This window comes from Pseudomonas sp. RIT778, from assembly GCF_019718735.1.
Lineage (GTDB): Bacteria > Pseudomonadota > Gammaproteobacteria > Pseudomonadales > Pseudomonadaceae > Aquipseudomonas > Aquipseudomonas aphyarum.
In genome coordinates, this window is record NZ_JAIHBA010000027.1 from 1 (window position 1) to 57,671 (window position 57,671).

A 57,671-nucleotide genomic window follows, 5' to 3' on the forward strand; every position below is an offset into this window, starting at 1 on the left:
GGTTGGGGGAGGGGGTGGAGATGCCTAGGTTGGTTAGGCCGTGAATGATACGAAATGAAGGCGGTTATGCCCGCTTTCGGACAGTAACAAGCATGGAAAAGAGCCCTGTCATTTGCGAATTCTGGGTGCACCTAAAAAACCGATGGGAGCATAGTGGCCTCATCGATTGATGATCGCCCTCTTGGAATACATAGCCTCGAAGGCGTACACCACCGTTCATCGACTCGTGACACCACCGTAATTGCAATTTACGCTGTATATGCATACAGTAATAAAGTGAACATTGATGACAAAAAATCTCTTGTGGCATATTAATATCATGATGTAGATTCAGGATCTCAAATATAATTTAAACAAGGAAGTATCATGGACGTAAAAGTTAATTTCGCAGTTGTTCATGAGCTAATAAAAGAGCAATTTAAAGATATTCAAGCTTCTGATATCCGAAAGGTTGTACTGAATAAAGACAAGCCAGCCGTTAGCAAGTTAATAGTCGGTGCGACATCAATTTACGGTAAAAAAAATAACGCCACGCACTATGGGATCTTCGCAAAAAAAACTGCGAGCGATTTTCCTATTGACTTTGATGCTTACTCTAAAATTGCCATTTCGGAAAAATCTTTTCTAGAAGTCACTGAGTCCGCTATGGCAGAACTTCATGCCGCAGCGAAAAAGACTACTGTATCTTCTGGGGGGTATATTTTATTCGTAGACTACGAAAACAACCAGGGACGCTTCTTGTTAATTGCAATGCTTAAAAAGCGTGATGGTTTGAGGCTTAATGAAAATCTTGAGCCTGAGGAATTGATTGAACTGGATTTGAGTAGTTTGTACCACGCGGCTCGTATTAATTTTAATAAATATCAAGAGCATGGCTTAGCGGACGCGGAAGCTAAGCAAGAACTCAATTATCTTAGTTTTCTTAGCCAAAGCGCAGGACGGTCTGCTGCAGGGTATTTTGTAACAGCACTGGGCTGTGCAGTAGGAACTGCTTCAGCGGCTGCTACAAAAAATCTTATAATTGAGAGCGTAAAGTTTTTTAGAGAGCGCCCTAATCTACGCGACAAAAGAATTCAGTTTAAAGATGAGATTTTGAGATATCTAGAGCGTCAGCGAGATTCTGGACAATCTGTCAAACTCTCGGAAGTTGAAGCAATTGCTCGCCAGTTTTTTCCGGCAGAACTGGAAGGTCAGGCCGATGAATTGGCCGTTGAGTTTACAGGGCACCTCAATAGTGAAGCCGTTGGAGTACCCGTTGAGTTTCCTATTAGCAAGGTGACACTTGATAAGTACACTCACGTGGTTTACAAGGCAGACAACTGGCAGTTGAAGTTTGATCGAAACTCTTTAGGCGAGGGTGTGGATGCTGAAATCCGTTTTATTGAACAAGATCGAAAACTAATCATCAACAATCTTTCGGAAAGCGCTATTGAAGTCATTCGTCAAGCCATAGCGGATAAACGAGATGCTGCCGAGCCAGAGTAATTGCCATGGTAGATGTAAGTAAATTTGCCGAGGCATATCGACTGCTTGGTCGTCCTGCTCTCGTGAGGGCTAACGCATTTGATTTTAGAACTTCTGTCTTCAATCCAGAAATCAATTCTGCAGCTGAAAAACTAATTACTTCAAATGCTGGCCGATTTGATGAATTTCTTATTGATAGCGTTGATGTAAATCCCTCTGATTTCAATGCTTCTTCTGCGTGGTCAACAATCGAATTCTCCTTCGTACTTGACACATCGGGCACAGTGCCAATTTTTAAAAATTTTGATCAGCTCATGGCTCGATCAAAGAGTTTCGTTCGAACGGAGGTGCCAACAAGCTTTTACATAATAGATGAAAATATTCTGTCTTCTGAAGAGCCTCTCGATCATCGGATAAAGACTCTTCATGCTTTATGTCGCCTAATCGTTTACCTAGCTGACTTGGCACATTTTCACGATGAAAAAGAGTCCAGTGATGAATATAAGCTTGTATTTGTTGCTGAGGACCTAGCAAAAGGAGAGCGCGCAATAACGCTTTATCCATACTTGGATCGCGAGTTGCTAGATTTTGAGATAAGCACAGAGTTGGTCGACAGTCTTCAAATGAGTAATTTAGAAGAAAGCCCCCAGCTTTTCAAAGAGAGATCTATTTTTCGGGCAACTTTAATTGAGTATTTGGCAGGCCAGTTTGGAGGAAAAGAACGTTTCAAGTTCCTCATTTCCACATGGTCACAGTTTCTAATATTGTATGGCAACAACCTATCTACCTATCTTAGCGGATTTTCTTTTCACAAGGCAAAGCAAGAGGTTGCAAATGCTCAGTTAACAGTCGCTGACCAGATGTCGAAGGTTGTAAGTGATATCAGCGGAAAAGTTCTGAGCATACCGATTTCGCTGGCTGTCGTCATTGCAATTTCAAAAGCCGAAAGCGTTTTAGAAAGTTCAATTTTGGTATTGGGTATTTTAATAACCTCTGCTTTGTTAGCCGAAACCTTAGCAGCGCAGAAGTTGCAATATGAGCGCATTAAACATTCTCGAATGATAATGTTTACATCTCATCAGCAAAAAGCGCATCAGTATCCAGAGGACTTAAGGAACTACATAAAAGATTCTATAAGCGCCTTAACAGCGAACGAGAAAAAACTTAGGAGCTCATTACTAGTGCTAAGGATTTTAGCATGGGCTCCTGCAATCGTTGCTGTAACTCTTCATTCATGTATCTTTCAAAAAGATCTGTTAGAAGGATTTGATAAACTTGCGTTTTTTGTGCACGCTATTCTTGCAGTATTTACATGTTGCTAATTAGGAAAGTTAAGATTACGGTCAAAAGGGCTTTCGCTACATTTTGAATTATTGGAGCAAGTCTAGCTTTAGCTGAGGCAAAGGAAATGGCTCTAGTTTTTTTGATGCGCCTAACAGGAGCAATGCGTGACCGATCTTAGTGAAACTATAAGGCTCTTTTCAATGGAAGGGGCAACCCATCTTTACTCGAGCCTTCCATCGATGCTGACGCCTGCAGATCTTTATCATATAAAGGACAATCCAACTCATAAGGCTGCGCTTGCGGGCTCTAACATTTATCTTATCGTCAGTCGTCATCGCATTTACCTAAACCCTGGAAATCTATCTCTTAATGGATCGTTCGTATCGGGTGATTTTTTGGTATTGCGCGAATGCGGGATGACGGTGGTTCCCTTCACTTATGAGATTACTCTTCCAACAGTTGCTGGTGCCGCAGAGATTTTAAGTATCGCCGTTGCGCCGAACGGATCATCGATGGTCGTGATGACTTCTGAAGGGGACCAGATAATTGCCGTGAGCGTGATCGTTGCAGCTGCCGAAAGTGAATTGACGCGTCCCGACACGGATATGGAAGTTCTCTATGTTGGCCAGAGCATCGGACGAACGAATACGTTGACGGCGTTGAATCGCTTGTTATCGCATACCAAGTTTCAGCAGATTCTCGCCGAGAACTCGACACACTCCCCCGAGCGCGAGGTATTACTTTTGCTTTATCGGTTCGAGCACCGGAAGACAATCATCAGCAATGGAGGCGACTTCAATGTGGAAACTCAGGCCACTGATGCTCAAGATTCTGCCCATTTTGATCGTCTTAGGGATGTCCAGTTGAGGCGACATGAGGTGGTATCTCTGGCAGAGGCGGCGTTGATCAATTATTTCAAGCCGCGCTATAACACCCTGCTGAAAAAAACAAATTTCGCTGCAAGTGGAAAGCTTAGAGTGCTTCATCAGCTGATGAAAAAAGGCATTGCCGGATTGGTCGTGGAGCTTTGCTCGGTAAACATACGATCTCGTCTAGGGACGGCTAGTGCGATCCCCATTGAGCTTGTAGATTTGTTCTCAGAAGAGGTCCTTGAAGGGCGAAACATTCAAGAGCCGGAAATCAAGCAGCAGTGGCAACAGGATTTGAACGTGATCGCCCATTCGCATTGGGCCCGATTTGCGTTGACCACTACGCAGGAGCGTAATACGTTCCTGCATGGTTCGAAGTTCATAGGGCAGACTGAGCAACCATGGACTTGGTAATCAAGTGAAGTCGGTAGGAGTCGATGTAAAAGCACTGCAATGGCCCATAATCGATTTCCGACCAACTGTGAGCACTCATGCACTAAATTTTTACCGAAGAAAAAGACTCCACCTATGCTCAGGTGGAGCCTTCGTTACTTCAGATTAACGCTTGCTATCTGGAGTTCTGTGGGTAGGAACCCATGTTGAGTCCGGACGGCTGGTTGGTGGTAAGCGCGTATTGTCAGGAACAGTGGCGTAATTAGGACGCTTACCGCCGCGTGGCCCTTGTTCCTGAAAAATGCCGCCGTTATTACCGGTATTCGAACCGGGTAGAAAAGGGGACTGATTTATTTCCTGTATAATAAATTAGTCCCCTTTAATGCCAACCGTTTTTTTGCGGCATGCTAGTTTCTAAAAAAATGCCAAGCAAACTCATCAAATGTTATGAACTTCACGGAGTAAAGATCTTTTTTTAGGCGTCGATATATTTTGTCATTAGATACAAAAAAATCAATGTCGTCGACATAAGCCAAATGTGCAATGTCAAATCCGTCATTCTTGCCAGATGGGCCACCGCCCTCCATTGCATCAAGCGTGTAGGACGCGAGGCAACGTAAATAGTTTTTTAAGGAGCCAAATTTATTAAAGTGTTCAATAGATTTTGCATACCTATCACTAGATTTTTCCACTCCGTACTTCTGGAGGAACTCGCTCGCGATAAGTTTTGCATAGTCATCGATAATGTGCGCGCAGTAAGGCTGATCTCTAAGAGTTTTGCGATCCTCTTTGGAGATTTTTAATGTTCCACTAAAAGCGTCTAAACTATCATCCACCAGCATGTTGTCGTAATCAATAAATGTGGCGATAGAGTAAGTATTTCCACCATGGTCAATTCCAATTTTTTTTGCTTCTTCGAAAGTTTCTGTCTGTATCAGCGCATCCATGAGCATCTGTGTGGCGGGGACGTCATAGTCAGGAACATCCAAGGCGAATGCTTTTGACTGCAATGTGAGTGTGGACTCCCAGATTATTGAGATGTTGCGAGATTTTATGTTGCCAAGTGCAGATTTGCGTATGAGAAACTCAGTTTCAGATGTCATCCCGGAAATCAGCTCCATGATTCCGAGTTGGGAACATATCAACTCTAACCCCGTTTTTTCTGGAATTTTATTCAGCTGCCTTAGGATGTTGGTATCGAGATATGCTTTCACGAACTAATTCCAAGCGATAAAGGTAATGGATTGTCTGTCTTTAATTCAGAGTAGTTTAGCTTTTTGGAAGCTGCAAATGAGGAAGAATGGGACAGATTTATTTTCCAGAAAATAGATCAATCCCCTATGTCCATCTAAAGGTGCAACATCTGACGAGGCGGCGTATCAAGATCTGCCTAGTCGCCCAAATTAAGGGCATTACCGCTAGCCCGGACATAATAATTATCGAATTCACCGCTTTCGACGAACACGAAACCATGGCGATTGTAAAAACGATTTGAAGCGCTTTCCTTGAGAGCACCGACCTTGATGGGACGCCCGATCTCATCAGCTTCTCTGAAAATCTGAGTAAGAACTTCAGAGCCGATTCCTGCTCCCTGAGCACTGGGTACCACATACAAGTGGTCAAGCAAAAGTTCGTTCTGGTGGTCTTTGATTACGACAAAACCGACCAGATCACCTGATACTTCTATGCGGCGAGTGCTGTTAACGTCGAACCCAGCAACAAATCGTTCGCGCGCACGTTCTGGGTTAAATCGTCCAAGCCGTTCCAGGCTCTCGCGCATGGCCTCAATCCTGATGGCCACCAGATCTTCCAGGTCGTTATTGGACGCTGCGCATAAAACGACAGCGGAGTTTTGATCAGCGGAGGCTGGCATGACAAGCACCCTAAACATGGCCGGTCAGTCATTATGCAGAGAACAGATTCCGCATAACCACTACTGCTTCGGTTCAATGGAGGCGATGGCCCCCTATTAGCTTCAGGGGGATGTGTTCGCCGGACGCTTACGTCTGTTGGGGCAAGCGAAAGGGGACGAATCAATTTTTTTGAAAAATAGATCCGTCCCCTTTCTACTGCTTAGGAATCGACACGGACCTGAAGACTCAGTATGACGTCGAGATGTGCCGCAAAAAATAGAAATGCTCATTTGGCCGAGGTCGTCAGTTACGTCTAACAACCTCGGCCATTTTCTTTCCGGCTGCTGGGCTACGGCGCTCAGCCGATCACGTCTTCACCTCAACATGATCCAACGCCTGATTCACCGCCAACTCACTTAACATCACCAACTGCGCAATCCCGATCGCAGTCTTGCGATGAGCAGGCTCCAGCGTGGCAGCGAAGTTATTGAGCATTTCGCTTGCCGATCCCAGTGATTCGCTGGCATTGGCGAGCAGGGATTCAGTGTTGTAAGCCGGGTTGGCCAGGTACATGGGGTCGTGTTTGTGGTGGCTGCCCATGATGCGTTGTTGCGGGGTAAGGTAGTGGTCGAGGGCGCGTTCGGCGGCTTCGTTGAGGGTTCGGGAGTCGGGGAATTTGTAGGGTGAAACCGGATCGGTTTCGGGGGGATTGGGTGTCGGTTTGAACATAGATGAAACTCCTCATGCTTCAAAAAGGGAGGCCATCCAAATTCGCTACCAAACGAAGGTGGCGGCCATGCTCAGGTTGGTAGACCGGCACATGAGGAACCCGGCGCACCCGAAGGTGCCCTGTGCATGACCACCATAAAGCCGAGACGAAACGACGCCGCGAATGGTGATGCTGTGCAACTCTCATGTGCGGGCTACCAAACCCGATCACTGGTTTTCAGCGACCCGGAAACGATAAGACCCGCGCATTAGACGCACAAGCCGGCGGATTCTGGCGTAGTCGTAGGTAATGACGCAAGGTTGTGTAGCCTTGAGGAAGTAACGGTGGGTGTCTTTTAAACGGGGTTTTTGGGTGCGTTAAACGGATGGGTCAAGAGCGGCCCTCACCCCAGCCCTCTCCCGGAGGGAGAGGGGGCCGACCGAGGTGTCTTGCGCTCTACATCGACCTGAGAAACCGAGTTGATTATGGATTCAACGCGGTATGTGCAAGTTGGTTTAGATTTTTAGACAGGTGTCGGAAATGTCCCACGGCTGATTCATTTTCCATCGATGAGGCCGACCATTTCGGGGGCTAGGGCTAAGGATTTTCCGGGCGGCTGAGCAACGTCTCCAGGCTCGCCAGTGCCGGCGCTTCCTGGCTGCGGTCGAAGACCTGGAGGCCAACCTTGAGCAAGCGGCCGTTTTCCGCTGCGGAGATGATCTGCTCGCAGCGCAGCATCAACCGCCCCTGATCGCAATCCTGCGCTTTCATGCCCATCGGCATCTTGCCTTCCAGCCGCAACTCCGCCATCCGACTCTGCGCCGCAATCATCGCAATCGAACGATCCCGCAAAACCCCGCTGCTCTGCGTCATCAACCCGGCCACGCGCACGGCGGCGGACATGGCCACGGCGATGATCGCGAGGGCCACGAGCACTTCAATCAGGGTGAATCCGGCTTGTGGGGAGGGGGTGCGCATCGGGGGCTCGGGCGGTCGGGCGGCCCTTGACGCTAGCGCCCGTGCTTGACGGCTTGACGACGAAAACACCCGAGGATTTTCAACATCCCTGACATATCTTCTTGCAACACTGCGCGTCGAATCGAATCAAGCCAGGGAATGACGAGATGGATATCGCGCAATTCAAACAGCCCAGTCGACCGAGCCGGATGCCCCGTGGGCAGCAGGGTTTTACGCTGATCGAGATCATGGTGGTCGTGGTGATTCTCGGGATTCTGGCGGCAATGGTGGTGCCCAAAGTGCTCGACCGGCCGGATCAGGCGCGGGCGACGGCGGCGAAGCAGGACATTGGCGGGTTGATGCAGGCGCTGAAGCTGTATCGCCTCGATCACGGCACTTACCCGAGCCAGAGTCAGGGCCTGAAGGTGCTGGTGGAGCGGCCGGCCGATGCGAAGAACACCAACTGGCGCTCGTACCTGGAGCGCCTGCCGAATGACCCGTGGGGTCGTCCTTATCAGTACCTCAATCCCGGTGCCAACGGCGAGATCGACATCTTTTCCCTCGGCGCCGATGGCCAGCCTGACGGCGATGGCGTGAATGCCGACATCGGTTCCTGGCAGTTGTAAGGCCGGTCATGAACAGCCAATCGAACCAGCAGGGGATGGCGATCATCAGTGCGCTGCTGATTGCGGCGGTGGTCGCGGTGATCGCCGCTGGCATGCTGACGCGCCAGAGCGTTTCGACCCGGGCGCTGGAAGCCGAACAATTGCGCGTGCAGGGCCGTTGGGTGTTACACGGCGGGTTGGAGATCAGTCGGCAATTGTTGTGGGATGCGCGGCAGCGCGATCCGCTGACCCGACTCGATCAACCTTGGGCGCAGTTGTTGAACACTCAGGGTTTCGAGGGGCGACTGGAGGACGAGCAGGGCAAGTTCAACCTGCGCAATCTGGTGGCCAACGAGCGGATCGATGACGCGCAGGTGCAGGCGTTCGAGCGTTTGTGCGAGTTGATCGGTGTCAGCAGCGGCTTGAGCCGGCGCATCAGTCAGCGGGTGATCGGCTCTTATCCGCACCTGTTGAATGCCCAAGTGGTGGACAAGCCTGTGGCGAAAAACACGTTCGACAGCGGGCGCGCCACGTCGCCGTCCGCGTCACGCAAGCCGCAACCGCCGACCTTGCCGATGCTGCGCACGCTTGAGGATTTGCGCAGTGTCGACGGGGTCAACGATGCGGTGCTGGCGAAATTGGCGCCGTACCTGACGGTGATTCCGGCGACCACCTGGCTCAACGGCAACACCGCTACGGCGCCGGTGCTGGCGGCTTATGTGCCGGGGTTGTCGCTGGAGCGGGCACAGGCGTTGATCAATGAGCGTGACGCCGGTCGCTGGTTTATCAATCGTGGGGATTTCGTCAATCGTCTGCGCTTGCCGCAACTGGAGATCACCAGCGTGAAGGTCGGCATCACCAGCGACTGGTTTCGGCTGCGCGGGCAGGCGCGGCGCGATCAGCGGCGGGTCAGCCTCGATGCGTTGTTGCATCGCAGTCAGGATCGGTTGCCGCAAGTGATCTGGTCGCGGGTGGGCGTATGAGCCAGTTGCGCGTGAGTTTGCCGCCGCTGGCGGAGCTGAGTCTCGACAGTGAATTGGATTGTGCTTGGCTGGATCGTCAGGGGCAGGTCGTTCGCCAGGAACGCGTGCGGCTCGGCGCGCTGCCGAAGCAACCGCTGGTGTGTTTTCTGCACCCGTCGGACAGCTTGCTGGCGAGCATCGATCTGCCGCCGCTGCCCGCGAACAAAACCGCTGCAGCTGTTCAATGTGCGGCGCAGGCCTTGATGCTCGGTGACAGCGCCGAGATGCACATCGCCCACAGTGCTCGTAATGAAAGCGGCCAAGTGCAGATTGCCTGGGTAGCACGCAAGGATTTGCAGCACCTCGGGCAATTCGGTTTGAACCTCAAAGGCCTGTACCCGGCGGCCTACAGCTTGCCGGTGATGGCCGGCGGTGTCGGCTGTCTGCACGACGATCATCTGTTGCTGCGCCACGGTCCGAATGCGGCGCAGGTGCAGCCGATGATCGATGAAGCCTGGCTGCTGGAAACCGGTCTGCCGGCGCACTGGATCGGTGACGGCGCGCCGGAAGCGGTGCAATCGACATTGGCCGACATACAGCGAAACGCCGGCCCGTTGCCGAACTGGGGCCTGCACGGCGGTCTTCAGCAACCGGGCACCGAACATCGTGGCTGGGGCAGGGCGCTCGGTTGTTGTGCGCTGGCGCTGGCGGTGTGGGTGATCGGTTTGAACCTGTACGCCGCGCGCGAGGCCGGGCAGGGCCAGCAGCTCAAGGCGCAGATGGCGCAGCGGGTGAAGCAGGCGTTTCCCGAGTTGCCGGTGATCCTCAATCCGCTGCAACAGGCCCGTCAGCAAATCGCGGCTCGCCAGCAAGGCGCGGTGGATGCGCCGGGTCAGGATTTCACGCGGCTGGTGTCGCAGGCCGGCAGCGGCATGCCGTCCATGGCGGGCACGGTGCAGCGGCTGGAGTTTGTCGACGGCGCGTTGCAATTGAGTCTGCTGCCCGAGGCCCGGCGTTCGGGCAACGACAAGGATTGGCAAGGCACGCTGGCCCAGGCCGGCATCAGCATCAGCCCGAATGACGACGGCTGGGTCCTGCGCCCGGCCGGCGAGGCGACCGCCGCCACCGACAACGACGACAGCAGCGGAGCCGAAGATGAATAGCCCCTCGCTTGCGAAATACCGCGCCGGTTGGCAGCGCTTCAATGCTCAGTTGCAGGCCCGCTGGCAGCCGTTGACGTTGCGGGAAAAACGCATGGTGGGCGGGATGGCGGCGCTGTTGCTGGGGCTGTTTGTGTGGGTGGCGTTGGTTCAGCCGCCGCTGAAGAAGATCGCCGCCTCGCAAGTCGAAACCCCGAAATTGCGCGCCCAGGCCGAAGCGCTGGAAGTGCTGTTGCGCGATGTCAGCGTGCGCCCGGACGGGCAGAACCTGGAGCAGTCGCTGCAGCAAACCTTGCAGGCCAGCGGACTGGGCGGCCATTACCAATTGGCGGCCGCGTCCGCCGGTTGGCAGTTGACCTTCGACGCGGCACCTGCCGACGCCGTGCTCGACTGGCTGCTGAGCCAACCCCGGAATTTTTCACTGCAAGTGGTCGAGGCCCGTCTGCAACGCGCAGACGACGCCGCGACCGATGACACCGCCGGCACTCTGTCGGGCACCGTACGCATGGATCAGGCGCTGGGCGCTAAGGAAGCTTCATGAAGGGGTCAGGATCCAAACGCATGGCGTTGCCGATGCTATTGATGGCATTGAGCGCGTGCAGCAACACCACGCCACCGAATCAACCGCCGCTGCTGGTGGACAGCGAACTCGGCCGGCCGCTGGCCAACACCCAGCGCAGTGGCGACGCGGTGCTCGACCGCGAGCGTGCGCAGGCTCAGGTAAGACATGCGCCGAAGCAATTGCACAACATCACCGAACGCGCTCGCAGTGGCGGCTCGGCGCGGGGCACGACGTTGCCGGCCAATCCGTTGGGCGATCAACCGGTGACGTTGAATTTTGTCGACGCCGATATTCAAGCGGTGGTGCGGGCGTTGTCGCGCTCGACCGGCCAGCAGTTTCTGGTCGATCCACGGGTCAAGGGCAATCTGACGCTGGTCTCCGAAGGCCAGGTGCCGGCGCATCAGGCCTACGACATGCTGCTGGCGGCGCTGCGCATGCAGGGTTTCAGCGTGGTGGACGTCGGCGGCGTGGCGCAGGTGGTGCCGGAGGCCGACGCCAAGTTGCTCGGCGGGCCGATCTACAGCGCCGACAAACCGGCCGGCAACGGCATGCTCACCCGCACGTTCCGCCTGCAATACGAGAACGCGGTAAACCTGATCCCGGTGCTGCGCCCGATCGTGTCGCCGAACAACCCGATCAACGCCTATCCGGGTAACAACACCATCGTCGTCACCGATTACGCCGAAAACCTGACGCGGGTCGCGCAACTGATTCAAGGCATCGACACCCCGAGCGCCATCGACACCGACGTGGTGCAGATCCAGAACGGCATCGCCGCCGACATCGCGCCGATGGTCGCTGACCTGCTCGACGCACCGGGCAATGACCCGACGCAGAAAATCGCGGTGATCGGCGACCCGCGCTCCAACACCATCATCATCCGCGCCGGCAGCCCCGAGCGCACCGAGCTGGCGCGTAACCTGATCTACAAACTCGACAACGCCCAGAGCAACCCGAGCAATCTGCACGTGGTGTATCTGCGCAACGCCCAGGCCGGCAAACTGGCCCAGGCGCTGCGCGGTTTGTTGACCGGCGAAAGCGACAGCGGCACCAGCGACAATGCGCGCTCGGTGCTCAGCAACATGGGCAGCTCCACCAATTCGGGCGGCGGGCAAAACGGCCAGAGCGGTACGCAAACCAACGGCTCGACTTCGACCACCAACAGCGGCAGCACCAGCGGCAGTTATGCTCAAGGCAGTAGCGGCACCAGCGGTAGCAGCAATGCGCAAAGCAGCGAACAGAACGTCGCGTTCAGCGCTGGCGGCGTGACCATTCAGGCGGATGCGACCACCAACACCTTGCTGATTTCCGCGCCGGAACCGCTGTACCGTAACCTGCGCGAAGTCATCGACCTGCTCGACCAGCGCCGCGCGCAAGTGGTGATCGAAAGCCTGATCGTCGAAGTCGGCGAGGACGATGCCAGCGAATTCGGCGTGCAATGGCAGACCGGCAACCTCGGCGGCAAAGGCGTGATTGGCGGCGCCAACCTCGGTGGTTCGGGGATCAACGTCAACGGCAAGACCAGCCTCGATGTGCTGCCGCAAGGCCTCAACCTCGGCTACGTCAACGGCACCGTCGACATCCCCGGCATCGGCAAGATCCTCGACCTGAAAGTGCTGGCCCGGGCCCTGAAGAGCAAAGGCGGGACCAACGTGCTGTCGACGCCGAACCTGCTGACCCTGGACAACGAAGCGGCGAGCATTTTTGTCGGCCAGACCATCCCGTTTGTCAGCGGCAGCTACGTCACCGGTGGTGGAGGCACCAGCAACAACCCGTTCCAGACCGTGACCCGTGAAGAGGTCGGTTTGAAGCTCAACGTACGGCCGCAGATTTCCGAGGGCGGCACGGTGAAGCTCGACATTTATCAGGAAGTCAGCAGCATCGACGAACGCGCCTCGGCGGCAGCCAATTCGGCGGGGATCGTCACCAGCAAACGCGCGCTCGACACCAGCATCCTGCTCGACGACGGCCAGATCATGGTGCTCGGCGGTCTGCTGCAGGACGGCTACAGCCAGAGCAATGACGCGGTGCCTTGGTTGTCGAGCATTCCGGGGATTGGCGCACTGTTTCGCAACGAACGCCGCTCGATCACCAAGACCAACCTGATGGTGTTCCTGCGCCCGTACATCATCCGCGACAGCGCGGCGGGGCGAAGCATTACGCTGAACCGCTACGACTTTATGCGCCGCGCTCAGGGCGGTCTGCAACCGGAACGCAGCTGGGCGATGCCCGACATGCAGGCGCCGCAATTGCCGGCCACTGCCCAAGGCGTGCCGGCGCCGGTGTCCGGCCCGCGCGCGACGATCAAAGCGGTGCCGCTGCAATGAGCGCATTGCCTTACGCCTGGGCCAAGGCGCAGCGGATTCTGCTGCGCGACGGCGTGCTGACGGTGTGCCCGTCGACGCCGGGCTGGTCGATCAGCGAAGTGCGCCGGCAGTTCGGCGCGGCCAGGCTTGAGCGGGTGCGCGATGACGAACTCGACGGCTTGTTGGCCACTGCCTACGCCGACACCGGCAGTGCGGCAGCGGTGGTCGGTGCGGCGGAAAACGAAGTCGATCTCGACCGCCTGATGCAGGACATGCCGGAAATCACCGACCTGCTCGACACCCAGGACGGCGCGCCGGTGATCCGCATGATCAACGCCTTGCTCACCCAGGCGGCGCGGGACGAGGCCAGTGACATTCACATCGAACCGTTCGAAACCCATTCGGTGGTGCGCTACCGGGTCGACGGCACGTTGCGCGACGTGGTCTCGCCGCGCAAGGCGTTGCACGGTGCGTTAGTGTCGCGGATCAAGATCATGGCGCAGCTCGATATCGCCGAAAAACGCCTGCCGCAGGACGGGCGCATTGCGTTGCGCGTAGCGGGGCGGCCGATCGACATTCGCGTCTCGACCGTGCCCACCGGTCACGGCGAGCGGGTGGTGATGCGTTTGCTCGACAAACAGGCTGGGCGTCTGCATCTGGAAACTCTGGGTATGGACGCGCAGGTGCTGGCCAAACTCGATCACCTGATCCGTCAGCCCCACGGCATCGTGCTGGTCACCGGCCCGACCGGCAGCGGCAAGACAACGAGTTTGTACGCGGCACTGGCGCGGCTGGATGCGAGCACCAGCAACATCCTCACCGTGGAAGACCCGGTGGAATACGACTTGCCGGGCATCAGCCAGATTCAGGTCAACGCCAAGATCGACATGACCTTTGCCCTGGCGTTGCGGGCGATTTTGCGGCAGGACCCGGACATCATCATGATCGGCGAAATCCGCGACCTCGAAACCGCGCAGATCGCGGTGCAGGCTTCGTTGACCGGTCACCTGGTGCTCGCGACGTTGCACACCAACGACGCGGTGTCGGCGGTCAACCGCTTGGTCGACATGGGCGTCGAGCCGTTTCTGTTGGCCTCGTCGATGCTCGGCGTTCTGGCCCAACGCTTGGTGCGGCGCCTGTGCAATCAGTGCAAACAGGAAGACCCGGCCACGCCCGGCACCTGGCGCCCGGTCGGTTGTGCCGCGTGCAATCACACTGGTTACAGCGGCCGGACCGGCATTCACGAGTTGTTCTGCATCGATGACGACATCCGCACCCTGATCCACCAAGGGGCAGGGGAGCAGGCGTTGCGTGCGGCGGCGAGCAAGGCCGGGATGTTCAGCCTGCGTGAGGACGGCGAACGCTGGATTCGCAGCGGTGCCACGGCCCCTGAAGAAATCCTTCGTGTGACACGGGACGCCTGATGAATCGCTATCGTTTTGAAGCCGCCGATGCCAGCGGCAAGATCGAATCCGGGCATCTGGAAGCGGACAGTCAGGGCGCCGCGTTTGGCGTGTTGCGCGGTCGTGGTCTGACGGCGTTGTCGGTGGAGAAGGAAAGCAACGTCTCCCAGCATGGCGGCGGTGGAATGTTCGGCGCCAGGATGTCGGATAACGATCTGGCGTGGGCCACGCGGCAACTGTCGAGCCTGCTCGGTGCCAGTTTGCCGTTGGAGGCCGCGCTAAGCGCCACGGTCGAGCAGGCCGAAAAAAAGCACATCGCCCACACCCTCAGCGCCGTGCGTGCCGACGTGCGCAGCGGCATGCGCCTGGCCGAGGCGCTGGCGGCGCGGCCACGGGATTTTCCGGAGATTTACCGGGCGCTGATTGCAGCAGGTGAGGAGTCCGGCGATCTGGCGCAGGTGATGGAGCGGCTGGCGGATTACATCGAGGAACGCAACAACCTGCGCGGCAAGATTCTCACCGCGTTCATCTATCCCGGCGTGGTGGGGCTGGTGTCGATCGGCATCGTGATTTTTCTGCTGAGTTATGTGGTGCCGCAGGTGGTCAGCGCGTTTTCCCAGGCGCGACAGGATCTGCCGGGGCTGACATTGGCGATGCTCAATGCCAGTGATTTCATCCGGGCCTGGGGCTGGTTGTGCGCGGGCGTCATGGCCGGCGCGTTCTGGAGCTGGCGCCTGTATTTGCGCAATCCGGCGGCGCGCTTGAGCTGGCATCATCGGGTGCTGAAGCTGCCGCTGATCGGGCGGTTTGTGCTGGGGCTGAACACCGCACGGTTCGCCTCGACGCTGGCGATTCTCGGCGGCGCCGGGGTGCCGTTGTTGCGGGCCTTGGAGGCGGCGCGGCAGACCTTGTCGAATGATCGCTTGAGCCTGAGCGTCAATGAGGCCACCGCCAAAGTGCGCGAGGGCGTCAACCTGGCGGCAGCGCTGAAAGTGGAGAACGTGTTCCCGCCGGTGCTGATTCACCTGATCGCCAGCGGCGAGAAAACCGGTGCGCTGCCGCCGATGCTCGAACGCGCTGCGCAAACCCTGTCCCGCGATATCGAGCGCCGGGCGATGGGCATGACCGCGTTGCTGGAGCCGCTGATGATTGTGGTGATGGGCGGGGTGGTGCTGGTGATCGTGATGGCGGTGTTGTTGCCGATCATCGAGATCAATCAGCTGGTGCAGTAGTTTTCTCAACTTTTTTACCGGCGTCTGATCTCACCCGAGCGCCAAAAACAGCATCCTCGGGTTCTCCTTTCTGTCATCTGCAACGGCCCTTCAAGGGCTGTGGCCGATTCCCTCGAAAAGCCCGCCGCAGACACTCCGCACAACCGCGAAAACACCCGAGAAAATCCCTCGAAAAACAGCCTGCACCTCCCGAGGTTTTTTCCTTTATCTGTCACCGGAAACTGCGAATTTCTCAGTGCGACTTAACCACGGACCCCGCTTGCGAAGGTCGGCGGTGAGTCTTCCCAGTGTCATGCAAGTCCCCTGAAAACCTGTGTTCACAACCAACGTTGAAAAGGAGATTCTTCATGTTCAAGCGCACTCTGATCGCAGCTTCCCTGACCGTTGCCGCTCTGGCTTCCGCTCAAGCCATGGCCGTTACCGGTGGTGGTGCAACCCTGCCAGCCGCTCTGTACAAAGGTTCGTCCGACAGCATCCTGCCAGCCAACTTCAGCTACGCAGCCATCGGCAGCGGCGGTGGCAAGACCGCTTTCCTGACCAACAACCCGGCTGGCTTCAGCACCACTGGCACTGTGCACTTCGCCGGTAGCGACTCGATCCTCAGCGCTTCGGAACTCAGCACCTACAGCAGCACCTACGGCGCTTCGTTCGGCCCGCTGATTCAACTGCCTTCGGTTGCCACTTCGGTTGCCATCCCTTACAAAAAAGCCGGTCAGACCGCTCTGAACCTGACCAGCGCTCAACTGTGCGACGTGTTCTCCGGCGCCAAAACCACTTGGGGTGCTCTGTTGGGCACTTCCGATACCACCGCCATCCGCGTTGTTTATCGCAACGTTTCCAGCGGCACTTCGGAAATCCTGACCCGTCACCTGAACGCCGTCTGCCCGACTCAGTTCGCCACCAACACCACTTTCACCGCCGCTCGTATCGGTGGCATCGCGCTGCCTTCGAACTGGGTCGGCGTTGCCAACACTTCCGATGTCGCCACTGCCGTGAACGCAGTTGACGGCTCCATCGGTTACGTCGGTCCGGACGGTGTCGATGCCACCAGCAACGCTGTTGTTGCCCGCGTCAACGGTGTTCAGCCGACTTCGGCCAACGTCAACCTGGCACTGGCATCGGTTTCCGCTCCTTCGACCGCTGCCCAGGCTGCCAACCCGGCCAACTGGTCGCCAGTGGTTGCCAACCCGGCTCTGGGTTACAAGCTCGCTGCCTACACCAACTTCATCTTCGGTCAGTGCTACAAGGATGCCGCCGTGGCCGCCGACGTCAAAGCCTTCCTGACCAAGCACTACAGCATCCCGGGCAACAACGCCGCGACTCAGGCTCACAAGTTCGTCGCAGTGCCTGATTCCTGGAAAAACGCTGTAACCGCCAACTTCATCACCAACACCTCGGGCAACAACCTGGACATCAACAACACCACCGTGTGCAACACCATCGGTCGTCCTTTGTAAGCTCGCGCAGTCGTAACAGAAATGGCGGCAACCTTCGGGTTGCCGCCATTTTTTTTGGCTGGATACACCTCAATCATGAAGTTTGTGTGACATCCGTTCGGTCGCGCCCCTCGCCAACTGCCTATGACGTAACAGCAGGTTTTTGCATGCCTGCGGCCTTGTGTGGCAATCAAAAAGGATCTCGTAGTGATGCTCGCTCGCCCATCCCGTCGTCGTACCAGCGTTCTGTCCTCCAAGCGTGAAACCGTCGAGCCGTCGCAGTGGTTGCTCAAACCGTTGGCGCACGCGGTGGCGTTGTGTCTGGTGGCGGGCAGCGCGCAGGCGCAGACGGCGTTCAGCTCGGGCTGGTTTGCTGCCAAGGGCGCGGCGCAACAGGCTGCGGCGGCGCGTCCGAGCGTGGGTGGTTTGCCGGGGATGACACCGCCGCTGGCCCAGCAGCAGAAGGCCAATGCGCAGTTACAGCGCTCGATTCAGAGCCTGAACAACACGGTCGCTGCAATTGCCGCGCAACAGGCGGCGCAGGCGGCCGGGCGCGCCGCCGCGTTGGGCACGGTGCAGTTTGTGCCGGACGGTCTGGGTGAGGGCGGTCTGAAAGTCGACAACAGCCTGACCCAGGGCTGGCAGAACGCGAAAGGCCCGCAGCAGACCCAGGTCGATGGCAAGACCACGGTGAAGATCGAGCAGACCGCCGACAAGGCAATCCTCAACTGGGAAACCTTCAACGTCGGCCGCAACACCACGGTCGATTTTGCCCAGCAGTCGAACTGGGCAGTGCTCAACCGGGTCAACGATCCAAACGCCCGGGCCAGCCAGATTCAAGGCCAGATCAAGGGCAACGGCACGGTGATGCTGATCAACCGCAACGGCATCGTGTTCAGCGGCAGCAGTCAGGTGAACGTGCGCAATCTGGTAGCGGCAGCGGCGAACATCACCGATATCCAGTTCCGTGATCGGGGTCTGTATTTCGACAGCACCGGCAGTCAGCCGACCTTCACCGATGCGGCCGGCAAAGTGCTGGTGGAGCGCGGCGCCTCGATTGAAACCCATAAACCGTCGGCTTCCACCGATGCCGGAGGCTATGCGCTGCTGCTCGGCAACGAAGTGCAGAACGACGGCAGCATCAGCACTGCCAAGGGTCAGACCGTGCTGGCCGCCGGTGACCGTTTCTACATCCGCAAGGGCTCGGGCACTGAAGGCAATGCGCTGTCGACCACCTTTGGCAGTGAAGTTATTCCGGGCTTCAAGGCCGGTGCTGTTGCGGGCAGGGTCAGCAACAACGGGCTGATTCAGTCCGCTACGGGCGACATCACCCTGACCGGTCATGAGGTGGTGCAAAACGGCGTATTGCTCGCCAGCACGTCAGTGGCGACGCGGGGCACGATTCACCTTTCCAACCCGAGCACCGATACCAACGGCAGTGTGACGCTGGGGCAGGGCAGTGCCACGGCGATCATGCTCGACAGCAGCGACATGACCGCCCTCGACAGTCAGCATCAGGCCGCGCTGACGGGCGTCACGGCCAACAACCGGATCCGTGGCGACCAGTCGCGTATCGAGATTTCGAGTGGCGGCAGCGTCGAGTTCCAGAGCGGCTCCATCACCCTCGCCACAGGCGGCCAGGTCGCGGTCAGCGCGCAGCGTCGCAGTCTGGTGCGTGACGGCGCGATGATCGATGTGTCCGGTGCCATCGGCGTCAAGGTGGCGATGGAAAACAACAGCATCAAGATCAACGTGCAGGGCAACGAGCAGCGTGATGCGTCGGTCAACCGCGAGAAGGGCGCGCTCAACAGCAACGACATCTGGGTCGATGTGCGCGATCTGGTGTATGTGCCGGCCGGCACCAACGGCTATGCCACGGATCGCTGGTACACCGCCGGCGGCTTGCTGGAAGTCGGTGGTTATCTCGGCACCCAGGGTCACAGCGTCGGCGAGTGGATGGCGCAGGGTGGCACGGTGAGTTTCGCCGGCAACGACGTGGTCACCGAAAAGGGTTCGCTGATCAACCTGTCCGGCGGCACCCTGGATGTACAGAGCGGGCAGATCCGCCAGAGCTGGCTGCGTGGCGCAGACGGGCGCTTGTACGAAGTCTCTCGTGCGCCGGGGGATCTGCTCTACACCGGCTTGTACAAAGGTTATGAAGACAACAGCGAGCGCTGGGGCCAGACCAGCTACTTCTACAACCCGCTGATCGCCCCGCGTTCGCGCTTCGAGTCGGGTTACACCGTGGGCCGCGATGCCGGGCAACTGGTGATTTCCACTGCCAGCGCCGTGCTTGATGGGCAGATGATCGGTGATGTGTATCAGGGCGAGCGGCAGAATCAGGCACCGAAACCGGTGCTCGACGGTTATCAGCAGAGTCAGACCGCACTGGCCCGGCGTGCGCAATTGATTGTCGGCAGTTACGACCCGACCTTCGTCGCGGCGTCGAACGGTCTGCTCTACACCCTCAATCCATTGCTCGATCAGGTGCAGATCGGTGGCACGCGCCCGGTCGCCGGCAATGATCTTGACTTGACCGGCGCGGTGTCCGATACCCGCAAGGGCAAGCTGTATCTCGACAACGATCAGCTCAACGGATTCCGCCTCGGTGCGCTCAAGGTTTCGGCCAAGGACCAGATCGCCGTTGACGGTGCGCTTACGGTCGACAGCGGTGGCGACATCACCCTCTACGCCCCGGATGTGCAGGTCGGCGCCGATCTGACTGCTCGCGGTGGCAGTCTGCGCCTGGGCAACGTACTCAATCAGTTCAATGGCGGTACAAATACCGACACTCGCCTGGCGGCCAAAACCGACAAGGCGACACAAACCCGCATCGCCGAAGGCGTGCTTCTCGACACCCGAGGCCTGTGGAGCAACCTGCGCACCAACCCGGACGATAACGCCAGCCTGGCGTATCTGAACGGTGGCCTGATATCGGTCCGCAGCAGCGGCGATATCGACGTCGCTGCCGGCAGCCTGCTCGATGTCTCTTCCGGTGGTGCCGTGCTTGCCAATGGCAAAACCCGGGGCGGCAAGGGCGGCGACCTGACGCTGGAGTCGAGCGCTATTTCTGCACCAGGCAAAACCCATCTGAACCTCGATGGCGAACTGCGCGGGTACGGCGTCACGGGTGGCGGCACCCTGACGGTGCAGGCCAACAAAATACTCGTCGGGCAAACGGATAAAGCCCTGGCGGACAACACCCTGCTGCTGTCCGCTGATCTGTTCGACAAGGGATTCTCCGCCTACAACCTGATCGGCCTGAGCGGACTCGAAGTTGCCGAAGGCACCGCAATCGACGTGACCATGCCGGTCTACCGTTTCGGCGATGCGGCACCGAACGAGATCAGCGGCGTTGATCCGCGTACGGCGCTGGAGCTGTGGACTCCGACGCTGTTCCAGGAAAACCCGACCAAGGGCGTTCTGACTCAACGCGCCGGTGCCAGCCTGACGTTGCAAGGTGGCGCGACATTGGACGACCTGATCGATGCCGCTAACAGCACCCTGACGCTGGGCCGTGGCTCGCGCATCAGCGTCGACCCGGGACAAAGCATCAAACTGCGTGGCGCCGGGCAGATCACCGTCGGTGGTGAGCTATATGCAAGGGGCGGCACGATTGACATCCGTCAGCAACAGTTCGGCTCGATCAAGCCGGCGACGTCCATCCTGGTTGCCGATCCGAAGGCCCATGACCGTTCGATCTGGATCGGTGAGCAGGCCGTGCTGGATGTATCCGGCCAAGTCAGTACCGCAACGGACGTTCTGGGGCGCACCTATGGCCAGGTGGGCAAGGGCGGCAGCATCGTCATCGGCGGCGAGATCGACTCGAAGCTCGCCACAGCCACCGCTGCCGATGCTTACGTGATCGTACGACCAGGCGCACGGCTGGATGCCTCGGGTGCAGAGGCGTTGCTCGATATCGCCGGCCAGGGTCCGACCCGCATCGCCACTGACGGTGGTCGCATCAGCCTGAGTTCTTACAACGGTCTGTTCATCGAGGGCAGTCTGCGTGCGGTGGCGGGTGGTCTCGGGGCCGCTGGAGGACGTCTGGACATTGCCCTGGAATCACCGTTGTACGCGGACTCTGCGGACAACAAGGTGCGAGCGCCAAGGGAGATGATCATTGCTCAAGGCGCGCCTGATCAGCGATTGGGATCGGATCTGGAACCCGGCCAAAGCGCTGACGGTTTGCGCTATGGGCAGGCGCGCTTGAGTGCCGATGGTTTGATGAGTGGTGGTTTCGATAACCTGAGTCTGCTCAGCAACGGTCTGCTGTCGTTCGACGGTGACGTGAATCTGCACATGAATCAGAGCCTGAGCCTGTATGCGGGCGCCTTGTCTCTGGCCGAGTCGTCGAACGATGCAACGCGTGTCGATGTCAGCGCACCCTATCTGCGCCTGTCCGGAGTCGGCACCTACTACGGCATCGTCGGTAAGGTTCGACCTCAGGCAACACTCAATCCGACGACCCGACTGTCAGAGGCCAGCTTCAATGCATCAGCGAATCTGCTGGATCTGAGCAACGGTCTGTCGTTCGGTACCCAGGGCGTGATCCGGCAAGTCAGCGGACCTGCCGCTGAATACAGCCGAAGGGCTTTTGGCCAGGTATCGCTCGACAGCAGCGGTGATCTGCGTTTCCTGGCACAGACCGATGGCGCGGAGAAGACCCGCCTGTGGACGCCGGGTGACTTGAGCCTTGGCGCTGCACAGATTTATCCCGCCAGCGGCGTCCAGGCTGAAGTGCGTGTCGGTTATCAGGGCTCGATTACGGCGCCGGCGCACACGTTGCGCATCAGCGGACGGGGTGCGGCGCCCGTTGCATTGCCGTACTCGGTGTTCGGCAAATTAAGTCTGTATGGCGGATACGTCGAGCAGGGAGGGGTGATTCGCGCACCGCTGGGCCAGATTTCCCTGGGTGACGACCTGCTGACCCAGACCCGCGAGGTTCATCTGCTTCCCGGCAGCCTGACCTCGGTCAGCGCTGACGGCCTGGTCATGCCGTATGGCGGCACCACCGATGGCATCGACTACCTTTACAACGGCAAGTCCGTCGCCCTTGAGGGGATCACGGGCGAGAACACAGGCGTGGCAATCCGCTCGCAATTCATTGACGTACAGAGCGGCGCGATCATTGACCTTTCGGGCGGTGGCGATCTGCGCGGCGCCGGTTTCGTTTCCGGGCGTGGCGGCTCGACCGATGCGCGTTTCAACCCGCTGGTACGCAACGCCGCTGACGGTACGTTCAGCTTGCCGGGGCTGGCAAGCAACCCTGTCTACGCCATTGTTCCGGGCAATCAGAGTACCTACGCGCCCGTGCTCGCCGAAGCCGGTGCGGTGGACCCGCGTATCGGCCAGCAAATCACCCTTGGCAGCGGTGTGCCGGGGCTGCCGGCGGGCACTTACACACTGTTGCCTTCTACCTTTGCGCTGCTGCCTGGCGCGTTCCGGGTCGAGGTCAATGGTCAGGCCGCGCCAGGCGCGACGGCAGGCTCTTTGCAAATGCGCAATGGGTCGTGGACCAGCAACGCACAGATGTCGATTGCCAATACCGGGCTGCGCGACAGTCTGGCCAGTCAGGTCATTCTGACGTCGGCGGACGTGTTGCGCCGTTATTCGCAGTACAACGAAACCGGATTCACTGCATTTATCCAGAGCGACGCCGCGCGCCGTGGCGTGCCAAGGGCGTTGGCATCGATGGATGGCAAGACGCTGGATTTGCGTCTTGTCGCGGGTGGCAAGCAAGACATTGCGCTTCAGTTCGCGGGTAGCGCGTTATTCGCGGCAGCCGAAAATGGCAGGGTTGGCACAGCGGTGGTACGCAGTGGCAACGCCGGCGCAGATTTTGAAATACTGGGTGCAGGGCATGCACCCACCGAAGGTTTCAAAGGCGTCTCTCTCTATGCCGATACCCTGAACAACCTGAATGCAGGACGTCTGACCGTCGGTGCAATGCCGAATGTGCGGTACACCGTGGAAGGTAATCTCATCGGTTTCCTGGGTGATAACTCCAGCATCGTTCTGCGTGAAGGGGCCGTGTTGTCGGCGCCGGAAGTCCTGTTGCGCACAACATCGGGCGGCGGCGGGATAACGGTCGAGGCGGGGGCGGGCATCAATACGCTGGGACGCGGCAATGTCGCCTATGACTCCGCGGATGGCTATCTCTATAAACCGGGGGCCGCCAGCATGTTGTTGGTGTCCAACGGCTGGACCAACGTGCTGGCACCCGACCTCGGCAGCGGCGGCAACGTTCGTATCGGCACCTGTGCGTCGGGCGCATGCAGCAACCCGGCGCTGCTTTATTCCAATGGCAGCATTACCGCCGCCACCAACGATCAGTTCGAACTGGGTGAGACAGTACGTTTCGGTACCCGACACCTGGCGCTCGCCGTTGGCGCGGTGAATGTCGGTAATGCAGCGTCGCTGGCGGCGGCAGGCAACCGCGTACCCAATGGCCTGGTACTGAACCCGACTGTGCTTGACCGCCTGTTACGCGGCGACACCCAGTATGGTGCGCCAGCCCTTGAAACCCTGAGCCTGACCGCTCGCGATGCAATCAACTTCTTTGGCAGCGTGACCCTCGATACGCTGGATCCGCAGACCGGTCAGAGCAAGTTGCAGAATCTGTTACTCGTGACACCCGCGATTTACGGCTTGGGCGATGCCAATGATGTGGCGACCATCCGTACCAGCAATCTGATCTGGAACGGTGCCACTCAAAACCCGGGCACGGTGATCAAAGAGGGGGCCGGCACCGGAAAGGGCACGCTGGATATTCAGGCGCAACGCATCGAGCTGGGTTACGGGCCGATGCCACAACCCAATGGTCTGGATCAGAACAATCGTCTGGCGCTGGGTTTTGCCAACGTCAATCTTAGCGCCAGCGACCGTATCACCGCCAATCACAAAGGCAGCCTGGCGGTTTATCAGCAGCAGGGCGTTTACGACCCGGTCAAAGGCTACACCTACAGTGGCGGCAATCTGAATCTGCGCACACCGTTGCTGACCGGTGAAGCGGCATCGGTCAGTCTGCTCAAGGCCGGCAACAGCCTGACGCTCAGTGGCGCCGGGGCTGTCGGGGTGGCCAATGCCCTGGGGGCGGAGTTGAATCTTGAAGCCCGCAACGTCGTGCTCGACAGCCGTATCGCATTGGCCAGCGGCAAGCTGACGGTGAAGTCCGAGGGCGATCTGACCCTGGGCAGCGGAGCCGTGCTGGATATGGCCGGGCGCACCTTGCCGTTCAACGATGTCAGCAAGTACAGCTGGGGCGGCGATGTTTCGCTGTACAGCGCCAACGGCAATATCCGTCAGGCCGCGGGCTCGCGCATCGATCTGTCGGCGCAGAACAATCAGGCCGGCAACCTCAGCGTCGTCGCATTGGCGGACGCAGCCGGGATGGTCGACCTGCAAGGCGAGATTGTCGGCGGTAGCAGCGGTTACTACGACGCCGGGGGCACGTTGGTGCCGTACAAGGCCGGGGGCGTGGACATTCGTGCTCAACGCCTGGGCGGTGACGCCACTGAGCAGTTCGCGGCGCTCAATCAGCGGTTGAACGCAGGTCAGGTGTTCGGCAGTCGCAGCCTGCAACTCAAGCAGGGCAATCTGGTGATCGGCGACGGTCTCAAGGCTGGCGAAGTCAATGTGTCGGTGGACAATGGCAGCCTGACGGTGGCCGGTCTGATCGATGCCAGCGGTGAACGTGTCGGCAGCATTCGTCTGTCGGCGAAAAACGGTCTGACCCTCGCGGGCAACAGCGTGCTCGATGCCCATGGTCGCGTGCTGCGGGTGGACAGCTACGGCAAGATCATCGATGCGCCGAACCGTGCCACGGTCGAACTCGGTTCCGGCGATGGCGTGCTCACGCTGGGCAGCGGCGCACGCATCGACCTGCGTCACGGCACCGATGCCGTGCCCGGTTTCCTCGCAGGGCAACATGACGGAATGCTGCGCGGCATGCTGGAACTGAACGCGCCACGCCTGGGCAGCAATGACATCGCCATCGACGCCAGTGGTGCGCTGACCATTCAGGGCGCGCGTTCTATCGGGCTCAATGGTGTGCGCCGTTACACCGATGCCCGTGATGGTGTCGATCAGGCCGTCAGCGGGCGGCCTTATCAGGTCATCGATCAAGCCATGCTCGATCGCATTCACGGTGACAGCAACAACTTCATCAACGCCGCGCTGGGCAACAGTGATCTGCTGCAACGCAAACTGGCCGGGCTGAACAACGCCACCTACGCCGATGCATTCCATCTGCGGCCGGGCGTGGAAATCGCCAGCAAGACTGCCGACGGTGATCTGGTGGTGGAGGGCGATCTGGACCTTTCGGGCTATCGCTACGCCAGTCTCAATCCGCACACGCGGCTGAACCCTGCCGTTTACGGTTCAGGGGAGGCTGGCAGCCTGGTGATCCGTGCCGGCGGCAACCTCGATATTTACGGCAGCATCAACGACGGCTTCGCCCCGCCACCGGAAACCGTCGATGATGCCGGTTGGAAACTGATTGCCGGTGTACAGCCGTTTGGCGGCGATCTGATCGTTCCGGGCACCGGTGTTTCGCTGGCCGAGGGGACGAGGTTCCCGGTGGGTGCAACGCTGAACTATGACGTGGCGATTCAGAGTGCGACCTTCGCCAGCGGTACGTTGCTGCCAGGTCAGGTGACCTTGAAAGAATCCTATACCTTCAGCGCCGGTACGGTGCTGGCTGGCGCCATTCACGACCAGAACGGCAATCTGCTGTACGCCGCAGGAACATTGCTCAGCGACAGCGTGACCATGCCAGCCACTACGCGTCTGGGTGCAGGCATTCGCCTGAACAAGGCGACCGCACTGGACGCGATGACCTGGCCCAAGGGCGTGCCGCTTCCCGGGACTGTCGATGCAGACACCGGCAACACTGGCGGCGTTCTGTTGAGCGGTTCACTGGCCTTGTTGCGCGGGTCGCTGATTCCGTCAATGACGGACGTGAAGCTGGCCGACGGTACGTCACTGATCGAGTTGCGCCCGTTCAATGGTACGCAGCAGGGCAAGAACTGGGCAGTGGCGAGCATGTTGCCGTCGGGCAGTGCGTCGTGGTCGATGCGTGTGGTGGCCGGTGCCGATCTTGAGGCCGCCGATAACCGCATGGTCAAACCGGTGACCAGCGAAGGCAATTTGCGACTGGCGGATACGCACTATGGCGTGACGGTCACTCAAGGTGCCGCGAAACTGGTCTGGGCCGTCGGCAACCAGTATGGCTTCCCCGCCTATGAACCGATCCCCGAGGAGTACCTGATTCTGTGCGAGATCGGCCCTGGCGATTGCGCGCCGATGGCACGCTGGGTCTGGGCACCGGGCAGTGGCATGGGCGCCGATTACGAGCCCGTTCCGGATGACTACCTGATCCTCTGCGAACTGATGCCGGAATTGTGCCTGGAAAACAATCCGCAAAAATCCGCCAAGGCTCACACCCAGATGTTCAGTGTGCTGCGCACCGGTACGGGCGATCTCGACTTGATCGCGGCGGGCAATCTGAGCATGGACTCGCCTTTTGGTGTGTACACCGCAGGGACGCAGTCGGCCAATGTCGATCCGCTCTATAACCAGCCACGCGGGCACCTTTCCGATACCAACTCGGTTCTGGGCAGCACGGGGGCCGACTACGAAAAATGGGTCAACGGTGGTACTGACAGCCTCTATCAGGCCTGGTACCCACAGCTGGGCGGTAACCTCACGGTCAATGCCGGTGGATCGATTTCCGGCGACTCGGTAGGGCATAAAGAGCAAACCACTTCCGGCGGTTTCCGCGACCAGATCGCCAGCGTCGCCGTCGGTAACTGGCTGTGGCGCCAGGGGACGGGCAGCGCCGATGTTCCAACCGCCTGGTGGATCAACTTCGGCAGTTACATCACTCAGCCGATACCGAACTCAACCAGCACCGATCCGTACCTGGTGGGGTTTACCGGTTTTGGTACGCTGGGCGGCGGCAACATCAGTTTGCGCGCCGGGGCTGACGCGGGCCTGTTGAAGCCCATGGGCGATTCGCGCAATTACCTGCGCAGTCAAGGGCTGATCGTGGCAGTCGGCAGCACAGGCAGAATCGGCAGCGATGGTAGCGTGCAGATGACCGGTGGCGGTGACATGGATATCCGCATAGGCGGTCAGCTCAACCCGTCGCTGCAAGCCCGGGCGGGTGATACCGGCACGGCGCGACCATTCCACGATCTGCAAGGTGCGCTGATCAACCTGCGCGGCGCGGCACAATTGAGTGGCGGGGCTGTGGGCGGAATTGATCTGCAATACGGCGCGGCCTCGCAATTTAATGACCCGCGGGAGACGCGCGCTTTCGATCCGTTTACTTCCACGCTCAGCAAAGCTTCCGGTGGCCTGGTATTGATTCCCGGCGACTCGGGCATGAGCCTGAGCACCCGTGGCGATCTGGTGTTGGGCGGGGCCGGCGATCCGGGGCGAGTGAGCCTGCAGAACGCAACCCCTGTTTTCGACAGCAATGGGGACACCAGGAGAGGCGGGATCCTGAGTGGTTTTTCGTTGTGGACCGACCATACGGCGATCGACCTGTTCTCGGCAGGGGGCAATCTCACGCCCAGTACGCAGATCGCAGAGTTCGACGGTTCCAACAATCTGATCACTGGGCGAAACACTTCGCCTACGGACGGCCGGTTCGTCTATCCCTCCATCCTTCGGGCAGTGGCGGGGCAGGGGTCCATTTATGCCGGTCCGTCTGCCGCTTTTGACGGCGGACTTGGCAACAACCCGTTTAAAGCCTATTCGTTGCTGCTGGCGCCGGCGCAGTCAGGTCAGCTGGAATTGTTGGCGGGTGACTCGATCTACGCGGGTGGCTATGCGATCAATCAATCCGGTGCCAGTCCTTTGGCCATCGCTACACCATTCAATCCGGCGTTCAATCGCTTTGATGCCAATTCGCAAGGAACACTGGTGGCCAGCAATTACAGCCGCGACGGTGTTGTTCCGGACGGAAACACGCGTTACCCGTTGTTCGCATTCGGTCCCAACAGCTATTCGGGATTGAGCAATGTTCAGCAGCCTGCACGCTTCTATGCGTTGACCGGTGATCTGGTGGGTGTACGCACAGGTGAGACCTTGAATTTCGAAATATCCAAACGTACCTGGTATGAGGCCGCCGGGCCGGTCTGGATGATCGCCGGTCGTGACATCGTCGCGTCAGGGACCAATCTTGGACAGCCAACCTCCGTGCAGCCCGAAGAGATGGGTATCAACCGCGAAAACATCACGTCCACCGGCAACCTGTTCGTCCACAATGACCCACGAGACGTATCGCGGGTGTCGGCGGGTCGCGACATTCTCTACAGCAGCTTCGATATCGCCGGGCCCGGTGTCCTCGATATCAATGCAGGGCGTAACATCCTCATGGAAAACCGCGCCAGCATCACCAGCCTCGGCTCGCTGGTCGCAGGCGATAAACAACCGGGCGCCAGCGTGGTATTGCAGGCGGGGGCCGGGGCGCAAGGTCCGGATTATTCGCGGTTCATCACCCGTTACCTGAACCCGCAGAACCTCGCCGACCCGAATGCGTCACTCAACGGGCAGCCAGGCAAAGTGGTCAAGACTTACCTCGACGAGCTGCAGAGCTGGCTGACCCTCGGCTACGGTTTCAGCGGCAACGCAGAGCAGGCGCAAGCCTTCTTCGCCGCGTTGCCAAGTGCCGAGCAGGCGATCTTCGCCCGCCAGGTGTACTTCGCCGAATTGCGAGCCGGTGGCCTGGAGTACAACGACGCCGATGGCCCGCGCAAAGGCAGTTACCTACGAGGTCGCAACGCCATTGCTTCGCTGTTCCCGACTACCGATGTGGCCGGTAATCCGATCCGCTACGACGGCGACATCACTCTTTATGGCGGCGCCGGGGTCAAGACGCTGTTCGGCGGCGATATCCAGATGCTCACACCGGGCGGTGGTCAGGTGTTCGGCATTGAAGGCGCGGCGCCGCCGTCCACGGCGGGGATCATCACCCAGGGTTCGGGCAACATTCAGCTCTATTCCCAGGGCAGCATTCTGCTGGGGCAGAGCCGGATCATGACCACCTTTGGCGGTTCGATTCTCGGCTGGTCCGCCGAGGGCGACATCAACGCCGGTCGCGGCTCGAAAACCACCGTGGTCTACACCCCGCCGAAACGCGTGTACGACACCTGGGGCAACGTGACCCTTTCGCCATCGGTGCCGAGCACCGGCGCCGGTATCGCCACGCTCAACCCGATTGCCGAAGTGGCGCCGGGGGACATCGACCTGATCGCGCCGCTGGGCACCATCGATGCGGGCGAGGCGGGGATTCGCGTCTCGGGCAACGTCAACATTGCCGCGCTGACGGTGGTCAACGCCGCCAACATCTCGGTGCAGGGCAAGGCGACCGGTGTGCCGGTGGTTTCGGCGGTCAACACCGGGGCGATCACCTCTGCCAGTTCCGCTGCATCGTCGGCAACCCAGGCGGCGGAAGACGTCGCCCGTCAGCAACAGGCCGCGTCGCGCCAGAACCAGGCCTCGGTATTCACCGTGCAGGTACTCAGCTTCGGCAACGAACAATTGGCCCCGACCCGAGACGGCGCCAGCCGCGCGCCGACGCCGGGCTACAACCCCAACAGCCCGGTGCAGGTGCTGGGCGCCGGGGCGCTGGATGAACAGGCGAAACAACAGCTGACCGAAGAGGAGCGGGGACAGCTGACGTTGTAAAGGACTCTCGTGTAGTACGCTTCGGGCGGCCATTTGGCCGCCCTTTTTTTTATGTTGATGAGATCCGTGGGTATTGTCGTCGGGTGTGGACTAACGTCAGTATTTTGATGCGCCCGTTCACTCGATAGACCAGCAGATAGTTTGGATTGACTACCATTTCCCGAGTGCCTGGCGCTCGACCGGATCGGTAACCGTAGGGAATTGATGAAAGCCTTTGCGTTGCTGCACCAACCTTGTGCTGCAGAGCCACTGAAGCGTTTGAGTTGTATTGTTCAACGTAATCGATAATGTCAGCCAGATCGTCCAGAGCTTGATCGCTCCATTCAAGCGGCAGCGCGTCGATTCTTGCGTCTCTCTTCTAATAACTGGTCGAGCCGCACCATGGCTTCCTCATGGGGAATGCCCGGGCGAGGATCATCCAGTACAGCCTGCACCTTGGCACGAAACCAGCGATCGTAGCTCTCGGCCTCTTCTTCGGATTCGAAGTCAGAGTAATACGGGGAAAGTAATAAGCTCATAGTGATCTCCGTGATCAATTTCAGCAGTTTAAGGGGGAATGGTCCATTGTCGTCACTGGCAGACGATGCACCCCATAAGCCCTTGAAGAACCATGGGATAACGAAGCCCAGTATCTGCAAGCACCCCTTTGAAATCTGCCGGACGTTTCCCACCGTTGTCCGGCAATCTCGACCGCCGCTGTAGGCCTATTCCTACCTTCTGTTTTTCAGGTTTTCAGCCTACAAATCCGCGCACGCCTTCCTACAAACGCACTCAGAACGCATACGGAATACTCACCTTCGCCCACAACATTTCCCCCTCCGGCCGGTTCTCTACGTCGAACTCCTTGGCCCAGCGAATCTCGGCGCTGGCGTACTTGAGGAAGGTGAAGTGCAGCGCCGGGCCGATGGCGAACACCTTGCCGCGTACGCCGTCGTTCACGTCTTCGCCGGCGAACTGCACGGTGTGGCCGAACTGTTTGTCGTCGGTGGTCTGCTTGAGGTAGTAGCCGTTGATGCCGAGCATCAGGTCGTCGGTGATCTTGTAGCTGGCCGAGTAATCGAAGTGGAAGATCTGCCCGGACTTGTAGTCGGTGTCCTTGTTCTTCTCGTTGAAGCTGTAGGTGGTCTTCATCGACACCTCGGTGCGTTCGGTCGGCAGCCAGGTGAAGGAAAACAGCGGTCTGTAGGTGTAGAAATTGTTGCTGGTGTTGGCCAGGCGATCGACGCTGTATTCGCCGGTGGGCACGGTGATTTCCACGGCGGCGCCGAGGGTCAGGTCCTTGCCCATGTCCCACAGGATGATCGGTGCGATGGTGGTATCGCCCATGCCTTCGCGGGTGTCGCTCAGGCCGAACACCGAGACTTCCTGCTTGAGCCACGGCTGGGCGATGTAACCGGCCAGGCGCCCGCCGAAGATCCGCACCGGGCTCAGGTAGTCGAGACGCGGGATCACGGCAGTGGACTCGATCTCGACATTCGGCACCTTGCCGCCGAACGAGCTGATGTTGAGCTTCCGCGCCTTGTAGTGGTTGTAGTAGAGGTTGAAGGCGACCATGTTCTCCGGAAGGCTGTCGACCTCCATCGGCAGCATGAAGAAACCGTCGGTGCCGGGGCCGATGTTGTCGACGCCGGCTTCGGTGGCCAGCGCCGGCAGGGTCGCGGCGCAGCCGAGCAGGCTCAGCGCCAGTCGCACAGGGAATGTCGCGCGGTTCGGGGTCATGTCCGTCCTCATTATTATTGTGTTTGGGCGCAACGCCGGCACGCAGGGCGCCCGGCCACTATAGAAATAAGCCCTTGGCGCACGTCAGGGCAGGGTATTGGCGGACACGGAAGGGGACTTCTGCGGACAGCCCGTCAACCCTGTGCTAACTTCCTTCGACATAACCGGTTACAAAAATAACAATTCAGCGTGATCCGGAATGTCAGCCTCCATGAACGTAAAAGTCCAAGACCCCACCTTCGAACTGGCGCTGGTGTCGCCATTTCTCCTGCAAACCCTGGCCGAAGTCGCCGCCAACAAGGGCATCGAGCCGCAGAGTCTGTGCCGTGGCCTGGGTTTTGATTTCGAAGACCTGCAGGATCCGGCACAGCGGATTTCCTACCGCCAGGCCGTTGCCATGATCCAGCGTGCGCTTAAAGCTTTGCCCAATCAGGGGCTGGGCCTGTGGGTCGGCGCGCAGAACGTGCTCGGGACGCTGGGGCTGCTGGGGCATGTACTGTCGCTGTGCAAGACCTTGCGCGACGCGTTCGAAATCGGGGTTCGGCATCAGCACACTTCCGGCGGGATCGTGGTTTCCAGCGTCGATGTGGTGGGCGATCAGGTGTACGTCGACGTCGAATGCCGGTTGCCATTCGCCGAAGTGCAGGTGTTTGCGGTTGAAGAGTTTTTCGCCAGCCTGCTGGTCTATGGCCGGGCGCTGGTGGGCGAGACGTTCAAGCCGATTGCCGTGGAGTTCATGCACGCCGCGCCGGATTACGTCGATGAATACCGGCGGCTGCTGGGGCCGGAGGTGCGTTTCGGGTGTCTGCACAATCGCATGCTGATCGACGTGCAGTGGCTGGATGTGAACCTGCCCAACCACCATTCGCTGGCGCTGCGTCAGGCGGTCAAGTTGCTGGAGCTGGAGGCGGCGCAGGTTCATCAGAAGCTTGATCTGATCCAGGCTGTGGAGCGGGCGATTGCCCGGGATCTGAGCCGGGGCAGTCACATCGAAAAGATTGCTGGTGACTTGAACATGAGCAGTCGTACTTTGCGTCGGCGGTTGACTGAACATTCGCTAACGTTTGAGGCGTTGCTGGAGCAAGTGCGGCAGGCACGCACCATGAGTTTGCTGGCCAATCCTGAGATGCCGATCGAGCGGATTACCGAGGAAGTCGGCTACAGCGACGTGCGCAGTTTTCGGCGGGCGTTCAAGCGCTGGACGGGGAAGAGCCCGAGTGCGTGGCGCAGCGAGTGCGTCATCTGATCCCCCACAAACCCTCCGGCTACAGTTAAACTCCGCGCTCTTTCCAAGGAGTCGACATGAGTTACTACCAGCCGGGCATCCTCGCCACCCCAGTTCCGCCACAAGCACGTCACCTGTTTTTTGCCCTCGAGTCGGTTGAAGCGCTGCCGCAGGCGATCGACAACCTGCTGAATCTGGTGGACGGCAAGTCGGCGGTGGTCGGTTTCGGTGAATCCCTGGCCAAGGCCTTGAATGTGAACATCGACGGCCTGCGCAGCTTCCCGGCGCTGACTGGCGTTGGCGTGGAAAACCCGTCCACCCAGCACGCCATGTGGGTCTGGCTGCACGGTGTCGACCGTGGCGATCTGCTCAATCGCAGCACCGCACTTGAGGCCGCACTGGCCCCGGCGCTGCGTCTGGTGCAGATGCAGGAAGCCTTCCGCCACAAGGACGGCCATGACCTCACCGGTTATGAAGACGGCACCGAAAACCCGCATGACGAAGCCGCTGTCGCCGCCGCACTGCAAAGTGAAGGCGCCGAGGGTCTGGTCGGTGGCAGCTTTGCCGCGATCCAGCAATGGCAGCACGACCTCAAGGGTTTCCATGCGCTGTCCGCCGAGGACAAGGACAACATCATGGGCCGTCGCCTGAGCGACAACGAAGAGATCGACGACGCCCCGGTGTCCGCCCACGTCAAACGCACCGCCCAGGAAAGCTTTGCCCCGGAAGCCTTCGTAGTGCGTCGTTCGATGCCGTGGATCGAAGGTGACCGCGCCGGCCTGATGTTCCTGGCCTTTGGTTTTTCCCTCGATGCCTTCGAAGCACAACTGCGCCGCATGAGCGGTCTGGAAGACGGCATCACCGACGGTCTGTACCGCATCAGCCGGCCGATCACCGGCGGTTACTACTGGTGCCCGCCGCTGCAAAACGGCCACCTCGATCTGCGCGCACTGCGCATCGGCTGAGGCACAAGCATGAACGTGGTGCGTTGGGGCATGATCGGTTGCGGCAGTGTCGCTGAACGCAAGAGCGGGCCGGCCTTCTACAAGGCGCCCGGTTCGGCGTTGGTGGCCGTCATGGGGCGACGCCTCGAAGCAGTGACCGATTACGCCGCGCGCCACGGCATTACCCGGACTTACACCGACGTCGATGCCCTGATCAACGACCCCGAGGTGGACGCGGTGTACATCGCCACGCCACCCGACAGCCACCACGCCTACAGCCTGAAAGTCGCCGCCGCCGGCAAGCATTGCTGCGTGGAAAAACCCATGGCCCTCAACGCCGGGCAAAGCCGCGAGATGCAGCAGGTGTTCGCTGATGCGGGTCTGCACCTGTTCGTCTCCTATTACCGTCGTTCACTGCCGCGTTTCCAGCAGGTTCGGCAATGGCTGGAGCAGGGACGTATCGGTGAAGTGCGGCATCTGAGCTGGACGCTGACCAAGGCACCATCGCCCAAGGATCTGGACGGCAGCGCAAACTGGCGCACCGATCCGGCGGTGGCCGGTGGCGGGTACTTCGCGGATCTGGCCAGCCATGGCTTTGACCTGTTCCAGTACCTGCTCGGCGACATCGTCGAAGTCGCCGGCTTCACCGCACGCCAGGCCGGGTTGTATGCGGCGGAAGATGCGGTCAGCGCCAGTTGGCGATTCGCCTCGGGCGCGTTGGGCATGGGCTGCTGGAGTTTCGTTGCGGACCGGCGCGAGGATCGGGTCGAGATCATCGGCAGCCAAGGGCGGATCGGGTTTTCGGTGTTCGACGAGCATCCGGTCGAGCTGCACGCCGGTGAACACATCAGTCTGGAAATCCCCCATCACGATCACATCCAGTGGCACCACGTGCTGGGCATGAACGCGCAGATTCGCGGTGAGTCGCAGCACCCGGCAATCGCCGCCGAAGCCCTCAAGACCGATTGGGTCATGGATCAGATCCTCAAGCGCCACTGAAGGCGCATCTAAGGTTATGCCCAAACAATATTTCTCAAGCTTGTCATAACGTCTCTAAGATCACGTCATAACTCGTTATAACAAGTGATCCCGTGATGACCGATAACGTTCTCTCCTTAGGCAGCGTCCCGCTGCACACCCAACTGCGCGACGTGCTGCGCGCCCGGATTCTCGACGGCGAATACCCGCAAGACAGCCAGATGCCGTCCGAAAGCGAGCTCGGCACGCTGTTCAAGGTCAGCCGCATCACCGTGCGCCAGGCCCTGGGCGATCTGCAGAAAGAAGGGCTGATCTTCAAGATCCACGGCAAAGGCACCTTCGTCGCCAAACCCAAGACCTTTCAAAACGTCAGCACCCTGCAAGGCCTCGCCGAGTCCATGACCGGCCGCGGCTACGAGGTGATCAACCGCCTGCGCAGCTTCAAATTTATCGCCGCCGACAAACTGGTCGCCGAGCGTTTGCAGGTCGCTGAAGGCGAAATCGTCGCGCAGATCAAACGCGTACGCCTGATCAACCGTGAGCCGATCTCGCTGGAAATCACCTACCTGCCCAAAGCCGTCGGCGAGCGGCTGGAGAAGGCCGATCTGGTGACCCGCGACATCTTCCTGATCCTAGAAAACGACTGCGGCATCGCCCTCGGCCACGCGGATCTGGCCATCGATGCGGTACTGGCCGACAGCGACCTGACCCAGGCGCTGAACGTCGAGGCCGGCTCACCGATCATGCGCATCGAACGTCTGACCCACGACGCCAACGGCCAGCCGCTGGACTTCGAACACCTTTACTACCGTGGCGATGCGTTCCAGTACCGCCTGCGGATCGACCGGCAAAAAGGGGCCTGAACATGACCCGCAATACTCTCGAACAGGAATACGACATCGTCGTGATCGGCGGCGGCACCGCTGGCCCGATGGCCGCGATCAAGGCCAAGGAAAAGAACAAGGAACTGCGCGTGCTGCTGGTCGACAAGGCCAACGTCAAGCGCAGCGGGGCGATCAGCATGGGCATGGACGGCCTGAACAACGCGATCATTCCCGGCCACTCGACGCCCGAGCAGTACACCAAGGAAATCACCATCGCCAACGACGGCATCGTCAATCAGGCGGCGGTCTATGCCTACGCGACGCACAGCTTTGAAACCATCGAGCAGCTCGACCGCTGGGGCGTGAAGTTCGAGAAGGACGAAACCGGCGATTACGCGGTGAAAAAGGTCCACCACATGGGCGCCTACGTGCTGCCGATGCCGGAAGGGCACGACATCAAGAAAGTCCTCTATCGCCAGTTGAAGCGCGCGCGGGTGACCATCACCAACCGACTGGTCTGCACCCGTTTGCTGACCGACGAGGAGGGCGCCATCAACGGTGTGATGGGGTTCGACTGCCGCACCGCCGACTTCCATGTGATCAAGGCCAAGGCTGTCATCCTCGCTTGCGGCGCGGCCGGGCGCCTCGGTCTGCCGTCCTCGGGTTACCTGATGGGCACCTACGAAAACCCGACCAACGCCGGCGACGGTTACGCGATGGCGTATCACGCCGGTGCGGAGCTGGCGAACCTCGAGTGCTTCCAGATCAACCCGTTGATCAAGGATTACAACGGCCCGGCCTGCGCCTACGTCACCGGCCCGCTCGGTGGCTACACCGCCAACAACAAGGGCGAACGCTTCATCGAGTGCGACTACTGGAGCGGGCAGATGATGTGGGAATTCCACCAGGAACTGGACAGCGGCAACGGCCCGGTGTTCCTCAAGCTCGATCACCTGGCCGAGGAAACCATCCAAAACATCGAGGAAATCCTCCACAGCAACGAACGCCCGAGTCGCGGCCAGTTCCACGCCAATCGCGGCACCGATTACCGCACGCAGATGGTCGAGATGCACATTTCGGAAATCGGTTTTTGCAGCGGCCACTCGGCGTCCGGCGTTTGGGTCAACGAGCGGGCCGAAACCTCGGTGAAGGGTTTGTACTCGGCCGGTGACATGGCCGCCGTGCCGCACAACTACATGCTTGGCGCGTTCACCTACGGCTGGTTCGCGGGTAATAACGCTGCCGAGTTTGTTGCCGGACGCGAGTTCTCCGCGCTGGATGCCGAGCAGATCGAGAAGGAAAAGGCCCGGGTCTACGCACCGCTGGATCGCGAACACGGCCTGCCGCCGGCGCAGGTCGAGTACAAGCTGCGGCGCTTCGTCAACGACTACCTGCAACCGCCGAAAGTGACCAAGAAAATGGAAATCGGCCTGCAACGTTTCAGCGACATCGAACGCGATCTCGACGAGATGAAGGCCAACAACGCCCACGAACTGATGCGCGCCATGGAAACCAGCGTGATTCGCGACTGCGCCGAAATGGCTGCGCGCGCCTCGCTGTTCCGCGCTGAAAGCCGCTGGGGCCTGTACCACTACCGCGTCGATCACCCGCAACGGGACGACCGCGAATGGTTCTGCCACTGCCACCTGAAGAAGGGCGAGGACGGGCGCATGGCCAGTTTCAAGAAAGCCGTCGAGCCTTACATCATCCCGCTCGATGCCGAGGAAATGCAGGCCTACGACCGTCTGCGGGTCGGCGCTTTCGCCGCTTGATGCATCACTAGAGAGAGTCCGAACCATGGCCTACCAAGCCCAGGAAATCTTCTTCCGCTCCAATGCCCCCGTCACCGTGGACGAGGACAAATGCATCGCCGAAAAGGGCTGCACCGTGTGCGTCGACGTCTGCCCGATGGACCTGCTGGCGATCAACCCGGCCACGCAAAAGGCCTACATGGCCTTCGATGAATGCTGGTACTGCATGCCGTGCGAAAAGGACTGCCCGACCGGTGCCGTCAAAGTGGACATCCCTTATCTCCTGCGGTGACCCCCAATCCATTGTGGGAGGGGGCTTGCTCCCGAAGAGGCCGGCATTGCTGGCATCACTATTGACTGAAACACCGCTTTCGCGAGCAAGCCCGCTCCCACAGGGGATTTGTAGCGAGCCGATAGCCATCCGGAAAAACCGGACGCTGGATTCACCAAACACCCCTCGTTTCCCACCGCGCCCTGATCGCGGCGGAGACGAACATCCTATAAATGATTCGAGGGGATTCAACCATGTTGCGTGCAGCAATCGCCGGTCTGGTACTGGCTTCGTTCACCCTGTCGGCCTCGGCCGAAACCATCCGCATTGCCATCGGCACCCAGGACACCACCATCAACTGCGCCGCCGGCGGCCTGTTGATTCGCGAGCTGGGCCTGCTCGACAAATACCTGCCTCATGACGGCGCCTACAAGGACGCCAAGTACGACGTGCAGTGGAAGAACTTCACCAGCGGCGCACCGCTGACCAACGAGATGGTCGCCGGCAAACTCGACTTCGGCGCCATGGCCGATTTCCCCGGTGCGTTCAACGGCGTGGCATTTGAAACCGCCGGCAAGCACAGCCTGTTCATCAGCGTGCTGTCGGGCAGCATCAAGGGCAGCGGCAACGGCATCGTTGTGCCGAGCGCGTCCGGCGTGCAGTCGCTGAGTGAGCTCAAGGGCAAGACCATTTCCGTGCCGTTCGCCTCCACCGCCCACGGCATGTTGCTGCGCGCCGTGGCGGAGCAGGGTTGGGATCCGCTCAAGGACGTGAACATCATCGCCCAGCCGCCAGAGGTCGCAGGCTCGGCGTTGCAGGCCGGCAAGATCGACGCCCACGCCGACTTCGTGCCGTTCGCCGAACTGTTCCCGAGCCGTGGCTTCGCCCGCAAGATCTACGATGGCGCCCAGGCCAATGCGCCGACCTTCCACGGTGCGCTGGTCGATCAGGCTTACGCGAAAAAGTACCCGGAAATCGTCGTTGCTTACCTGCGCGCCAGCATCGAGGCCAATCAACTGCTGGCCGCCGAACCGGAGAAATACAGCGAACTGATCGCCAAGGTCACCGGCGTCGATGCCGAGGTCAATTACCTGTTCCACGGCCCGCTCGGTGTGCAGACCCGTGACCTGAGCTGGAAACCGGAGTATCGCCAGGCCGTGGGCACCGCGATCGACACGCTGAAGCTACTGAAGAAGGCGGATCGCGGGCTCGACCTGAATACCTTTATCGACGATCAGTACATCCGTGCGGCGTTCAAGGCTTCGAATCTGGATTACACGGCGCAACTGGCCAACTACGCGCAGACGCCGTTGAGGTCTGTCGATGCGGCGACCGGGAAAGCGATTTCGGACTTCAGTCATGTCGCGGAAATCTGGGTGCGCGGTGAGGACAAGGTTCGGCGGTATGCCTCGGCTGAAGAGGCGTTCACGGCGCTGGCCGGCCTGAAGTCGGAAGGCAAGAACATCCGGGCGGTGTATGCGCAGGCGAGTGACAGCGGGATCAAGTTGCTGGCGGAGCAGGCGTGGTTTGCCAGTGATGCGAAGGGGCGCCTTAGCGCGTTTTTGCTCAAGGGGCAGGCGCAGCAATACGCGTCGGCGCAGGGCGGGAAGGTGTTCGACTTCACCGATGCCACGACCCAGGCCGTTGCCAGTCGTTAACTCAAACGTAGATCGTTCCCACGCTCTGCGTGGGAATGCCGCCATGGACGCTCTGCGTCCACTGTGACGCGGAGCGTCACGGGATGCATTCCCACGCAGAGCGTGGGAACGATCAGAGGTGATATATGTTTTCACGCTGGATCCCCCGAGCCGCCTCACTGCTGCTCTGCCTGCTCTTCTGGCAACTAGCCGCCAGCCACCACTGGAACCTCGGCCTCGTCACCTTCGCCAACGTCCCAACCCCGCTGGCCGTGATCGAAGCCGCCCTCGGCCTCGGCGACTCAGGCAAGCTCATCCAGCACCTGACCGCCAGCCTCGGCCGGGTCTTCGCCGGCTACCTCGCCGCACTGGTGATCGGCATCGCCCTGGGCCTGGCCATCGGCCGTTCAAAGTGGGCCGAAGACTTGCTGCTGCCGCCACTGGAAGTGTTGCGCCCGATCCCTGCCGTGGCCTGGATTCCACTGGCGATCCTGATGTTCCCGTCGTCGGAACTGTCGATGGTCTTCATCACCTTCACCGGCGCGCTGTTCCCGATCCTGCTCAACACCGTGCACGGCGTCGAAGGCGTCGACCCGCGCCTGATCGCCTCGGCCAAAAGCCTCGGGGCCGGGCGTCGGGCGATCCTGCTGGAAGTGATCCTGCCGGGCGCCGCACCGAGCATCATCACCGGCCTCGCCATCGGCATGGGCACGTCGTGGTTCTGTCTGGTGACCGCCGAAATGATCTCCGGCCAGTTCGGTATCGGTTACTACACCTGGGAGTCCTACACCATTCAGAACTACGCCGACATCGTGGTCGGCATGTTGCTGATCGGCGTGTTGGGCATGGGCAGCAGCCTGCTGATCAAACGCCTGGGCGGGCTGTTCACGCCCTGGCACCGACCACGAGGAAAAGCCTGATGAGCGTGATGCAAACTCCGGAAGGGCGGATCGACATCCGACAGTTGTCCATCGTCCTTGGCGAAGGCCCGCAAGCCTTTGAAGCGGTGCAGGGCCTGGATTGCCAGATCGAGCCGGGCCAGTTCGTGTGCATTCTCGGCCCGTCCGGTTGCGGCAAATCAACCTTGCTCGGTGCGCTGGCCGGGCATCTGCAGCCCCATGGCGGGCAGTTGAAAGTCGATGGCGCCGAAGTGTCTGGCCCGTCACCGCAGCGCGGCATGGTGTTCCAGCATCACACGCTGTTCCCGTGGCGCACCGTGCGCGACAACGTTGCCTTCGGCCTGAAAATGCGCGGCATCGGCAAGGCCGAGCGCCATCGCGCCGCCGACGACATCCTCAAACTGGTCGGCCTCGAAGGCTTCGCCGAACGCTGGCCCGATCAACTTTCCGGCGGCATGCAGCAACGGGTGGAGATCGCCCGGGTGCTGGTCAATCGCCCCCGGCTGTTGCTGATGGACGAACCCTTCGGCGCACTGGATGCGCTGACCCGACTGAACATGCAGGAACTGCTGCTGGATATCTGGACGCGAATTCGCACCACCGTGGTGTTCGTCACCCATGACATCGATGAAGCGCTGTTCCTCGCCGATCGCTTGCTGGTGATGAGCGCACGGCCGGGGCGAATTATCGAAGACTTGCGCCTGGATTTCCCCCGGCCACGCACCACCGAACTGGTGACCAGCCACGAGTTCTCGCGCCTCAAGCGCCACTGCCTCGACCTGCTGCGTCACGACAACGACCGACCGCTGCCGCGCCTCAATCCGCTCGGTTTGCCTCCTGAAAACTCCTTGCCGCGATTTGCCCTATGACCTCATTTTTTGCTGTGACCGATAACGACGACATTCTCGCCCTGCAACCGCGCCTGACCGCCGATGACGCCGGTGTGCGGCGGATTGCCCTGATCGATCTGGCCGACCTCGAAGAGCCGGACGGTCTGCTCTGGCTGGTCGAGCGCCTGGCTGAAGACCCCGCCGAAGAAGTGCGTGCCGAAGCGGCGCGTCTGTTGGAAGCCTGGGAAGACGAGCCGGTGGTTGAAGCGCTGTGCCAGGCGCTGACGGATCCATCGCCGGCAGTGCAAGCCGCTGCGGCGCAGAGCCTGAGCCTGCTCAAGACCGAAGCCGCGGGCAGGGTGATTCTGCCGTGGACCAGCCATGCTGAAACCGGCGTGCGGATTGCCGCGTTCCGGGCCTTGCGCGAGTTGCGTTTCCCCGGTGCTGCGCCGGCCGCGATTCAAGCGTTGAGCGATGCAGATGCGAGTGTGCGCCGTGAAGCCGTTGGCGTGCTTGGCTGGCTCAAGCAACTCGATGCACTGCCAGCCTTGGCCCGATTGGCGAGTGATGATCCGGACACTGAAGTACGTCGCGCCGCCACCGGCGCCTTGGGCCTGGCAAGTGATGCCGAGGTGCTGCCCGCATTGCGTCAGGCCCTGCAGGACCAGGCCTGGCAAGTGCGCGAAGAAGCCGCGACCACCCTCGGCAAGGTCGGCCATACCGACGCCGGGCCGGCGCTGATCGAAGCCTTGGCCGACGACTACTGGCAAGTGCGCCTGCGCGCGACCCGCAGTCTCGGGCGCCTCAAGTACGTCGCTGCCCTCGACGCCTTGATCGACACCCTCGGCCATCGCATCAGCAACCTGCGCAAGGAAGCTGCGCTGGCCCTCGGCGAACTGAATGATCGCGGGGCCGTGGCTGCATTGCAGGCCGCGCAAGACGATGGCGACCCTGAAGTGCGCAAGGCCGTTAGGATTGCCTTGAGTCAGCTGCAATGAATCCGCTGTCGGTCGGCAATTCCCAAAGTGAGCACCGGTTGCGGCTGAGCTGGCCGGATGGCCGCGAGCAACTGCTTGACCATGCCGAACTGCGCCGCCAATGCCCGTGCTCGCAATGCCGGGCGTTTCGCCTGCGGGGCTCGCCGCCAATGGTTGACCCGCGTGTGCGGGTCATCGAATTGAACGCTCAGGGCTACGGCCTGCAACTGGTGTTCAGCGATGGTCACCAGCGGGGGATTTTCCCGTGGGCCTATCTGGCGCAGCTGGAGGGGATCACTGGCCCGCCGTCATCGCCGGCCGGCAGCCATGGAAAATATCCAGCCCCGGCTGATACAGCGACGTCCTGACCTCGAACAACCCGAGCACCGAATGGAACAGGTTGTCATGGCTCAGATCCGGCTGGCTGCTTTTACCTTGCAGGCAGCCACGGTCGATGCCGAGTTGCGCCAGGGTGTTGTTGCCGAACCACATCACCATCGGCACATGGGTCTGGGCTTCCGGCGCCAGCGCATAGGGCGCGGCGTGCAGGTAGAGGCCGTTCTCGCCCAGCGATTCGCCATGGTCGGAGACGTACAGCATCGACGTATCGAGGTGGTCCTGATTGCGTTTGAGCAACTCGATCACCTTGGCCAGGAAATGGTCGGTGTAGAGGATCGTGTTGTCGTAGACGTTGACCAGTTCGTCACGGCTGCAACTGCCCAGCTGGTTGGTGTGGCAGATCGGTTTGAAGCGCTCCATGTCTTTCGGATAGCGCTCGTAGTATTCCGGGCCGTGGCTGCCGTCGGCGTGCAGAACGATGATCGCGTTGCCCTTGAGGCTGTCGATGTAGCCTTGCAGGTCGGACAGCAACGCCTCGTCGAGGCAGTTGTTGCCGTCGCAGAACGGCCCCGGCTGGTTCTTCGCAATGTCGCGGTTCGGTACGCGCAGGCAGGTGCCCTTGCAGTCGCTGTTGTTGTCCAGCCACAGCACCTGCACGCCGGCCCGTTGCAGGATGTCCAGCAGGCCTTCGTAGGTTTTGCCTTTCTTGTCGCTGTAGTCCTCGCGCGGGAACATCGAGAACATGCACGGCACCGACACCGCCGTCGAAGTGCCGCAGGAATGCACCTTGGTGAAATTGAGGATGTCGAGTTTGCTCAGCTCGGGATTGGTCTCGCGCTCATAACCGTTGAGCGAGAAGTGGTCGGCCCGGGCGGTTTCGCCGACCACGAACACCATCAGCGATTTCTTCTCGCGAGCGGCTGCCTTGGCGCTCATCACTGCGTCTTCGCCGATGGCCTGCACCACGAAATGCTTTTTGATCCCCAGCCGCTGCTTGGTGTATTTGCTGATCGCGTAGATGTAGTTGGTCGGGTTGATGAAGTGGGTGAGCTTGTCTTCCTCGCGAAAGATCGGCGCGTAGGTCGAATAGAACGCGCCCACCGAAGCGCCGATCACCAGCACGCAAGCCGCGATCACCAGAACCTTGTTCAGCAAACCCCGAAAGAACGGCCGATAAACCACCGGCCAGCGCCAGATCAGCACGGCCGGCAACACGCCGAGCAACAGCACGTAAGCCAGCAGTTTGCCGCTGAACAGCGCCGTGGCTTCCCCGGGATTGGTTTCGAACACGTTCTGGATCATCACCGTGTCGATGGTGATTCCGTATTCGTTCATGAAATACGCCGCGCAGGCCGAGAGCAGGGCCACCAGCGTCAGCGCCGGTTTCAGCGTCCAGCGAAACGAAATCAGCGTCAGCAGCAGCGTGATCGCCGCCCAGAGAAACAGCCCGAAGGAGGCGAAAAACGCCAGTTTGTGCGCGCCTTGCAGGGTGATCAGCGTTCCCAGCGCCTTCCAGGTCGCCAGGTTGTACAGCGCCACCAGTGCCAGGGAAAACAGCAGCACCAGGCGGGTCGGAGTGATGGACGTTAAACGCAGTCCTTTGCCCAAAGCCATTTCGATACTTTCCTCTACGTCAGTCGAAAACCCATGCGGTTACGCGCGTAACTGTAGAAGAGCATTGGTAAAAATTCCGTAAACATCCGGTAACAAAATCACGGTAAGTGCAAAAAATGTGGGCGCCAGCAGGCCGGCTCCCACGGGAGCTTTGCGGCGGGTCAGAAGGACTTGCTGACGCTGGCGACGACCGTCGCCGTGCACACGTCCTTGAAGCCCCAACTGCTCAGGCACTGGCTCTGCGAGAGGTCGGTGTCGATGTAGCTCAGGCCCAGCACCATGCCGGCCAGGTTGTGGGTCAGTTTGACTTCCCACTCCCGGTAGGACTCTTCGCTGTGACCGGACGCCGAATACATATGCGGGTCCTTGAAGTCCATGTTGCCGTAGCGCAGCTTCAGCCCGGAATCCAACGGCAATTCGGTTTCATAGCCGATGTAGCTGTAGAGCGAACTCTGTTTGCTGTCGATACCCGGCGCGTCACTGGAGTAGTAGGCCGCGAGTTTCACGCCGTAAGCGCTGAGAATCGAGTACACCTCGCTCTGGTTGAACTGGCTCTCCTTGGGATACGCGTATTTGATGTAGCCCAGATCCAGGCTCACAGCCTCGGTGGCCTGCCACAACCAGCCGGCGTAGTAATCGACTTCCTGACGGGTTTTCAGGCCGCCACCGAAATCGACGTTCGAGCTCCACGCGCCGAGGTACAGGCCGCTGCTGTGGGCCAGGGTCAGGCCGGCCTGTACGGCCGGGTCGTTCTGGGTCTGGGAGATGCCACGGGTGCGGTAATCGCTGGCCAGGGTCAGGTCGACCAGCACTGCGAAATCATCGTTCAGGGGAATCGCGTGGCTGCTCAAAGGCAGCAGGCTCAAGGAAGTGAGGGCGAGCAGGGGCAAGGCTTTCATGTGAAGTCCCGTTGTTGTGGTTGTTATGGGGCGCGCGGAAGCCTGTGGGAGCTAGCCTGCTAGCGATTGCGGTAAGTCAGGCGACATATGAGTTGAATGTCAGACCGCAATCGCCAGCAGGCTGGCTCCCACAAGGAAGCTGTGTTGCTAGAGGGTAGGGGCGTAGACCTGACGGCCGGCGAACCAGGTTTGCAGGACCTGGGTGTCATGCAGGGCCTTGTCGTCGACGCTGAACACGTCGCGATCGAGCACGATGAAATCGGCCTGTTTGCCGGGGCTCAGCGAGCCGATCTGTTGTTCCAGGCCGATGGTCCGCGCGGCGTTGGCGGTGTAGGCGTAGAACATGGTTTCGCGGTCCAGGCGTTCGTCGGCGTTGAGCACGCCCAGCGGCCCGGTGCGGGTGATGGCCTGGGCCATGGCGTTCCACGGGTTCGGCGAGGACACCGGCCAGTCGCTCGCGCCGGCAATCGTCGCGCCCTGCTCGAGCAGCGAATGCGCCGGGTATTGATAGCGAAAGGCGAGGGCGCTGACGTAAGGCTTGATCATGTCGGTGGTGTAGTCGTCGGCGCTGGCCCACAGCAGTTGCATCGAGGCAATCACGTTCAGCGGTTTGAAGCGGGCGAACTCCTTCGGGTTGACCATCTGCAGGTGCGTGATCGAGTGCGTTACGCCGCTCTGCCGGTCCTTGCGCGCCTGGGCGATACCGTTGAGAGATTCGCGCACCGCACGGTCGCCGATGGCGTGGATGTGCACCAGCCAGCCGCGCTGGTCGATGGCGCTGACCAGTTCGCCGAAATGCTGTGGATCGATCAGCAACTCGCCCTGTTTGTGCGAGTTGCTGTAGGGATCGATCATCGCCGCGCTCTGGGCCGGGTATTCGATTACGCCGTCGGCGAAGATCTTGATCCCCGGCAGCGTCAGGTTGGGGATGCCCTGAAATTGCCGGCGCACTTTGTCGAGGGTGTCGAGATCGGTCGGGACGCTTTTCGGGTTGGCCACCAGCAGCGCGGCAACGTGGGCGGTCATGCCGCCGCTTTCCGACAGGGCTTTATAGGCCGGCAGCACGCCGACGGTTTTCTCGGTGGGCTTGAGGGCGAACACCGGCTCGCCCGGTGCGGCGTTGGCGGCGGGGTCCATCCACGCTGTGATGCCGAGGCTGTTGTTGAAGCGCACCGCCGATTGCGCAGCCTTGAGCATGTCGGCCGGGCTCGGCACCGGCATTTTCGAGGCGACCCGATCCCAGCCGGCGTCGACCACAAAGCCGTTCGGCTCACCGTTGGGCAGTTTGCCGATGGTGTCTTTTTCCGCGTCCGGCAGGGTTTTCAGCAGCGCGGCGTCGATGCCCGCACGCTTGAGCATCACATTGTTGGCCCAAGCGGTGTGGTGGTCGCTGCCGGTGAACACCACCGGCACGTCGGCCCATTCGCCGTTATTGAAGATTTTGCCCAGCGCTTCAGCCTTGGCCCAATACGCCGAACTCATGCCGGCCACGCTCAACACATCGCCATGCCGGGCCTTGCCGTCGTCACGCCAGCCGCGCAGGCGTTTTTCCAGTTCATCCAGACTGACCACATCGTCTTCCATGTTGGCCGAGACCATTTCCAGTCCGCCGAAAATCGCATGGGAATGGCTGTCGATCAGGCCGGGCATCAGCGCCTGGCCTTTCAGGTCGATGACCTGGGTGCCGGGTTCGATCAAGGCCTTGATCTGCGCATCCGTGCCGACTTTCAGCACCTTGCCGTTCTCCACGGCCAGCGCCTGAACCTTCGGTTGCGTGCGGTCTGCGGTGAAAATCTTGCCATTGAGCAGCACCAGATCGGTGGCGGCCATGGCTTCCATCGAGGCAAAACTCATAGCGGCGATCAGCAGATTTTTTGTGAAATGCGGGATGAATCTTTTCATTGAACATTTCCTTGTTATTGCGTCTGATGGCCAGATTAGTGGCTGCCAACACCCGACAGAACGCCTCCCTCACGAAAAACGTTTTTGCCTGAATGGAAAAAGCATGGACAAGCTCGGTGCACTGAAAATGTTCGTGGTCACCGCGCAGCTCGGCAGTTTCAGCCGCGCCGCCGAGCAACTGGGCAAGACCCCGTCGGCCCTGACCAAAGCGGTCAATCATCTGGAATCCGAACTCGGCGCGCGGCTGTTCGAGCGCAGCACGCGGCGGATTCTGCTGACTGAAATCGGTCGTCTGTACCTGGAAACCGCACGGCAAGTGCTGCAACGGCTGGACGAGGCCAGCGAAGAAATCGAGCAGTTGCAGCACGGTCTGCGCGGCAGCCTGAAAATCACCGCACCGCTGGCTTACGGGCGGGCATTTCTCGATCAGGTGTGTGACGGCTTTTTGCAGCAATACCCGCAGATCAGCCTGCAAGTGGATTTGTGCGACGAGTTCGTCAATCTGCTGGAAAGCGGTTACGACCTGGCGTTGCGCGAGGGGCACGATGATTTGCCGGGGCTGATTGCGCGGGTGGTCGGCAGCAATCGCCTGGCGCTGTGCGGCAGCCCCGAATACCTGGCGCGCAAGGGGGTGCCGGTCACACCGCAAACCCTCGATCAACATGAATGGCTGCTGTACCGGCATCCGTTGCTTAGCCGCGAATTCTGGTGGGCCGAACGCGACGGCCAGCGCCTGAGCCTGGCGCAACCGGCGGCGCCGCTGTTGCGCAGCGACAATTACGATTTGCTGCTGGCCAGCGCTCTGGCCGGACGCGGCTTGCTGCACACGCCGCTTTGGAGCGCCGCGCCATACATCGCGGATGGGCGACTGGTGCGGGTCATGGCTGATTACGAGATCGACCCGGACAGCTTCGGGCCACATATTCTGGCGGTGTACCCGAGTCATCGACGGGCGACGGCCAAGGTTGTGGCGTTTATCGACTACATCGCGGAGTTTCTGGCGGAGCGCGGTTTGAGCTGACTCCGTGCTTCTGATCGTTCCCACGTCGAGGCGTCGAACCGTCCGCGTGGGAATGCAGCCCGTGACGCTCCGCGTCACTGGACGCGGAGCGTCCCTAGAGGCATTCCCACGCAGGAGCGTGGGAACGATCATCCGTGAGGGGTTCTGGCGGAGCGGGATTCGAGCTGACTGGCGGTGCTTGTCAGGAAAATTCCACAGGAGTACAAATGTACTCCATGACGACTCTGACTCCCCGCCGTACCGCCATCCTGACCTTTATCCGCGAACGCATCGCCGAACACGGTCAGCCCCCAAGCCTCGCTGAAATCAGCGAGGCTTTTGGTTTTGCCTCCCGCAGCGTGGCGCGCAAGCATGTGCTGGCGCTCACCGAAGCCGGGTTCATCGAGGTCAATCCGCATCAGGCCCGGGGCATTCGCCTGCTCGGGCAGCCGGCGCGGCCGGAACTGCTCGAAGTCCCGGTGCTCGGGCGGGTGGCTGCCGGTGCGCCCATCGGCGCCGATGCCGACCTGCACAATCGGCTGATGCTCGATCCGGCGCTGTTCTCCCGCACGCCCGACTACATGTTGCGAGTGCAGGGCGATTCGATGATCGAGGACGGGATTCTCGACGGCGATCTGGTCGGCGTGCGGCGCAACCCCGAAGCGCTCAACGGCCAGATCGTGGTGGCGCGACTCGACGGCGAGGTCACCATCAAACGCTTCGAGCGGATCGGCGATGAGGTTCGCCTGTTGCCGCGCAACCCGGCGTATCAGCCGATTGTGGTGCGGGCCGATCAGGACCTGGCCATCGAAGGGGTGTTCTGCGGTCTGGTGAGGCAAGGCTGATGGGTGCCGTCGTTGCGCTGGATACGCTGTTCAATGGCGGCCAGGTCTGGAAGGGCCGGCCTGCGCCACCCGCCGCCAGCCCGCAACCCACCGGGCACGCGGCGCTGGACGCAGCGTTGCCCAGTGGCGGCTGGCCGGAAGCGGCGCTGAGCGAAATCCTCCTGGCCGGGCCCGGTGTTGGCGAATTGCAACTGGTGTGGCCGACGTTGGCGCGGCTGTCGGCGGCGGGCGAGCGCATCGTGCTGGTGGCGCCGCCGTTCGTGCCATACCCGCAGGCGTGGGCCAATGCCGGGGTCGATCTGCGCCAGTTGTCGGTGATCCAGGCCAGCGAGCGCGATGCGTTGTGGGCAGCGGAACAATGCCTGCGTTCGGGCAGTTGCGGCGCGGTGCTGTGCTGGCCGCACAAGGCCGATGACCGCGCCTTGCGCCGTTTGCAGGTGGCGGCGGAAACCGGCCAGACCCTGGCGTTCGCGTGGCGACCTTTGAGCGAAGCGGTCAACCCGTCGCCGGCCGCGCTGCGGATTGCCATCGATGCCCGCCCGGCGCAATTGCGCGTGCTCAAGTGCCGGGGTGGTCTGGCGCGCAGCGCACCGATTGCCTTCACCGTGGGGCATTGAGGTCACCATGCGCTGGGTTTGCATTCTGTTCCCGCAATTGGCCCTCGACGCTGTGCTGCGTCAGCGCCCCGACCCCGAGCAACCGTTGGCGCTGCTCAGCGGCCCGGCCCAGCGCCGGGTGCTGCAAGCGGTCAACCCGGCGGCGCGGGCACTGGGCTTGCGTCCGGGGCAGTCGATGACGGCCGCGCAGGCCATGAGCAAAGGGTTTGCCACCGTCGATTACGACGCGGCCGAGGTCGAGCACTGGCAGCAGTTTCTCGCCGCCTGGGCCTATCGTTTCAGCGCACAGGTCAGCGTGCATTACCCGCGCACCGTGGTGTTCGAGATCGAATCGAGCCTCGGGCTGTTCGGTTCCTGGGCGCAGTTCGAGGCGCGGTTGCGTACCGAGTTGACCGAGCTGGGCTTTCGTCACCGCATCGTCGCCGCGCCCAATCCGGTGGCGGCGCGGGTGTTGGCCAACGCCTATGACGGATTGGTGGTGCCCGACGGTGAAGCCCTGCGCCATCACCTCGGGCAATTGCCGGTCGACCGCATCGGGCTTGAGCCGAGCGTGGCCACGGCGCTGTCGCGCATGGGCCTGCGCAACCTTCATCAGGTGCAGAACCTGCCGCGTCAGGCCCTGGCCCGGCGTTTCGAGGCACCGATGCTCAAGCATCTGGACACGCTGTTCGGCGCACGGCCGCTGGCGCTGGCGTTCTACCTGCCGCCGGACCGTTTCGACGTGCGCATCGAACTCAATTTCGACGTGCAGTCCCATCAGGCGCTGCTGTTCCCCTTGCGCCGCCTGACGTCCGATCTGGCGGCGTTTTTGTGCGGGCGTGACAGCGGCGTGCAGCGCTTCGATCTGCACCTGGAACATGCGGGGCTGCCGGACACATTGATCAAAGTCGGCCTGCTCAGCGCCGAGCGCGATCCGGCGATGCTCTTTGAACTGGCCCGTGGCCGACTGGAGCAGGTGCAGGTCGAAGCCCCGGTGCGCGGTTTTCGTCTGCGCGCCGAGGATCTGCCGAGTTTCGTGCCGCAGTTTCAGGAACTGTTCGACGACCGCCCGCAGCAGACCTTGCCCTGGGAACAACTGCGCGAACGCCTGCGCGCACGGCTGGGGGATGAAGCGGTACAGGGCCTGCGTTTTCAGGCCGATCATCGCCCGGAGTGCGCGTGGCAGAACGCCGATGACAAACAACGTTGCCCCGCATTGCCGGGCGTGCAGCGTCCGGGCTGGTTGCTGGGCGAGCCGCAGTCCGTGCCGGAAGGTTCGGCGCGCATCCTCATGGGGCCGGAACGCATCGAGTCCGGCTGGTGGGACGGTGACGACGTGCGCCGCGACTATTACCTGATCCAGAACCGCGCCGGCCAGCAAGGCTGGGCGTACCGGGCAGTGGGTGAGGGCGGTCCGTTGTGGCTGCAGGGCTGGTTCGCGTGAACCAGGGTTATGCCGAACTGCACTGCCTGTCGAATTTCAGTTTTCAGCGCGGTGCCTCCAGTGCGCTTGAGCTGTTCCAGCGCGCGAAAAAACACGGCTATCAGGCGTTGGCGATCACCGATGAATGCACCCTGGCCGGGATCGTCCGTGCCTGGCAGGCGGCCAAGTCCGTTGAGTTGCCGCTGATCATCGGCAGCGAAATCCGCATCGAGCACGGCCCGAAACTGGTTTTGCTGGTGGAGAACATCGAGGGATATCAGGCGTTGTGCGGCTTGATCACCCAGGCTCGACGGCGCACGCAGAAAGGCCAGTATCAAATACTGCGCGAGGATTTCAGCGAGCCGTTGCCGGGATTGCTGGTGCTGTGGGTGCCGGATGCGGTCGATGAGGTGGAAGAGGGCCGCTGGCTGAAACAGACCTTCGGCGAAAGACTGTGGCTGGCGGTGCAGTTGCATCGCGGGCAGAACGATCAGCAACGGCTGGTTGCACTGCTGAGTCTGGCGGACGAGCTGCAAGTTCCAGCCGTGGCCAGCGGTGATGTGCACATGCACGCCCGTGGTCGGCGGGCCTTGCAGGACACCATGACTGCGATCCGCCATCACGTTCCGGTGGCCGAAGCCGGGTTGCGCCTGCACCCCAACGGCGAGCGGCATTTGCGCAGCCTCGATGTGTTGAGCGAGTTGTATCCGCAAACCTTGCTGGACGAATCGGTGAAACTGGCTCGCCGCTGCACCTTCGATCTGAGCGAGTTGCGCTATCAATACCCCAAAGAGCTGGTGCCCGAGGAACACAGCGCCAGTTCCTGGCTACGCCACCTGACCGAAGAGGGCATCGCCTGGCGCTGGCCGCAAGGCGCACAACCCAAGGTGCTCAAGCAGATCGACGATGAGCTGGAGCTGATCGCCGAACTCGGCTACGAAAGCTACTTCCTCACCGTGCACGACGTGGTGCGCTTCGCCCGGGAGCAGAAGATCCTCTGTCAGGGCCGGGGTTCGGCAGCCAACTCGGCGGTGTGTTTCGCCTTGGGCATCACCGAGATCGACCCGGACCGCACGACGCTGCTGTTCGAGCGTTTCATGTCGAGGGAGCGCAACGAGCCGCCGGACATCGACGTGGATTTCGAGCACGAACGCCGCGAAGAAGTCCTGCAATACGTGTTTCGTCGTTATGGTCGCCGTCGTGCGGCGCTGACGGCGGTGGTCAGCACCTACCACGCTTCCGGCGCGATCCGCGATGTGGCCAAGGCGCTGGGGCTGCCGCCGGATCAGATCAATGCGCTGGCCGACTGCTGCGGCCACTGGAGCGATCAAACGCCGCCCGTGGAGCGCCTGCGTGAAGGCGGTTTCGACCCCGAAAGCCCGCTGCTGCACCGGGTACTGAGCCTGACCGGGCAACTGATCGGCTTCCCCCGGCACCTGTCGCAGCACCCTGGTGGTTTCGTGATTTCCGAGCAACCGCTGGACACGCTGGTGCCGGTGGAAAACGCCGCCATGGCCGACCGCACGATTATCCAGTGGGACAAGGACGATCTCGATGCGGTCGGCCTGCTCAAGGTGGATATCCTCGCCCTCGGCATGCTCAGCGCAATCCGCCGCTGTTTCGACCTGCTGCGCCGTCATCGCCATCAGGACCTGAGCCTTGCGTCCATCCCGTCTGAGGATCGCCCGACCTACGACATGATCAGCCGCGCCGACACCATCGGCGTGTTCCAGATCGAGTCCCGGGCGCAGATGTCGATGCTGCCGCGCCTGCGCCCGCAAACCTTCTACGACCTGGTGATCGAGGTGGCCATCGTCCGGCCGGGGCCGATCCAGGGCGGGATGGTTCATCCGTACCTGCGCCGCCGGAACAAGGAAGAAGAGGAAACCTATCCGTCACCGGAGCTGGAAGTGGTGCTCAAGCGCACCCTCGGCGTGCCGCTGTTTCAGGAACAGGTGATGCAGATCGCCATCGTCGCCGCCGACTACAGCCCTGGCGAGGCCGACCAGTTGCGCCGTTCCATGGCCGCGTGGAAACGCCACGGCGGGCTGGAGCCGCACAAGGAACGGCTGGCCGCCGGCATGAAGAAAAACGGCTACAGCCCGGAATTCGCCGCGCAGATCTTCGAACAGATCAAGGGCTTCGGCAGCTACGGTTTCCCTGAATCCCACGCCGCCAGTTTTGCCTTGCTGACCTATGCCAGTTGCTGGCTCAAGTGCCACGAACCGGCGGCGTTCGCCTGTGCGCTGATCAACAGCTGGCCGATGGGTTTCTACAGCCCGGATCAGATTCTTCAGGATGCGCGCCGGCATCATTTGCAGATCCGTCCGGTGGACGTGCGCGCCAGTGACTGGGATTGCAGCCTGGAGCCGATTGCCGGCGAGCAGCCGGCCATCCGCATGGGCCTGCGGATGATCAAGGGCTTTCGCGAGGAGGATGCGCGGAGCATTGAAAGCGCTCGGGCGAGGGGCGCGTTTGCCGATGTCGCCGATCTGGGCGAACGCGCCGGGCTCGACAGTCGCGCCCAGGCGCTGCTGGCGGATGCCGGCGCGCTTCGCGGCCTGGCCGGGCACCGCCATCGGGCACGCTGGGAAGTGGCCGGGGTGCAGAAACAGCTCGGGTTGTTTGCCGGGTTGCCGAGTCAGGAAGAGCCGGATGTGCTGCTGCCGACACCGAGTGTCAGCGAAGACCTGTTCACCGATTACGCCACCCTCGGCACCACGCTGGGGCCGCACCCGCTGACGCTGTTGCGTGACGAGTTGCGGGCGCGGCGCTGTCGCAGTTCCCGGGAGTTGCTGGAGGTCGAGCATGGCCGGCCGGTCAGCGTGGCGGGGCTGGTGACCGGGCGTCAGCGGCCGGGCACTGCCAGTGGCGTGACCTTCGTGACCCTGGAAGACGAATTCGGCAACGTCAACGTGGTGGTCTGGCGCGATCTGGCCGAGCGTCAGCGTCAGGTGCTGGTCGGCTCGCAACTGCTCAAGGTCGATGGCCGCTGGGAGCGGGAAGGCGAGGTGCGGCATCTGATCGCCGGACGCTTGAGTGACCTCAGCCCGCTGCTCAACGGAATTCGGGTGCAAAGCCGCGATTTCCACTGACACCCACAAGAATGTGATCGTTCCCACGTCGAGGCGTCGAACCGTCCGCGTGGGAATGCATACCGTGACGCTCTGCGTCACAGTGGACGCGGAGCGTCCATGGCGGCATTCCCACGCAGAGCGTGGGAACGATCGGTAGCTGACGGCAACTGGCTGATTTGCAAGCCAATTTGCTGACGTCAAAAAAACCTGTCCTCACTGATGGCACTTTGGCATAATGCCGCCCCTTTCCCGATCCCCCACGAGATCAACGTGCGGGGACACATCGAATTTTAGAAGGAATGCACAGTGAGAATGATCTCCCGGATGTTGGTCTCGGGCGTTGCAATTGCCGTCCTCGGCACCCTGGCCGGCTCGCTTTCCGGTTGCGCCACCGAAAGCTCCCGCGCACTGCCAGTGGCCAAGGTCGAAAGCGCCTCCCAGGCCTGGTCCGGTGTGCGTATCCCGATGGCCGTGGGCAAGTTCGACAACCGTTCGAGCTACATGCGCGGGATCTTCTCCGACGGCGTCGACCGTCTCGGCGGCCAGGCCAAGACCATCCTGATCACTCACCTGCAGCAGACCAACCGTTTCTCGGTGCTCGATCGCGACAACATGGGCGAAATCCAGCAGGAAGCGGCGATCAAGGGCCAGGCCCAGCGTCTGAAAGGCGCCGACTACGTGGTCACCGGTGACGTCACCGAGTTCGGCCGCAAAGAGACCGGCGATCATCAACTGTTCGGCATTCTCGGCCGCGGCAAGACCCAGGTCGCCTACGCCAAGGTCAACCTGAACATCGTCAACATCAGCACCTCCGAAGTGGTGTATTCGACCCAGGGCGCCGGCGAGTACGCCTTGTCCAACCGCGAAATCATCGGCTTCGGCGGCACCGCTGCCTACGACTCCACCCTCAACGGCAAAGTCCTCGATCTGGCCATGCGCGAGGCGATCAATCGTCTGGTTGACGGCATGAACGCCGGTGCCTGGAAACCGGGCAACTGATAGACGCCCATCGCAAGGAGCAACACACCATGAATCTGTCCCTGTCCCGGTCGCTGATGGCCTTGACACTGACTGCCAGCGCCTTGCTGGCCGGCTGCAGCAGCCCGCAAACCCTGTACCAGTGGGAAGGCTACCAGCCACAAGTCTACGAATACTTCAAAAGCGAAACGCCGAAAGAAGCCCAGGCCGAAGCGCTGGAAGCCGATCTGCAAAAGATCCGTGCCAGCGGCAAGCCGGTACCGCCGGGTTACCACGCTCATCTCGGTCTGCTGTACCTGAGCATGGGCAAGGACGATCAGATGGTGCAGCAGCTGCGCACCGAGAAGACCCTGTTCCCCGAGTCCGGCACGTACATGGATTTTCTGCTTAAAAACGCCAAGACCGGAGACGCCCAATGATCTCGCGTGCCTTGAAGCTGCTGGCCGCAGGCCTGGCGCTGACCGTTCTCGGCGGCTGTGTCGCACCGAAGACCGTGGACTACTCGGCGTACAAGCAAGCGCGGCCGAAATCCATTCTGGTGCTGCCACCGCTGAACACCTCGCCGGACGTCAAGGCGTCCTACAGCCTGCTGTCGCAAGTGACGTTCCCGTTGGCCGAAGCCGGTTACTACGTGCTGCCGATCACCCTGGTCGACGAGACATTCCGCCAGAACGGCCTGACCACGCCGGATGACATCCATGCGGCGCCGGCCAACAAGCTGCAGGAAATCTTCGGTGCCGACGCGGCGCTGTACATCACCGTCAGCGAGTACGGCACGCGCTACATGGTGATCAGCAGCGAAACTGCCGTCACCGCGAGCGCCAAACTGGTCGACCTGAAAACCGGCGTCACCCTGTGGACCGGAGCGGCACGGGCGTCGAGCGAGGAGGGCAACAACAGCAACGCCGGCGGCCTGATCGGCATGCTGATCACTGCGGCGGTGAAGCAGATCATTAACAGCTCCACCGATGCCGGCTACCCGATTGCCGGCGTGGCCAGCAATCGACTGCTGTCGGCCGGGCACCCGGCGGGCCTGCTGTACGGGCCACGGTCGCCGAAGTACGGCTCTGATTAAGCAAACGATGTAAATCCCTGTGGGAGCGGGCTTGCTCGCGAAAGCGGTGGTTCAGTCAGCATCCATGTTGAATGACAGACCGCCTTCGCGAGCAAGCCCGCTCCCACAGGGGCAATGTGTTCATCCGATGATTTATTTGGCTGCCGGCCAGAACCGCTCGCCACCCCCCGGCGCTTCCGTCCACGCTTGCAACGAGCGGGTCGGCAGATCGAAGTAATCCCGGGTCCGCGCGTAACCATGACCGCCCATGCGCCCGATCGCATCCAGCCCCAATTGATCGATGTACAGGGTTTTCGGGTCGATCAACTCGTCGCGCACATGCGCCATCAACACCTCGCCAAAAATGATCTCCCGCGATTGGCCGATGTTCAGCGCCATCATCCGCCGACACTCCAGTGCCACCGGTGCTTCGCCGATTCGCGGGCATTTGACCGAGGTTCCGGGAATCGCTGTCAGGCCCGCTGCGGTCAACTCATCGAAGCCCGGCGCGAATGGCACGGCGCAGACGTTCATGGCTTCCACCAATGCATCGCTGACGATGTTGACGGTGAATTCCTGGTTCATCTGGATATTGCGCGTGGTGTCCTTGGGGCTCTGGTCGCCGTAGTTCTCGACGCCGAGCGCGAGAATGGGCGGGTCCGCCGACAGCGCATTGAAGAAGCTGAACGGCGCGGCGTTGACCCGGCCCTCGGCATCGATGGTGGTGACCAGAGCAATCGGACGTGGCACCACGCTGCCGATCAGAATCTTGTACTTTTCCCGTGGGCTCAGTTGGCTGAAGTCGAAGCTGTGCATGGCAGTGTTCTCTAAAGAAGTGGATCGATGGCGCTCAACGGCGCTTCGGCGCTGTAGTCGTCGGCGAACGGAATGGCCGGCTGGAACAGGGTTTTCCAGTCCGGTCGGCCAAAGGCCCGGTCGCTGTGGCTGCGCATCAGTTTTTCGTATTGGCGTTGGGCCTGGCGTTGCAGAGTGGGGTAGTCGACGCCGTTGACCTGACCGTCGTGCATCACGCAGCGACCGTCGATGAAACTGGCGATGCAGTCGTCGCCGCGCCCGGCCAGCAGCAGGTTTTTCAGTGGATCGAACAGCGGCCCCAGGTGCAGGCCGCGCAGGCTGAACACGGTGATATCAGCCTTGGCGCCGGGGGCCAGGCGACCGAGGTCGTCACGGCCCAACGCCTTGGCGCCGCCGAGGGTCGCGGCGTTATACAGATCGAGGCTGCTGGTCAGCGCCGAGCCGCCCTCCATCAACCGGGCGATGTTCAAACCGTGGCGCATGTTGGCCAGCAAGTCCGCCGGCCAGGTGTCGGTGCCGAGGGCGAAGTTGATGCCTTTGGCGCGATAGCGGCCAAACGAATTCAGCGCCTCGCCGTCTCGGGCGAACACCAGCGGGCAGTGCACCAGACTCGCGCCGCCGTCGATGACCCGCTGCAGATCGTCATCGCCCGAGGTGTAGATGCCGTGGGGCAAAAGGCTGCGCGGGTTGAGCAAATCAAGCTGCTGCAACCAGCCCAGCGGCGAGGTGCCGCGCAACTGTTCGACCATCGCCACTTCACCCAGCGCCTGACAGCAATGCAGGCGCATCGGCGCGTTCAGTTCGCGACTCAATGCGGACGTGCGCTGAAGCAGCGCCGGGGTGCAGGTCTGGATGCGATCCGGCAGCAGCGCACCGCGAATCAGCCCGGCATGCGCACCATCGAAATCCTTGAAAAACCGTTCGGCCGCATCCAGTCCCGCCAGGCCCCGAGCCTCATCCCAGTGATGGGCGAGAGTGCCGTCGGCGCGCCAGTAACTCATGCCGCTCATGTAGCAGGGGCCGAGATAGGTGCGCAGGCCCAGTTCGCCCGCCACATCGGCGACCGCCGCGAACTCGTCGTAGGTCTCCGCCCATTCGCGGTAGTACATCGAGGTGATCGGCATCGCCGTGGTGATGCCGTTGCGGATCAACTGGGTGAAGGCGTAGCGGTATTTGAAG

General features: G+C 60.7%; 42 protein-coding genes and 1 pseudogene (1 of these 43 running past the window's edge). 31 read left to right on the forward strand and 12 right to left on the reverse strand.

Going from position 1 to position 57,671, the window contains the following annotated elements; translation table 11 throughout:
- Positions 1 to 366 precede the first annotated feature (366 nt).
- From K5E37_RS19190 to K5E37_RS19200, 3 genes are all read left to right on the forward strand, one after another.
- Positions 367 to 1,485, forward strand: coding sequence for a nucleoid-associated protein (locus tag K5E37_RS19190; protein WP_221534845.1), 1,119 nt, complete (start codon positions 367 to 369; stop codon positions 1,483 to 1,485).
- Positions 1,486 to 1,490: 5 nt separating this feature from the next.
- A complete protein-coding gene (locus K5E37_RS19195) occupies positions 1,491 to 2,786 on the forward strand; it encodes a hypothetical protein (protein WP_221534846.1) in 1,296 nt (431 codons plus the stop codon).
- Between the two features lie 126 nt (positions 2,787 to 2,912).
- The gene (locus K5E37_RS19200) at positions 2,913 to 4,031 is read left to right on the forward strand and encodes a hypothetical protein (RefSeq protein ID WP_221534847.1); all 1,119 of its coding nucleotides are present in this window, start codon (positions 2,913 to 2,915) and stop codon (positions 4,029 to 4,031) included.
- Between the two features lie 386 nt (positions 4,032 to 4,417).
- Here K5E37_RS19200 and K5E37_RS19205 read toward each other — a convergent pair whose 3' ends face one another.
- The 4 genes from K5E37_RS19205 to gspI all read right to left on the reverse strand — a co-directional run bounded on the left by K5E37_RS19205 (position 4,418) and on the right by gspI (position 7,550).
- The gene (locus tag K5E37_RS19205) at positions 4,418 to 5,224 is read right to left on the reverse strand and encodes a hypothetical protein (RefSeq protein WP_221534848.1); all 807 of its coding nucleotides are present in this window, start codon (positions 5,222 to 5,224) and stop codon (positions 4,418 to 4,420) included.
- 176 nt (positions 5,225 to 5,400) lie between these two features.
- Positions 5,401 to 5,883 carry a GNAT family N-acetyltransferase gene (locus tag K5E37_RS19210; RefSeq protein ID WP_221534849.1) on the reverse strand — a complete coding sequence of 161 codons (483 nt, stop codon included), beginning with the start codon at positions 5,881 to 5,883 and terminating at the stop codon, positions 5,401 to 5,403.
- Between the two features lie 346 nt (positions 5,884 to 6,229).
- Positions 6,230 to 6,592, reverse strand: coding sequence for a DUF6124 family protein (locus K5E37_RS19215; protein WP_011333718.1), 363 nt, complete (start codon positions 6,590 to 6,592; stop codon positions 6,230 to 6,232).
- A 577-nt stretch (positions 6,593 to 7,169) separates the two neighbouring features.
- Positions 7,170 to 7,550 (reverse strand): type II secretion system minor pseudopilin GspI, encoded by a 381-nt coding sequence (gene gspI / locus K5E37_RS19220; protein WP_221534850.1) that lies wholly within the window; start codon positions 7,548 to 7,550, stop codon positions 7,170 to 7,172.
- A gap of 146 nt (positions 7,551 to 7,696) precedes the next feature.
- Here gspI and gspG point away from each other — a divergent pair, with 146 nt between their 5' ends.
- From gspG to K5E37_RS19265, 9 genes are all read left to right on the forward strand, one after another.
- Complete coding sequence (gene gspG, locus K5E37_RS19225) at positions 7,697 to 8,155, forward strand: type II secretion system major pseudopilin GspG (RefSeq protein WP_085610505.1); 459 nt, start codon at positions 7,697 to 7,699, stop codon at positions 8,153 to 8,155.
- An 8-nt stretch (positions 8,156 to 8,163) separates the two neighbouring features.
- Positions 8,164 to 9,117 (forward strand): type II secretion system minor pseudopilin GspK, encoded by a 954-nt coding sequence (gene gspK / locus K5E37_RS19230; RefSeq protein WP_221534851.1) that lies wholly within the window; start codon positions 8,164 to 8,166, stop codon positions 9,115 to 9,117.
- Positions 9,114 to 10,259 carry a type II secretion system protein GspL gene (gene gspL / locus K5E37_RS19235; RefSeq protein ID WP_221534852.1) on the forward strand — a complete coding sequence of 382 codons (1,146 nt, stop codon included), beginning with the start codon at positions 9,114 to 9,116 and terminating at the stop codon, positions 10,257 to 10,259. The genes gspK and gspL overlap by 4 nt, the downstream gene beginning before the upstream one ends.
- The gene (gene gspM / locus K5E37_RS19240) at positions 10,252 to 10,797 is read left to right on the forward strand and encodes a type II secretion system protein GspM (RefSeq protein WP_221534853.1); all 546 of its coding nucleotides are present in this window, start codon (positions 10,252 to 10,254) and stop codon (positions 10,795 to 10,797) included. The genes gspL and gspM overlap by 8 nt, the downstream gene beginning before the upstream one ends.
- Positions 10,794 to 13,145, forward strand: coding sequence for a type II secretion system secretin GspD (gene gspD, locus K5E37_RS19245; RefSeq protein ID WP_221534854.1), 2,352 nt, complete (start codon positions 10,794 to 10,796; stop codon positions 13,143 to 13,145). The genes gspM and gspD overlap by 4 nt, the downstream gene beginning before the upstream one ends.
- Positions 13,142 to 14,548 (forward strand): type II secretion system ATPase GspE, encoded by a 1,407-nt coding sequence (gene gspE / locus K5E37_RS19250; RefSeq protein ID WP_085646839.1) that lies wholly within the window; start codon positions 13,142 to 13,144, stop codon positions 14,546 to 14,548. Before gspD ends, gspE begins: the two co-directional genes overlap by 4 nt.
- On the forward strand, positions 14,548 to 15,759 hold the full coding sequence (gspF, locus tag K5E37_RS19255) for a type II secretion system inner membrane protein GspF (protein ID WP_221534855.1): 1,212 nt from the start codon (positions 14,548 to 14,550) through the stop codon (positions 15,757 to 15,759). Before gspE ends, gspF begins: the two co-directional genes overlap by 1 nt.
- A 347-nt stretch (positions 15,760 to 16,106) precedes the next feature.
- The gene (locus tag K5E37_RS19260; RefSeq protein WP_085603129.1) at positions 16,107 to 17,216 is read left to right on the forward strand and encodes a substrate-binding domain-containing protein; all 1,110 of its coding nucleotides are present in this window, start codon (positions 16,107 to 16,109) and stop codon (positions 17,214 to 17,216) included.
- A gap of 189 nt (positions 17,217 to 17,405) precedes the next feature.
- Positions 17,406 to 29,894 (forward strand): filamentous haemagglutinin family protein, encoded by a 12,489-nt coding sequence (locus K5E37_RS19265; RefSeq protein ID WP_221534856.1) that lies wholly within the window; start codon positions 17,406 to 17,408, stop codon positions 29,892 to 29,894.
- Positions 29,895 to 29,943: 49 nt separating this feature from the next.
- On the opposite strand, the gene K5E37_RS19270 is transcribed toward K5E37_RS19265, so the two are convergent.
- The 3 genes from K5E37_RS19270 to K5E37_RS19280 all read right to left on the reverse strand — a co-directional run bounded on the left by K5E37_RS19270 (position 29,944) and on the right by K5E37_RS19280 (position 31,613).
- A complete protein-coding gene (locus K5E37_RS19270) occupies positions 29,944 to 30,237 on the reverse strand; it encodes a type II toxin-antitoxin system RelE/ParE family toxin (RefSeq protein ID WP_311776187.1) in 294 nt (97 codons plus the stop codon).
- Entirely contained in the window at positions 30,218 to 30,412 is a 195-nt protein-coding gene (locus K5E37_RS19275; RefSeq protein WP_221534857.1) for a stability determinant, read from the reverse strand. Before K5E37_RS19275 ends, K5E37_RS19270 begins: the two co-directional genes overlap by 20 nt.
- 253 nt (positions 30,413 to 30,665) lie before the next feature.
- Positions 30,666 to 31,613, reverse strand: a complete 948-nt coding sequence (locus tag K5E37_RS19280) for a transporter (protein ID WP_221534858.1) — start codon at positions 31,611 to 31,613, stop codon at positions 30,666 to 30,668.
- A gap of 211 nt (positions 31,614 to 31,824) precedes the next feature.
- Between K5E37_RS19280 and K5E37_RS19285 the strand changes: the two genes are divergently transcribed.
- From K5E37_RS19285 to K5E37_RS19335, 11 genes and pseudogenes are all read left to right on the forward strand, one after another.
- Positions 31,825 to 32,859 (forward strand): AraC family transcriptional regulator, encoded by a 1,035-nt coding sequence (locus K5E37_RS19285; RefSeq protein ID WP_085603136.1) that lies wholly within the window; start codon positions 31,825 to 31,827, stop codon positions 32,857 to 32,859.
- Positions 32,860 to 32,915: 56 nt separating this feature from the next.
- Positions 32,916 to 33,803, forward strand: coding sequence for a Dyp-type peroxidase (locus K5E37_RS19290; RefSeq protein WP_221534859.1), 888 nt, complete (start codon positions 32,916 to 32,918; stop codon positions 33,801 to 33,803).
- 9 nt (positions 33,804 to 33,812) lie between these two features.
- A complete protein-coding gene (locus K5E37_RS19295; RefSeq protein WP_221534860.1) occupies positions 33,813 to 34,781 on the forward strand; it encodes a Gfo/Idh/MocA family protein in 969 nt (322 codons plus the stop codon).
- A gap of 95 nt (positions 34,782 to 34,876) precedes the next feature.
- Positions 34,877 to 35,623 (forward strand): GntR family transcriptional regulator, encoded by a 747-nt coding sequence (locus tag K5E37_RS19300; RefSeq protein WP_085603142.1) that lies wholly within the window; start codon positions 34,877 to 34,879, stop codon positions 35,621 to 35,623.
- A gap of 2 nt (positions 35,624 to 35,625) precedes the next feature.
- Positions 35,626 to 37,356 carry a fumarate reductase/succinate dehydrogenase flavoprotein subunit gene (locus tag K5E37_RS19305; RefSeq protein ID WP_221534861.1) on the forward strand — a complete coding sequence of 577 codons (1,731 nt, stop codon included), beginning with the start codon at positions 35,626 to 35,628 and terminating at the stop codon, positions 37,354 to 37,356.
- Between the two features lie 25 nt (positions 37,357 to 37,381).
- Complete coding sequence (locus K5E37_RS19310) at positions 37,382 to 37,627, forward strand: ferredoxin family protein (RefSeq protein ID WP_003225615.1); 246 nt, start codon at positions 37,382 to 37,384, stop codon at positions 37,625 to 37,627.
- Between the two features lie 233 nt (positions 37,628 to 37,860).
- Positions 37,861 to 39,264, forward strand: a complete 1,404-nt coding sequence (locus tag K5E37_RS19315; RefSeq protein WP_221534862.1) for an ABC transporter substrate-binding protein — start codon at positions 37,861 to 37,863, stop codon at positions 39,262 to 39,264.
- 125 nt (positions 39,265 to 39,389) lie between these two features.
- The gene (locus tag K5E37_RS19320; RefSeq protein ID WP_085654177.1) at positions 39,390 to 40,163 is read left to right on the forward strand and encodes an ABC transporter permease; all 774 of its coding nucleotides are present in this window, start codon (positions 39,390 to 39,392) and stop codon (positions 40,161 to 40,163) included.
- A complete protein-coding gene (locus K5E37_RS19325; RefSeq protein WP_085603153.1) occupies positions 40,163 to 41,011 on the forward strand; it encodes an ABC transporter ATP-binding protein in 849 nt (282 codons plus the stop codon). Before K5E37_RS19320 ends, K5E37_RS19325 begins: the two co-directional genes overlap by 1 nt.
- Positions 41,008 to 41,970 (forward strand): HEAT repeat domain-containing protein, encoded by a 963-nt coding sequence (locus tag K5E37_RS19330; protein WP_221534863.1) that lies wholly within the window; start codon positions 41,008 to 41,010, stop codon positions 41,968 to 41,970. Before K5E37_RS19325 ends, K5E37_RS19330 begins: the two co-directional genes overlap by 4 nt.
- Positions 41,967 to 42,236: pseudogene (locus tag K5E37_RS19335) on the forward strand (DUF971 domain-containing protein); the annotation flags it as partial. The gene K5E37_RS19330 and the pseudogene K5E37_RS19335, both read left to right, overlap by 4 nt.
- Before the next feature lie 7 nt (positions 42,237 to 42,243).
- On the opposite strand, the gene K5E37_RS19340 reads toward K5E37_RS19335, so the two are convergent.
- The 3 genes from K5E37_RS19340 to K5E37_RS19350 all read right to left on the reverse strand — a co-directional run bounded on the left by K5E37_RS19340 (position 42,244) and on the right by K5E37_RS19350 (position 46,703).
- Complete coding sequence (locus K5E37_RS19340; RefSeq protein ID WP_221534865.1) at positions 42,244 to 43,902, reverse strand: phosphoethanolamine transferase; 1,659 nt, start codon at positions 43,900 to 43,902, stop codon at positions 42,244 to 42,246.
- A 161-nt stretch (positions 43,903 to 44,063) separates the two neighbouring features.
- The gene (locus K5E37_RS19345; protein ID WP_221534866.1) at positions 44,064 to 44,801 is read right to left on the reverse strand and encodes a TorF family putative porin; all 738 of its coding nucleotides are present in this window, start codon (positions 44,799 to 44,801) and stop codon (positions 44,064 to 44,066) included.
- A gap of 147 nt (positions 44,802 to 44,948) precedes the next feature.
- Entirely contained in the window at positions 44,949 to 46,703 is a 1,755-nt protein-coding gene (locus tag K5E37_RS19350) for an amidohydrolase (protein WP_221534867.1), read from the reverse strand.
- A 103-nt stretch (positions 46,704 to 46,806) separates the two neighbouring features.
- Between K5E37_RS19350 and K5E37_RS19355 the strand changes: the two genes are divergently transcribed.
- The 8 genes from K5E37_RS19355 to K5E37_RS19390 all read left to right on the forward strand — a co-directional run bounded on the left by K5E37_RS19355 (position 46,807) and on the right by K5E37_RS19390 (position 55,697).
- Positions 46,807 to 47,724 carry a LysR family transcriptional regulator gene (locus tag K5E37_RS19355; RefSeq protein ID WP_207982940.1) on the forward strand — a complete coding sequence of 306 codons (918 nt, stop codon included), beginning with the start codon at positions 46,807 to 46,809 and terminating at the stop codon, positions 47,722 to 47,724.
- A 206-nt stretch (positions 47,725 to 47,930) separates the two neighbouring features.
- Positions 47,931 to 48,548, forward strand: a complete 618-nt coding sequence (gene lexA, locus K5E37_RS19360) for a transcriptional repressor LexA (protein ID WP_039768874.1) — start codon at positions 47,931 to 47,933, stop codon at positions 48,546 to 48,548.
- Entirely contained in the window at positions 48,548 to 49,165 is a 618-nt protein-coding gene (imuA, locus tag K5E37_RS19365; RefSeq protein ID WP_011334534.1) for a translesion DNA synthesis-associated protein ImuA, read from the forward strand. Before lexA ends, imuA begins: the two co-directional genes overlap by 1 nt.
- 7 nt (positions 49,166 to 49,172) lie before the next feature.
- Positions 49,173 to 50,588, forward strand: a complete 1,416-nt coding sequence (locus tag K5E37_RS19370; protein ID WP_085603173.1) for a DNA polymerase Y family protein — start codon at positions 49,173 to 49,175, stop codon at positions 50,586 to 50,588.
- On the forward strand, positions 50,564 to 53,662 hold the full coding sequence (locus K5E37_RS19375; RefSeq protein ID WP_221534868.1) for an error-prone DNA polymerase: 3,099 nt from the start codon (positions 50,564 to 50,566) through the stop codon (positions 53,660 to 53,662). Before K5E37_RS19370 ends, K5E37_RS19375 begins: the two co-directional genes overlap by 25 nt.
- A 294-nt stretch (positions 53,663 to 53,956) precedes the next feature.
- A complete protein-coding gene (locus K5E37_RS19380; protein WP_162130490.1) occupies positions 53,957 to 54,643 on the forward strand; it encodes a CsgG/HfaB family protein in 687 nt (228 codons plus the stop codon).
- 29 nt (positions 54,644 to 54,672) lie between these two features.
- Entirely contained in the window at positions 54,673 to 55,041 is a 369-nt protein-coding gene (locus K5E37_RS19385) for a DUF4810 domain-containing protein (protein WP_221534869.1), read from the forward strand.
- Positions 55,038 to 55,697, forward strand: coding sequence for a DUF799 domain-containing protein (locus K5E37_RS19390; protein WP_085603177.1), 660 nt, complete (start codon positions 55,038 to 55,040; stop codon positions 55,695 to 55,697). The genes K5E37_RS19385 and K5E37_RS19390 overlap by 4 nt, the downstream gene beginning before the upstream one ends.
- Positions 55,698 to 55,829: 132 nt before the next feature.
- On the opposite strand, the gene K5E37_RS19395 is transcribed toward K5E37_RS19390, so the two are convergent.
- Together K5E37_RS19395 and K5E37_RS19400 are read right to left on the reverse strand one after the other, a co-directional pair.
- A complete protein-coding gene (locus tag K5E37_RS19395; RefSeq protein ID WP_085603179.1) occupies positions 55,830 to 56,492 on the reverse strand; it encodes a flavin reductase family protein in 663 nt (220 codons plus the stop codon).
- 11 nt (positions 56,493 to 56,503) lie between these two features.
- On the reverse strand, positions 56,504 to 57,671 hold the 3' portion of the coding sequence (locus K5E37_RS19400) for an amidohydrolase family protein (RefSeq protein WP_221534870.1). 320 nt of this gene lie beyond the right edge of the window; the window shows 1,168 of its 1,488 coding nt (coding positions 321-1,488); the start codon falls outside the window, past its right edge — the gene reads right to left on this strand; the stop codon is at positions 56,504 to 56,506.

Bases quoted from the DNA above. Each gene is read 5' to 3' on its own strand.
- K5E37_RS19295 (WP_221534860.1), top strand. From the start codon at position 33,813: ATGAACGTGGTGCGTTGGGGCATGATCGGTTGCGGCAGTGTCGCTGAA.
- K5E37_RS19210 (WP_221534849.1), bottom strand. From the start codon at position 5,883: ATGCCAGCCTCCGCTGATCAAAACTCCGCTGTCGTTTTATGCGCAGCG.
- K5E37_RS19380 (WP_162130490.1), top strand. From the start codon at position 53,957: ATGATCTCCCGGATGTTGGTCTCGGGCGTTGCAATTGCCGTCCTCGGC.
- K5E37_RS19260 (WP_085603129.1), top strand. From the start codon at position 16,107: ATGTTCAAGCGCACTCTGATCGCAGCTTCCCTGACCGTTGCCGCTCTG.
- gspM (WP_221534853.1), top strand. From the start codon at position 10,252: ATGAATAGCCCCTCGCTTGCGAAATACCGCGCCGGTTGGCAGCGCTTC.
- gspK (WP_221534851.1), top strand. From the start codon at position 8,164: ATGAACAGCCAATCGAACCAGCAGGGGATGGCGATCATCAGTGCGCTG.
- K5E37_RS19305 (WP_221534861.1), top strand. From the start codon at position 35,626: ATGACCCGCAATACTCTCGAACAGGAATACGACATCGTCGTGATCGGC.
- K5E37_RS19265 (WP_221534856.1), top strand. From the start codon at position 17,406: ATGCTCGCTCGCCCATCCCGTCGTCGTACCAGCGTTCTGTCCTCCAAG.
- K5E37_RS19390 (WP_085603177.1), top strand. From the start codon at position 55,038: ATGATCTCGCGTGCCTTGAAGCTGCTGGCCGCAGGCCTGGCGCTGACC.
- K5E37_RS19275 (WP_221534857.1), bottom strand. From the start codon at position 30,412: ATGAGCTTATTACTTTCCCCGTATTACTCTGACTTCGAATCCGAAGAA.
- K5E37_RS19370 (WP_085603173.1), top strand. From the start codon at position 49,173: ATGCGCTGGGTTTGCATTCTGTTCCCGCAATTGGCCCTCGACGCTGTG.
- K5E37_RS19280 (WP_221534858.1), bottom strand. From the start codon at position 31,613: ATGACCCCGAACCGCGCGACATTCCCTGTGCGACTGGCGCTGAGCCTG.
- K5E37_RS19395 (WP_085603179.1), bottom strand. From the start codon at position 56,492: ATGCACAGCTTCGACTTCAGCCAACTGAGCCCACGGGAAAAGTACAAG.
- K5E37_RS19315 (WP_221534862.1), top strand. From the start codon at position 37,861: ATGTTGCGTGCAGCAATCGCCGGTCTGGTACTGGCTTCGTTCACCCTG.
- K5E37_RS19300 (WP_085603142.1), top strand. From the start codon at position 34,877: ATGACCGATAACGTTCTCTCCTTAGGCAGCGTCCCGCTGCACACCCAA.
- K5E37_RS19195 (WP_221534846.1), top strand. From the start codon at position 1,491: ATGGTAGATGTAAGTAAATTTGCCGAGGCATATCGACTGCTTGGTCGT.
- gspD (WP_221534854.1), top strand. From the start codon at position 10,794: ATGAAGGGGTCAGGATCCAAACGCATGGCGTTGCCGATGCTATTGATG.
- gspL (WP_221534852.1), top strand. From the start codon at position 9,114: ATGAGCCAGTTGCGCGTGAGTTTGCCGCCGCTGGCGGAGCTGAGTCTC.
- lexA (WP_039768874.1), top strand. From the start codon at position 47,931: ATGTACTCCATGACGACTCTGACTCCCCGCCGTACCGCCATCCTGACC.
- imuA (WP_011334534.1), top strand. From the start codon at position 48,548: ATGGGTGCCGTCGTTGCGCTGGATACGCTGTTCAATGGCGGCCAGGTC.
- K5E37_RS19290 (WP_221534859.1), top strand. From the start codon at position 32,916: ATGAGTTACTACCAGCCGGGCATCCTCGCCACCCCAGTTCCGCCACAA.
- K5E37_RS19340 (WP_221534865.1), bottom strand. From the start codon at position 43,902: ATGGCTTTGGGCAAAGGACTGCGTTTAACGTCCATCACTCCGACCCGC.
- K5E37_RS19285 (WP_085603136.1), top strand. From the start codon at position 31,825: ATGAACGTAAAAGTCCAAGACCCCACCTTCGAACTGGCGCTGGTGTCG.
- gspF (WP_221534855.1), top strand. From the start codon at position 14,548: ATGAATCGCTATCGTTTTGAAGCCGCCGATGCCAGCGGCAAGATCGAA.
- K5E37_RS19215 (WP_011333718.1), bottom strand. From the start codon at position 6,592: ATGTTCAAACCGACACCCAATCCCCCCGAAACCGATCCGGTTTCACCC.
- K5E37_RS19310 (WP_003225615.1), top strand. From the start codon at position 37,382: ATGGCCTACCAAGCCCAGGAAATCTTCTTCCGCTCCAATGCCCCCGTC.
- K5E37_RS19190 (WP_221534845.1), top strand. From the start codon at position 367: ATGGACGTAAAAGTTAATTTCGCAGTTGTTCATGAGCTAATAAAAGAG.
- K5E37_RS19350 (WP_221534867.1), bottom strand. From the start codon at position 46,703: ATGAAAAGATTCATCCCGCATTTCACAAAAAATCTGCTGATCGCCGCT.
- gspE (WP_085646839.1), top strand. From the start codon at position 13,142: ATGAGCGCATTGCCTTACGCCTGGGCCAAGGCGCAGCGGATTCTGCTG.
- gspG (WP_085610505.1), top strand. From the start codon at position 7,697: ATGGATATCGCGCAATTCAAACAGCCCAGTCGACCGAGCCGGATGCCC.
- K5E37_RS19320 (WP_085654177.1), top strand. From the start codon at position 39,390: ATGTTTTCACGCTGGATCCCCCGAGCCGCCTCACTGCTGCTCTGCCTG.
- K5E37_RS19330 (WP_221534863.1), top strand. From the start codon at position 41,008: ATGACCTCATTTTTTGCTGTGACCGATAACGACGACATTCTCGCCCTG.
- K5E37_RS19345 (WP_221534866.1), bottom strand. From the start codon at position 44,801: ATGAAAGCCTTGCCCCTGCTCGCCCTCACTTCCTTGAGCCTGCTGCCT.
- K5E37_RS19385 (WP_221534869.1), top strand. From the start codon at position 54,673: ATGAATCTGTCCCTGTCCCGGTCGCTGATGGCCTTGACACTGACTGCC.
- gspI (WP_221534850.1), bottom strand. From the start codon at position 7,550: ATGCGCACCCCCTCCCCACAAGCCGGATTCACCCTGATTGAAGTGCTC.
- K5E37_RS19325 (WP_085603153.1), top strand. From the start codon at position 40,163: ATGAGCGTGATGCAAACTCCGGAAGGGCGGATCGACATCCGACAGTTG.
- K5E37_RS19355 (WP_207982940.1), top strand. From the start codon at position 46,807: ATGGACAAGCTCGGTGCACTGAAAATGTTCGTGGTCACCGCGCAGCTC.